This is a genomic window from Sphingomonas sp. PP-F2F-A104-K0414 (assembly GCF_004340945.1).
GTDB lineage: Bacteria > Pseudomonadota > Alphaproteobacteria > Sphingomonadales > Sphingomonadaceae > Sphingomonas.
On sequence record NZ_SLYD01000010.1, the window covers coordinates 1 to 57671 of the forward strand.

At 64.2% G+C, this 57671-nt stretch carries 47 protein-coding genes, 3 pseudogenes and 1 riboswitch; of the genes and pseudogenes, 35 read left to right on the forward strand and 15 right to left on the reverse strand.

Annotation, left to right across the window (positions count from 1 at the left end; genetic code table 11):
• The coding region (locus C8J46_RS18630) for a transposase (protein WP_207894229.1) at nt 1–592 on the forward strand (592 nt) is incomplete at its 5' end.
• A 487-nt stretch (nt 593–1079) separates the two neighbouring features.
• Complete coding sequence (locus C8J46_RS18635; RefSeq protein ID WP_165886655.1) at nt 1080–1961, forward strand: MBL fold metallo-hydrolase; 882 nt, start codon at nt 1080–1082, stop codon at nt 1959–1961.
• 19 nt (nt 1962–1980) lie between these two features.
• Here C8J46_RS18635 and C8J46_RS18640 read toward each other — a convergent pair whose 3' ends face one another.
• The gene (locus C8J46_RS18640) at nt 1981–2976 is read right to left on the reverse strand and encodes an alpha/beta hydrolase (protein WP_132742204.1); all 996 of its coding nucleotides are present in this window, start codon (nt 2974–2976) and stop codon (nt 1981–1983) included.
• A 191-nt stretch (nt 2977–3167) separates the two neighbouring features.
• On the opposite strand from C8J46_RS18640, the gene C8J46_RS18645 reads away from it, so the two are divergent.
• From C8J46_RS18645 to C8J46_RS18655, 3 genes are all read left to right on the forward strand, one after another.
• Nucleotides 3168–3893, forward strand: a complete 726-nt coding sequence (locus C8J46_RS18645) for a hypothetical protein (RefSeq protein ID WP_132742205.1) — start codon at nt 3168–3170, stop codon at nt 3891–3893.
• 182 nt (nt 3894–4075) lie between these two features.
• Complete coding sequence (locus C8J46_RS18650) at nt 4076–4468, forward strand: hypothetical protein (RefSeq protein ID WP_132742206.1); 393 nt, start codon at nt 4076–4078, stop codon at nt 4466–4468.
• A complete protein-coding gene (locus tag C8J46_RS18655) occupies nt 4465–5070 on the forward strand; it encodes a DedA family protein (RefSeq protein ID WP_132742207.1) in 606 nt (201 codons plus the stop codon). Before C8J46_RS18650 ends, C8J46_RS18655 begins: the two co-directional genes overlap by 4 nt.
• Before the next feature lie 116 nt (nt 5071–5186).
• On the opposite strand, the gene C8J46_RS18660 is transcribed toward C8J46_RS18655, so the two are convergent.
• Entirely contained in the window at nt 5187–6617 is a 1431-nt protein-coding gene (locus C8J46_RS18660; RefSeq protein WP_132742208.1) for a glycosyltransferase family 2 protein, read from the reverse strand.
• Between the two features lie 94 nt (nt 6618–6711).
• Here C8J46_RS18660 and C8J46_RS18665 point away from each other — a divergent pair, with 94 nt between their 5' ends.
• Entirely contained in the window at nt 6712–7281 is a 570-nt protein-coding gene (locus C8J46_RS18665; protein ID WP_132742209.1) for a cytochrome b, read from the forward strand.
• Nucleotides 7282–7521: 240 nt separating this feature from the next.
• On the opposite strand, the gene C8J46_RS18670 is transcribed toward C8J46_RS18665, so the two are convergent.
• A complete protein-coding gene (locus C8J46_RS18670; RefSeq protein WP_132742210.1) occupies nt 7522–8424 on the reverse strand; it encodes an SDR family oxidoreductase in 903 nt (300 codons plus the stop codon).
• A 96-nt stretch (nt 8425–8520) separates the two neighbouring features.
• On the opposite strand from C8J46_RS18670, the pseudogene C8J46_RS18675 reads away from it, so the two are divergent.
• Nucleotides 8521–9351, forward strand: a pseudogene (locus C8J46_RS18675) (helix-turn-helix transcriptional regulator); the annotation flags it as partial.
• On the opposite strand, the pseudogene C8J46_RS18680 reads toward C8J46_RS18675, so the two are convergent.
• A pseudogene (locus tag C8J46_RS18680) lies at nt 9345–9740 on the reverse strand (VIT1/CCC1 transporter family protein); the annotation flags it as partial. The pseudogenes C8J46_RS18675 and C8J46_RS18680 sit on opposite strands and share 7 nt — an antisense overlap.
• The gene (locus C8J46_RS18685) at nt 9737–10243 is read right to left on the reverse strand and encodes a DUF3833 family protein (RefSeq protein ID WP_165886656.1); all 507 of its coding nucleotides are present in this window, start codon (nt 10241–10243) and stop codon (nt 9737–9739) included. The pseudogene C8J46_RS18680 and the gene C8J46_RS18685, both read right to left, overlap by 4 nt.
• A gap of 218 nt (nt 10244–10461) precedes the next feature.
• Between C8J46_RS18685 and C8J46_RS18690 the strand changes: the two genes are divergently transcribed.
• Both C8J46_RS18690 and C8J46_RS18695 read left to right on the forward strand, forming a co-directional pair.
• Nucleotides 10462–10992 (forward strand): thermostable hemolysin, encoded by a 531-nt coding sequence (locus tag C8J46_RS18690; RefSeq protein ID WP_132742212.1) that lies wholly within the window; start codon nt 10462–10464, stop codon nt 10990–10992.
• A gap of 120 nt (nt 10993–11112) precedes the next feature.
• On the forward strand, nt 11113–11670 hold the full coding sequence (locus C8J46_RS18695) for an AMP-binding protein (RefSeq protein ID WP_132742213.1): 558 nt from the start codon (nt 11113–11115) through the stop codon (nt 11668–11670).
• A 65-nt stretch (nt 11671–11735) separates the two neighbouring features.
• On the opposite strand, the gene C8J46_RS18700 is transcribed toward C8J46_RS18695, so the two are convergent.
• Entirely contained in the window at nt 11736–13043 is a 1308-nt protein-coding gene (locus C8J46_RS18700; protein WP_207894230.1) for an NtaA/DmoA family FMN-dependent monooxygenase, read from the reverse strand.
• A 138-nt stretch (nt 13044–13181) separates the two neighbouring features.
• Between C8J46_RS18700 and C8J46_RS18705 the strand changes: the two genes are divergently transcribed.
• On the forward strand, nt 13182–13775 hold the full coding sequence (locus C8J46_RS18705; RefSeq protein ID WP_132742215.1) for a TetR/AcrR family transcriptional regulator: 594 nt from the start codon (nt 13182–13184) through the stop codon (nt 13773–13775).
• A gap of 463 nt (nt 13776–14238) precedes the next feature.
• Nucleotides 14239–15942 (forward strand): ABC transporter ATP-binding protein, encoded by a 1704-nt coding sequence (locus C8J46_RS18710; RefSeq protein WP_243643509.1) that lies wholly within the window; start codon nt 14239–14241, stop codon nt 15940–15942.
• Between the two features lie 148 nt (nt 15943–16090).
• Here the strand turns inward: C8J46_RS18710 and C8J46_RS18715 are convergent, their stop codons facing one another.
• Nucleotides 16091–17233, reverse strand: coding sequence for an FAD-dependent monooxygenase (locus C8J46_RS18715; RefSeq protein WP_132742217.1), 1143 nt, complete (start codon nt 17231–17233; stop codon nt 16091–16093).
• Nucleotides 17234–17356: 123 nt separating this feature from the next.
• Here C8J46_RS18715 and C8J46_RS18720 point away from each other — a divergent pair, with 123 nt between their 5' ends.
• From C8J46_RS18720 to C8J46_RS18755, 9 genes and pseudogenes are all read left to right on the forward strand, one after another.
• Nucleotides 17357–17965 (forward strand): TetR/AcrR family transcriptional regulator, encoded by a 609-nt coding sequence (locus tag C8J46_RS18720; protein ID WP_207894231.1) that lies wholly within the window; start codon nt 17357–17359, stop codon nt 17963–17965.
• A gap of 117 nt (nt 17966–18082) precedes the next feature.
• Nucleotides 18083–19109, forward strand: a pseudogene (locus C8J46_RS18725) (IS110 family transposase).
• Nucleotides 19110–19688: 579 nt separating this feature from the next.
• A riboswitch (cobalamin riboswitch) is annotated at nt 19689–19926 on the forward strand.
• Between the two features lie 207 nt (nt 19927–20133).
• On the forward strand, nt 20134–22134 hold the full coding sequence (locus C8J46_RS18730) for a TonB-dependent receptor (RefSeq protein WP_132742219.1): 2001 nt from the start codon (nt 20134–20136) through the stop codon (nt 22132–22134).
• Between the two features lie 422 nt (nt 22135–22556).
• Nucleotides 22557–22862, forward strand: coding sequence for a hypothetical protein (locus tag C8J46_RS18735; protein ID WP_132742220.1), 306 nt, complete (start codon nt 22557–22559; stop codon nt 22860–22862).
• A gap of 55 nt (nt 22863–22917) precedes the next feature.
• Nucleotides 22918–24180 carry a TolC family protein gene (locus tag C8J46_RS18740; protein WP_132742221.1) on the forward strand — a complete coding sequence of 421 codons (1263 nt, stop codon included), beginning with the start codon at nt 22918–22920 and terminating at the stop codon, nt 24178–24180.
• Nucleotides 24177–25340, forward strand: a complete 1164-nt coding sequence (locus C8J46_RS18745; protein ID WP_132742222.1) for an efflux RND transporter periplasmic adaptor subunit — start codon at nt 24177–24179, stop codon at nt 25338–25340. The genes C8J46_RS18740 and C8J46_RS18745 overlap by 4 nt, the downstream gene beginning before the upstream one ends.
• Before the next feature lie 3 nt (nt 25341–25343).
• Nucleotides 25344–28565: a CusA/CzcA family heavy metal efflux RND transporter gene (locus C8J46_RS18750; RefSeq protein ID WP_132742223.1), complete on the forward strand. Its 3222-nt coding sequence runs from the start codon at nt 25344–25346 to the stop codon at nt 28563–28565.
• A gap of 161 nt (nt 28566–28726) precedes the next feature.
• On the forward strand, nt 28727–28864 hold the full coding sequence (locus C8J46_RS21005) for a hypothetical protein (protein WP_165886657.1): 138 nt from the start codon (nt 28727–28729) through the stop codon (nt 28862–28864).
• 109 nt (nt 28865–28973) lie between these two features.
• The gene (locus C8J46_RS18755) at nt 28974–29849 is read left to right on the forward strand and encodes an SDR family oxidoreductase (RefSeq protein WP_132742224.1); all 876 of its coding nucleotides are present in this window, start codon (nt 28974–28976) and stop codon (nt 29847–29849) included.
• Nucleotides 29850–29888: 39 nt separating this feature from the next.
• Here the strand turns inward: C8J46_RS18755 and C8J46_RS18760 are convergent, their stop codons facing one another.
• Both C8J46_RS18760 and C8J46_RS18765 read right to left on the reverse strand, forming a co-directional pair.
• On the reverse strand, nt 29889–30650 hold the full coding sequence (locus tag C8J46_RS18760; protein WP_132742225.1) for a sterol desaturase family protein: 762 nt from the start codon (nt 30648–30650) through the stop codon (nt 29889–29891).
• The gene (locus tag C8J46_RS18765) at nt 30647–31273 is read right to left on the reverse strand and encodes a fatty acid desaturase (protein WP_243643511.1); all 627 of its coding nucleotides are present in this window, start codon (nt 31271–31273) and stop codon (nt 30647–30649) included. The genes C8J46_RS18760 and C8J46_RS18765 overlap by 4 nt, the downstream gene beginning before the upstream one ends.
• Nucleotides 31274–31277: 4 nt before the next feature.
• On the opposite strand from C8J46_RS18765, the gene C8J46_RS21445 reads away from it, so the two are divergent.
• Nucleotides 31278–31412, forward strand: coding sequence for a hypothetical protein (locus C8J46_RS21445; protein ID WP_279388913.1), 135 nt, complete (start codon nt 31278–31280; stop codon nt 31410–31412).
• 13 nt (nt 31413–31425) lie between these two features.
• On the opposite strand, the gene C8J46_RS18770 is transcribed toward C8J46_RS21445, so the two are convergent.
• The gene (locus C8J46_RS18770) at nt 31426–31953 is read right to left on the reverse strand and encodes a sterol desaturase family protein (RefSeq protein WP_132742226.1); all 528 of its coding nucleotides are present in this window, start codon (nt 31951–31953) and stop codon (nt 31426–31428) included.
• A gap of 309 nt (nt 31954–32262) precedes the next feature.
• Between C8J46_RS18770 and C8J46_RS18775 the strand changes: the two genes are divergently transcribed.
• Complete coding sequence (locus C8J46_RS18775) at nt 32263–33120, forward strand: phosphatase PAP2 family protein (RefSeq protein WP_165886658.1); 858 nt, start codon at nt 32263–32265, stop codon at nt 33118–33120.
• Here C8J46_RS18775 and C8J46_RS18780 read toward each other — a convergent pair.
• Complete coding sequence (locus C8J46_RS18780; protein ID WP_347812388.1) at nt 33068–34255, reverse strand: glycosyltransferase; 1188 nt, start codon at nt 34253–34255, stop codon at nt 33068–33070. The two genes, C8J46_RS18775 and C8J46_RS18780, sit on opposite strands and share 53 nt — an antisense overlap.
• A 446-nt stretch (nt 34256–34701) precedes the next feature.
• Between C8J46_RS18780 and C8J46_RS18785 the strand changes: the two genes are divergently transcribed.
• From C8J46_RS18785 to C8J46_RS18845, 13 genes are all read left to right on the forward strand, one after another.
• Complete coding sequence (locus tag C8J46_RS18785; protein WP_132742228.1) at nt 34702–35559, forward strand: oxygenase MpaB family protein; 858 nt, start codon at nt 34702–34704, stop codon at nt 35557–35559.
• A 333-nt stretch (nt 35560–35892) separates the two neighbouring features.
• Nucleotides 35893–36375, forward strand: coding sequence for a DUF4142 domain-containing protein (locus C8J46_RS18790; RefSeq protein ID WP_243643513.1), 483 nt, complete (start codon nt 35893–35895; stop codon nt 36373–36375).
• A gap of 88 nt (nt 36376–36463) precedes the next feature.
• Nucleotides 36464–37042 (forward strand): SRPBCC family protein, encoded by a 579-nt coding sequence (locus C8J46_RS18795; protein ID WP_132742229.1) that lies wholly within the window; start codon nt 36464–36466, stop codon nt 37040–37042.
• A complete protein-coding gene (locus C8J46_RS18800) occupies nt 37042–38220 on the forward strand; it encodes a zinc-dependent alcohol dehydrogenase (RefSeq protein ID WP_132742230.1) in 1179 nt (392 codons plus the stop codon). Before C8J46_RS18795 ends, C8J46_RS18800 begins: the two co-directional genes overlap by 1 nt.
• 14 nt (nt 38221–38234) lie before the next feature.
• Nucleotides 38235–39020, forward strand: a complete 786-nt coding sequence (locus C8J46_RS18805; RefSeq protein ID WP_132742231.1) for an SDR family NAD(P)-dependent oxidoreductase — start codon at nt 38235–38237, stop codon at nt 39018–39020.
• 131 nt (nt 39021–39151) lie between these two features.
• On the forward strand, nt 39152–40300 hold the full coding sequence (locus tag C8J46_RS18810) for a glycosyltransferase family 4 protein (RefSeq protein ID WP_243643514.1): 1149 nt from the start codon (nt 39152–39154) through the stop codon (nt 40298–40300).
• 81 nt (nt 40301–40381) lie between these two features.
• Entirely contained in the window at nt 40382–42697 is a 2316-nt protein-coding gene (gene glf, locus C8J46_RS18815; RefSeq protein ID WP_243643515.1) for a UDP-galactopyranose mutase, read from the forward strand.
• Entirely contained in the window at nt 42694–44757 is a 2064-nt protein-coding gene (locus C8J46_RS18820; protein ID WP_207894232.1) for a glycosyltransferase, read from the forward strand. The genes glf and C8J46_RS18820 overlap by 4 nt, the downstream gene beginning before the upstream one ends.
• The gene (locus C8J46_RS21130) at nt 44750–45850 is read left to right on the forward strand and encodes a zinc-binding alcohol dehydrogenase (protein ID WP_207894233.1); all 1101 of its coding nucleotides are present in this window, start codon (nt 44750–44752) and stop codon (nt 45848–45850) included. The genes C8J46_RS18820 and C8J46_RS21130 overlap by 8 nt, the downstream gene beginning before the upstream one ends.
• Complete coding sequence (locus C8J46_RS18825) at nt 45847–48111, forward strand: glycosyltransferase family 4 protein (protein ID WP_132742232.1); 2265 nt, start codon at nt 45847–45849, stop codon at nt 48109–48111. The genes C8J46_RS21130 and C8J46_RS18825 overlap by 4 nt, the downstream gene beginning before the upstream one ends.
• Nucleotides 48112–49247: 1136 nt before the next feature.
• Nucleotides 49248–49451 carry a DUF5818 domain-containing protein gene (locus tag C8J46_RS21330; RefSeq protein ID WP_132742233.1) on the forward strand — a complete coding sequence of 68 codons (204 nt, stop codon included), beginning with the start codon at nt 49248–49250 and terminating at the stop codon, nt 49449–49451.
• Nucleotides 49452–49557: 106 nt separating this feature from the next.
• Entirely contained in the window at nt 49558–50001 is a 444-nt protein-coding gene (locus C8J46_RS18840) for a hypothetical protein (protein WP_132742234.1), read from the forward strand.
• Nucleotides 50002–50854: 853 nt separating this feature from the next.
• Complete coding sequence (locus C8J46_RS18845; RefSeq protein WP_132742235.1) at nt 50855–51043, forward strand: hypothetical protein; 189 nt, start codon at nt 50855–50857, stop codon at nt 51041–51043.
• A gap of 243 nt (nt 51044–51286) precedes the next feature.
• On the opposite strand, the gene C8J46_RS18850 is transcribed toward C8J46_RS18845, so the two are convergent.
• From C8J46_RS18850 to C8J46_RS18865, 4 genes are read right to left on the reverse strand one after another with little or no spacing between them, the layout of a single operon-like run.
• On the reverse strand, nt 51287–51973 hold the full coding sequence (locus C8J46_RS18850; protein WP_132742236.1) for a transporter: 687 nt from the start codon (nt 51971–51973) through the stop codon (nt 51287–51289).
• 3 nt (nt 51974–51976) lie between these two features.
• Nucleotides 51977–55210, reverse strand: a complete 3234-nt coding sequence (locus C8J46_RS18855) for a CusA/CzcA family heavy metal efflux RND transporter (protein ID WP_132742237.1) — start codon at nt 55208–55210, stop codon at nt 51977–51979.
• A gap of 3 nt (nt 55211–55213) precedes the next feature.
• Nucleotides 55214–56383 carry an efflux RND transporter periplasmic adaptor subunit gene (locus tag C8J46_RS18860; protein WP_132742238.1) on the reverse strand — a complete coding sequence of 390 codons (1170 nt, stop codon included), beginning with the start codon at nt 56381–56383 and terminating at the stop codon, nt 55214–55216.
• Nucleotides 56383–57645, reverse strand: a complete 1263-nt coding sequence (locus C8J46_RS18865; RefSeq protein WP_132742239.1) for a TolC family protein — start codon at nt 57643–57645, stop codon at nt 56383–56385. Before C8J46_RS18865 ends, C8J46_RS18860 begins: the two co-directional genes overlap by 1 nt.
• Nucleotides 57646–57671: the final 26 nt, after the last annotated feature.

A 57671-nucleotide genomic window follows, 5' to 3' on the forward strand; every position in this document is an offset into this window, starting at 1 on the left:
CCGGCTGATGTCGCTGCACGAAACTGGGCGCCTCGCGTTCTACGGCAGGCTCGCGCACCTCGCCGACCGGCGTGCATTCCTGCGGCACCTGTCCCCGGTCAGGAAGAAGCGCTGGGTTGTCTACGCCAAGCCGCCGTTTGCCGGCCCCGAGACGGTGCTCTCCTATCTGTCGCGCTACACGCATCGCGTTGCGATCTCGAACAGCCGAATCCTGCACTTCGACCAGACCGGCGTTACCTTCCGCTATAAAGATTATCGCCGGGGTGGCGCCGACCGCCAGCAGATTATGACGCTGACCGCCGACGAGTTCATCCGCCGCTTCCTGCTCCACGTCCTGCCGAAGGGCTTCCACCGCATCCGCCACTATGGCCTGCTCGCAGGCGCCACCCGCAAGGCACATCTCGAACGAGCCCGCGAACTGCTCGGGGTCGCACCGCCCGCGGCGTCCGACGCACGAGCCGAACCGGACGACATCCGGCCGTCATGCCCGTGTTGCGGCGGGCGTATGGTAGTCATCGAGACCTTCCTTCGCCAGCGCCAGGCCCGCGCTCCACCGACGCCTGCGCTGTTATCCGGGATACAGGCGTCGTGACCCGGCACGGCCAAGGAGTTATCTATCTCGCAGGGCTCGTGCTCGCGGAGACGATGTTACCTGCGCCGATAGCCATCAGAGGGGCGGCAACATCGAGCAATGCCGCGCTGTCAGCGCTCGCGAACCCATCATGCCCACCGGAATCCAGACAGTCTGCTCCTAGGCTCGCGGCCACATGCGCCATGGCGCGGGCCACCAAAACCAGCCGGAAACCGAAAACCCCATAGCGCATCGCCTGCGGCCCGTGGGTTCGGGCTTCCAAGACTTTCGTACGCCTGCCGGCATCCGAAACTCTTCAGGATAACAGACCTTCCGATATTGGCAGGCGGGCGGCGGTAGCCGACATTGGAGGACGCAGTCCGTTTCCAGAAAAGGACGGTGATCCGAGAACTTGGTGCAACTATGCGGAGCAATCGCGAAGTCGGTGGACACCGTTTTGGGGAGCGTCCAAATCCGGCAGTATTCAACAATCATCATGGGACTGTAGATGACCCTTCGTTCGATAGCCGCGCTCGGATTTGCCATATTCTTAGGGTCGACGGTGCTGGCGAAGCCGGTGCCGATCGGGCCTGCGGCGGTGCCGTTCAGCATCGGCTCGGTGCGCGCCGTGGCGCTGCGCGACATGATCAACCGCGTTCCGAACGACGGCAGCGTGTTCGGCAAGAAGGAAGGTCCGGCAGCTGTCGCGGATCTACTGCGCAAAGCAGGCGCGCCAACCGACGCGTTATCGCTCGGCGTCGACGCGCTGCTGGTCCGCATGCCGGGCCGTATGGTCCTTATCGACACTGGCCTGGGCCCCAAGGTTGGTGGCGTCCTGATGCAGAGCCTGGCGCTTGCCAAAGTATCGCCGGCGGACATTACTGACGTCCTCATCACGCATTCGCACGGCGATCATGTCGGCGGGCTGTCGAGCGCGGACGGCAAACTGGCGTTTCCCAACGCGACGATCCGTATGACGCGCGCCGAATGGGCGTTCATGCAGAGCCAGCCCGACAATGCAGCGCTAATCGCGACGATCACGCCGAAGGTCACGCCATTTGATCCTGGCGCGGTGGTGATGCCGGGTATCCGCGCGGTACCACTGTCGGGGCACACGCCCGGCCATAGCGGCTACGAAATTACGTCAGACAGCCAGAGGCTACTCGACATGGGCGACACTGCTCATAGCGCTATCGTGTCTCTCGCCAGGCCCGAATGGATCATCGGCTACGACACCGACGGCGAGCAGGGGCGCCAGCGGCGGACGGCCGAGTTGGCCAAGTTGGCAGCGAGCGGCGAACATGTGTTTAGCCCACACTTTCCGTTCCCAGGGCTCGGCCAGATCGTCAAGGCCGGCACGGCGTATCGCTGGCAACCGGTGAGACGCTGAGGAGGACGAGACGCCGTCTTCAAAGAACGCCGATGTTATGCAGCCACTGCTTAACCTGTCCCGGCCATTCCCTCGAAATCGGATCGACCGTGGGCCGCATTCCGAAAGCATGGCCGCCCTTGGCGTACAGGCGCATATCGACAGGCACGCCCGCATCACTGAGCGCCAAGGCATAGGCCATCGGCTGCCGAATGGGGTCCGTCGGGTCGTTCATGGCATGAAGGATCAGCGTCGGCGGTGCCTTGGGACTGATGGTCACCCATGGCTTGAGCTCAAGACTGTTCCGGCCCTTGCTGTTGTCCAGCATACGTGCCGTGTAGGCGACGATTGCAAAGTCCGGCCGGGGCGATTGGCGGTCAGCCGCGTCCGTGAGTGGATAGCTGCGCGCCACGGTGTTGCTCATGTTCGCTGCCAGAAATGCGCCCGCAGAAAAGCCGATGACGCCGATCTTGTGCGAGTCGATCCCGTAGGACGCAGCCTGCTGGCGCATCATCCCGATCGCTCGCTGCGCGTCTTCCAAGCCCAATAGCACCTTCGGCCGCTGGCCCTGCGGCCAGTCTTGCGGCACCCGATATTTCAGCACCGCACAGGTCATACCCTGCTGCACCACCCAATCGCAGATCTCCGTACCCTCAAGATCGGTCGCTATGACTTCAAACCCGCCGCCCGGCAGCACCAGCATGGCGGCTCCGCCATTGCGCCCCTTCGCACGATACAAGGTCATGGTCGGTCGGGTGACGTAGCTCGCCCAATGCCATTTTCGCCCGCCGACGAGCCCGGTCCCGTTCCCGGTGGCCTCCGGCCGATCACCCGAGTCGGGCTTTGCGAGAGGCGTGCTTGCTGGCCAGAGCGGGATCTGAACCCCATTTTTGGCAGGCAGCCAGGTGCCTGCCCGTTCATTCTTGGGGAGGACAACCCTCGGAGGCGAGTTGTCGTTCTTGCTGATCTGCCCATAGGCTGCGCTAGCGATGCCAATTGCAATGAGAGAGGGGACGACGAACCGGAACTGCGACAAACCGTATCTCCTGCTTTGAGGGCCCAACCTTCCTGCGGGATCAGGCGGATTGCAGAAACAGTGGTTAGCGGCCCAAGATCATCAGGCAACTGGTCGCTTCTCGCATAGGAACGGCCAAGGATATCTCGGCGTCGCGCTGCTTGGCGGCACCCGCAGGGCCGACGGACGTTCCGTAGACTATAACTAGGGGGATGCACGTGCGCGGTCTGGATTTCAGCTCTTGGCAGAGCCTGCTCGCCACCATCCTCGGACTGACGCTGGTTACGCTTTTGGGGGTTGGCATCCGTCTGCTCACCCAAATGACGTTCCAGCAGCGCCGTGAACGGATGAACCGGCAGATCAATGAGCGCCTGAAGACGCTTATCGCTGCCTACAAGGTCCTTGGCGGCTCGTTCACCGGGGACCTAACCGTCGATCCGGCCCACCGGCGCGACCTGCGGCGGCGGGAGGAGCAGGGCGGTGTCGCAGAGGAACCGATGGCTGCGCTGGACCTCAGTGCGGCAGGCGCGGCGCGGTCGGACCGCACGCGCCGGATACGCGACGCGGTCGAGGCCGCGCTGTCTGACATCATCTTGCTCGGTACGGAGGAACATGTCCGGCTCGCGGACAGGGCGGTTCGCGAACTGGTTGCGGGCCACCCGGTCCACACGCACGAACTGGTTGTGTCGCTGCGTGCGTTCGTGCGCGATGCGCTCGATCTCGACCCGATCCCGGCCGATCTGATCATCGCTATGCAAGGACCCACGCGTCCGGCGTCGTCCGGCGGCGGCAGAGGTGGTGGCAACAAAGACGATGCTGGCCGGAGCGGCGGCGGTGGTGGTGGTATGGGCGGCGGCGGGGTTGGAGGCGGCGGCATGGGCAACAATGCCTTTGGCGACGATCCACACCATGTCGCGGCGCAGACCGCGGAGCGATAGGCTAAGCCTCCCCGGCTAAGTCTTGGCTGACCCATTTGTGGCCACTTCGGTGTCTTCGGTACAGCGAACCGCTGTCGTTATTGTCAGGCCGGCCCACGCATTCGACCGCGTCATCGGCGAGTTGGATAGGAAGCAATATCGCCGCCGTTGCTCGTCGCACTTGGCGCGCGTATCGCACTGGAATGACACGTAATCGACCCTGGCGAAAAGCCCTGATCGTGCTGCTCGTCGCAGTCCTAGCCTTCACTGGCTATCACGCGGTCCGGACGGTCAGCGACGCGATTTATTGGAACGCGCACCGCGATGAGCCGATCGAGCGGTGGATGACGATAGGCTATGTCGCACATTCGTATCACGTCCCGCCCCATGTCCTGCATCAGGCGTTGAACCTGCCGCCGACGCCGGACCGTCGGCCGCTCGGACGGATTGCGCGGGATAGCGGACGTTCGATGACGCAGATCGAGGCGAAACTGATGTATGCGATCGTCCACGCGCGGCCACCCTATCCGCCGCCCGGCCCACCGCCACGACCGTTCATGCGATCACCTACGTCGACGGCGTTGCCTGCCAAATGACCGATCAGCTGCTTGAACTGCTGACGACCTACGGGCTGCCTGCCCTGTTTGGTGCAATGATCCTCGCTGCGGCTGGCATGCCGTTCCCGAGCTCGCTGACGTTAGTCGCGATGGGTTCGTTCGTCGCGCAGGGGGAGCTCGCATTCTGGCCCGTGATCTTTGCAGGCGCCTCCGGCGCGATCGTCGGCGACCAGATCGGCTATGCCTTTGGACGATACGGCGGTCGGCCGCTGCTTTCAGCGGTTACGAAGCGGATCGGCGGGGCAGACAAGGTCGAGCAGGCCGAAGCCTATTCTCGCAAATGGGCGGGTTGGGGCATCTTCTTCAGCCGGTGGCTGATTGGGCCACTGGGACCATGGATCAACATCACCAGCGGGCTGACCGAATACCCATGGGTGCGGTTCATCGTCCTCGATGTTGCTGGCGAAGTGCTTTGGCTTTTGATCTACGTCTCGCTGGGCCGCGCCTTCAGCGACCAGGTTCAGACGATCGCAAGCCTGCTTGGCAACCTGACCTGGGTGATCGTTGGCTTGCTCGTCGCCGGGCTGCTGGGTTGGAAACTGTTCGGCCGTTCGAGCAAACTCTCAGATGATGCGGCATGATGAGCTGTCGCCGAGCAGTGCTTTCCGCTTAAGCTCGTCAGCCTCCAGGATCGACAGCCCAAGGCGCCGTCCACCTCGCCGTCTGCGCGATTCGTCGGACATCACTGGAGTCTTCGTCAGGCGCGCTGTTGAAGCGCGGTCCGGGTCTGTGCGCTCCAGGTCTGGCCGCCGCGCAAAAAGGCGTACCAGCCATAGATCGCACCCGCATGGCGCAACAGCTGGAAGCTGAACGGCTCGGCGATTGCGGCGATGATCGCGGGGCCAAGGTTCAAACCCTCGCGCTGCCCCGTCCAGCGCTTGTAGATGCGAAGCGACCAAAGGTGAAAGCTAAGGTCGATCGCGATCTTGGCGATCATCACGAGCAGGATCGGGAAGGCGAGCGTGTAGCGACCGGTGACGACGAGCCCGATCAGCACCGCAAAGGCAGCCAGCCCGTAGATCGGCTGCACCGTATCGAGCGCCTTCACCGGGAGCATCCGCGTACCCAGCCGCCCGTAGCGCGCGTTACCGACCATGTCCCGGTTCCAGTACTGCGTCTGCAAGAAGCCGCCGAACCAGCGCTGTCGCTGCTTCAGGAAGGCGGGGATGCTGGCGGGCGCGTCGGTTCGGGCCAGCGCGCCACCGACGACGCGAACCGTCCAGTGCAGCCCGGCGTCGTGCGCATGGCGATGCAACCGATGAATCAGTTCGTAATCCTCCACCATGCAATCGGGATCGAACCCCCCGACCGTCAGCACCGCGTCGCGCCGGAACGCCGCGAAGGCGCCCGAGATCAGCAACAGACCGTCGATCCGCATCCACGCGTCGCGCGATAGGAAGTTGCGGACATATTCGTAGGACTGGAACCACTCGAATATCCGACCGCTCAGGCTTGGACCGCAGATCGGCGCCAGTACCCCGGTGGCCGCCACCAGCTCTGGCTCCGCTGCAAAGGCGGCACGCATAGCGGCGATCGAGCCGGACTCGATCAACGTGTCGGCATCCACGGTCAGAACCACGTCCGTCTCGATCCGCTCGAGCGCGGCATTGAGCGCGCGGGCCTTGCCGCCATGCGGCAGTCGTAGCCACTGAAGCCGTGTGTGCCCGACCTCGAGCTCGGCAAGTTCTCCGAGTGGTGGTGTCGCCAACGCATAGCCGTCCGCCATGGCAAACGGCGTATCGTCACTCGATCCGTCGTCAGCGATCAGGATCGCCTCGGGTGGCTGGTCCTGGGCAAGGAGCCGGTCGATCGCCAGCCGGATCACGCCTGCCTCGTTATGCGCGGCGACGATTACACCGAAGGTCGGCTGCACGCCGCTCGGGGCCGGCGTCGCGGTCTGCGCGAGGTTCCGGATCTGCCAAGCCGTAAACACGAGCAGCGCCGTGTCGTACAGGATGTACGCAATCCCGACCGACCATATGGCGAGTCCCTGGCGCAGAAACGCCTGCGCGATCAGCACGAGGAACACTAGCGGGGCGGCCAAGTTGATCACCCTGCTTGCCAGCGGGATCGACCGTGGCGAGAGACGCGGCGACTGCGCGGTAAAAATTGCCGAGAGGGATTGCATCGGCCAGCGCCTAACGCTGGCTTGCTGAACGCGCTATTGCGGAATGTGCCGAGAACCGGGAATCGGTAAAAGGTCGTGGAGCGGATTGCAGCGGATGATTACCAGATACACCGGCGTCGCCATCGCCTTCCATTGGCTGGTCGCGGTGGGGATCGTCATCAACATGACCCTGCCCTGGCTCTGGCCACATCTTGCCGACGACCGCGTGCGCCCCGCGATAGACCTGCACAAGTCGATCGGGATCACGATCCTCGGCCTGGCAACCATGCGCCTGCTCTGGCGGCTGACGCATCGGCCTCCCCCGATGCCGACCACCTATCAGAAATGGGAAATCGGCGCGGCCCATGTGACCCACTGGCTGTTGTACGCGCTGATCTTTGCCATGCCGCTGACCGGCTGGATCATGGACTCGGCGTACAAGGATGCGGCGACCCACCCGATGTTCCTGTTCGGACTGTTCGAATGGCCGCGGATCGGCACGATATTAAGCCTGCCGCCCGCCACGCGCGACGCCGTCCACGATGGTTTCGGCGCCTTGCACGTTTACCTGTCCTACCTGCTCTATACACTGGTCGCGCTTCACATCGGCGGCGCGCTCAAGCATGAATGGATCGATCGACACCGCGAATTAAGCCGCATGATGCCGGTTTGGCGCCGCCGTTGAGGGAAGTGAGCGACGCGGCTGCCGCTTAGAGAATGGACGGCTGTTCGGTACAGAAGCACGCCCGCCTGCAAGACCCAGAAGGCGACATTCGCGGCCATTCGCACACTACCCAAGAACGGACATCCGTTCATTTCGGTAGTTCATAAGCGTCACCACTCGGATCGACATCTGCAATCCTATCAAGCCGGAAAAGGCATCCAGCGTCGCTCGGCGCTCCGGGCAGCGAGCGACGGCGGTTGATCAGGCGTCGGCGAGCCCTGACAAGTCCATCGCGGCGAGGTCCGTGAGCAGATCAGGCCCCGACGGCTCCCATCCAAGACGCGCGCGCGTCCAGGCACTCGATGCGATCATGTCGAGCGCCGCAAACGGTGCCATCCAGCCGAAATAGTGCTCGACTTCGTCGCCTGTCACCGAACGGACAGGCAACCCAGTTCCCCTTCCGATCGCCTCCGCGATGGCGCGTGCCGTCACGCCCTCCTCGACGGACGCATTGTAACGGGCACCGGGCTCGCCTTTCTCCAATGCCAGAACGTAGAGCTTGGCGACGTCGCTGACGTGTGCAGCAGCCCAGCGCGTGGTGCCCTCGCCCACATACGCCATCGCTCCGGCACGGCGCGCCTCCGCGATCAGCGGCGTGATCAACCCGGCCTTGGTGGTGTCGTGCACCTGTGGCAGCCGAATGGTGCGTACGTCGATGCGCTGGGCGATCAACGCCGCGCCCGCCAGTTCGGTCGCGATGCGCGGATTGGCGTGACCCGGGTTGAGCACGTCCTCCATCGCCGGACCGCCGTTGAGCGGCGTGCCGATGCCGACGCCCGAGGTGATCAGGATCGGCTTGTGCGTCCCCGCCAGCGCCTCCCCCATTGCCGCGATGTTGCGTTCGTCCTTACGGGTGTTCTCGAAGAAGGTCGTGAAATTGTGGTCGAACGCGCAGTGGATCACCGCGTCGGCCGCCGCAGCGCCACTCGCGAGCGTCTCGGGCTGTTCAAGGTCGCCGCGATGGACTTCGACGCCGGCCGCTTCGAGGCGATGGGCACCCGCGTCGGAGCGAGTGAGGCCAAGCACCCGATGCCCTCGAGCGAGAAGTTCGGGAATAACGTGCGAGCCGATAAAGCCGGTCGCGCCGGTTAGAAACACGCGCATGGGAGATCTCCTTGTTGCCAAGGCGACGTATCGCGACCCGTCCGACCGTGTTAAAGTAGTGACCTTATCGTGGTATAGCGTGTAACAGGATCGATCATGGCCGGTGAGGCGCCAAACCCGCTCGGAACCTATCTCCGCGATCGTCGAACCCGGCTCGACCCGGTGGCCTTCGGGTTCGGCGGCGGCCGTCGGCGTACCCCTGGGCTACGCCGCGAAGAAGTGGCAAGCCGCGCCAACATCAGCCCGACATGGTACACGTGGCTGGAACAGGGGCGTGGCGGCGCGCCATCGGCCGACGTGCTCGACCGCATCGCCAAGGGCCTGATGCTCACCGAGCCGGAACGCGAGCACATCTACATGCTCGGCCTCGGTCGTCTGCCCGAGGCGCGCTACCAACCGGTCGATGGCATCAGCCCCCGGCTTCAACGCGTGCTCGACGGAATGGTGCTGAGCCCGGCGATCATCAAGACCGCGATGTGGGACGTCGTCGGCTGGAACCGGGCGGCGGCGCTGTTGCTCACCGACTATGCCAAGCTCCCGCGCGAAGGTCGAAACATCCTTCGCCTGATGTTCGGCAGCGACCGTGTCCGCGCCCGGAACGAGGATTGGGACGGCATCGCTCGCTACGTCGTCGCTGCCTTTCGCGCGGACGTCGCGCGGGCAGGCGCGAACAACAGCACGGCCACGGCCGACTTGGTCGCCGAACTGTCTCGGATCAGCCCCGAGTTCGAAGCCCTATGGCGCGACAACGATGTGGTCGCGCACACCGAGGGGGTGAAACGAATCCATAACCCAGATGTAGGATTGCTCGCCATGGAGTTTTCCTCGTTCGCCGTCGAAGGGCGGCCCGAACTCGGAATGATCATCTACAACCCCGCATCGTTGGCGGATGCGGAACGACTGCGCGTAGTGTTGGACGCGTCGCGGGCGTGCGCGCCGAGCGCGTCGTGTGCCTTCAACTGCTCGGCAACCTCATGCGCCAACGCCGCGTCCAAACCGCGCGCGACGCAGATCTGCGCAAGTTCGTCATGCTCGTGCGCCCAGTCGCTGGCGAGTTCGGCATGCTCGCGCGCGAGGTCGGCGGCCTCGCTGTCCGCCTGCGAACTGACCGAGACATATTCGCCCGCTGCCATCGACATCGCGCCCGCGACCATCGCCGCCGACCCCGCGACCAGTACCGATCCGGTGGTCGCGCCCGACGCCGCTACGCCCGCGATCAGGCTGGCGGTCGAGACGATGCCGTCGTTCGCACCGAGCACCGCCGCGCGCAACCAGCCGGTCCGTGAGACCAGATGGCGTTCGTGATGCGCGCTCATGAGATCTTCCTGATGGTTTCCTCGAGGGTCGCGACGGTAACGCCCAGTTTGCGGACGATCAGGTGGTTCTGCGCCACCTGCCCATCGGCCGACAAGGTTAGCCATTGATCCACCCGCATCCCGCCTTTCATTGGAAAGTGGAGATGCAGCCGATTGCCTTGTGTCTCCCCCGTCACCGGACCAGACGCGTCGGTCAGGGTCCCGGTGTAGCGCCCGTTGCCAAGCGGCCGGATCCGCCACTGGCGATCGCGCGCGGGCTTGCCCTGCTGTTCGATATGCTGATCGAGCGCCAGTACACCGTCGGCACCGGCATGGCCGACGCTGGTCACGTGCGTCGAGGCGGGCGTGTGCAGCACGATCTTGAGCGTGCCGACACCGTCGAGGCGTCCGGCGAAGAAGTGCTCGGCTATGAAGGGGGGCGCGGCGCTGGCGGTAGCCGCCCGTGGCGCGCCTGCGCAACTTGCGAGAAACAGGGCAAGCGCGGCTGATGCGGCGGCCCTCATGGATCGGTGCGACATGATGGAACGAGGCTTTCGACAGACGCGAGGTTTGACGGGGTCGGCGTGGAATTTGGTTGCGCGGCAACGCTGGTTTCGCGGACGCGATCCAGAGTTGACCAATCGATAACCCCAATGAAATCTGTATCGCGCGATTTATTTGTCACGACAGACTGAGGTACCGAGATCCGGGCGGCGTCCCTCCTGCATCTGGGAAGAAGCCTATGCGTGACGCCGCGCTGATTTCGTTGATCCACGACCGTTACGCCGCCGTCCACGGGGCGATACCGGCCAGCGACTACGCGACCTATCTGACGATCGGCGCCCCCGATCTGCCGCAGGCAACGCTCGGGTACCGTCTCGCAGCTGGTGACGCGCTATTCCTCGAAGCGTATCTCGATCGGCCGATAGAGGCGGTGCTGACCCAAGCATTCGGACGGCCCGTACCTCGCGCGCGGATCGTCGAACTCGGCGACCATGCCTCGCGGCGGGCCGGCGCGACCGTCACCTTGTGGCGCGAGGCGGCAGCAGCGCTTGCCGGGCAGGCGGATGTCGCGGTCGCGGTCTTGACCCGACCGTTGCGATCGATGTTCGCGCGCCTGGGCCTCGACCTGGTCGAACTCGCCCCGGCGCGGATCGACGCGCTTGGCGAGGCGGGTTCGGCCTGGGGACGCTATTACCAGACCGACCCGGTGGTCTGCGCAGGAGACATCGCCGCCTGTCGTGCCATGCTCGATCGGAGCGCCCGCGCATGACTCGGTTGCGGGATGCGATCCGAGGCCATGCCGAGCGCCGGCCCGATGCGATCGCGATCGATGGCGCGGCGCCGGTCACCTGGGCGACGCTGGCGCGTATCCTTTCACAGTTAGCCGAGGATCTGGCCCCGGTTTGCAGATGGCCGCCCGGTTGCGCTGCAGGTCGATCAGGGCGTCGGCGAATGCCTCCTCGATCTCGCGCTGTTGGAAGCCGGCATACCCACGACCCCCCTGCCTGCCTTTTTTACGACCGCGCAGACCGATCACGCACTCGACGCGGCCGGGGCGGAGGTCCTGCTGTCGGGACCGGTGGCTCTTTCGCTGGATACGCATCCGAGCGTTCGGGTTCGCGAAGACCGACGCAGCAGACCCGCCAAGCCCCTGCCCGTCGGTACGGCACGCATCACCTTTACCTCGGGATCGACCGGTGATCCGAAGGGCATCTGCCTCTCGCGCGATCACCTCCTGGGCGTCGCGCAGGCGGTGGTGGATACGCTGGGTGTCCATCATGCCGGGCGGCATCTGCCGTTGCTGCCGCCGGGGATCCTGCTTGAAAACGTCGCCGGCTTCCAGGCGACGATGCTAGCAGGAGGGACCTATGTTGCGCCGACGCGTGCGTGCCGTCTCTTGGAAAGACAGCGTGCCGCCCGGCAATGTGCCGTTGTCGGAAACGCTTAACGTATTGGTCACGGGGTACCTCGTTGATTTTGATGGAACGGAGCCGGAGTTTTTGAGGCCGACAGCTACTGGAGACGGGGATCCCGGCCATATTGCGCGGGCACGCCGAGATGATCGCGCAGTGTGGCGCCCTGATAGGCCCGGTGGAACAGGCCGCGCTCCCGCAGGATCGGCACCAGTTCCTCGACGAGCGGGGGCAGACCGTCCTCATAGACGTCGGGGCATAGCCAGAAACCGTCTGCCGCCCCCGCTTCGAACCAGGTCTGCATATGGTCGGCTGCTTCCACCGCTGGCCCGACGATCATCGGGTGATAGTCGATGACGCCGTGCGCCAGCACGTCGCGCAACGACCAGCCTTCGCTTGCTACCTTGAGCGCGTACGTCGAGCGCGGGTCTTGTCGCGACGGACGCGCGGCGGCGAGCTGCGCTTTCGTCAGCGGCTCGCCGAGCTGCGCCGGATCGAGCGCCAATCCGAGCATCTGCCCGAGATAGCCGACCCGTGGCTCGAAGCTGAAACCCGACATGGCGATCCGGCGGTCGAGCGCCGCACGCCGGTCCGGCGCGATCGTCGTCATCAGGCCGGCGAAGAACTTGATCTCGTCCGGATCGCGGCCGGCGCGTTCGGCCGCAGCGCGTAGCGCCAGGCGCTGCGCGCGGGCGTCCTCCATCGTGTAGACGGCCCCGATCACGCCACTCGCATACCGTCCTGCAACCTCCAGCCCCTGATCGCCTCCACCGGCCTGGAAGATCACCGGCTGCCCCTGTTCGGACGGGGGCAACGGCAGCGGTCCGCTGGTTGCAAGGTGGCGGCCACGCAGATTGACCGGCGTGATCTTAGCCGGATCGGCGAAACGCCCCGACGCCTGATCGTGCAACCAGGCGCCTTGCTCCCAACTCCCCCACAGGCCTTGCACGATCTGGACGAACTCGTGCAGCCGTTCGTATTTCTCAGCGCGCGGCGGCAAGGCGCGACCGAAATTGGCGGCGACCACAGGATCGCTCGTCGGCACCGCGTTCCAGCCTGCGCGGCCGTGACTCATCAGGTCCAGTGCCTTGAACTGTCGCGCCAAATTGAACGGCTCGCTGAACGTGGACGACCCCGTCGCCACCAAGCCAATCCGCTCCGTCCCGCGCGCGACGGCTGCGAGCGTTATCATCGGTTCGATGTTCAATTGCTGTGCGTCGGTGGCGATGTCGGCTCTCAGCGCCGGAAAGTCGGGCATGAACAGGAACTGGAATTTGCCGCGCTCGGCAAGCTGCGCGTAGCGCACCAGAGTATCGAAGTTGGTAAAGCCAGTGGGATCGACGCCCGGCATGCGCCACGCCCCCGCCTGAGAGCCGTAGCCGTTCCCGAAGACCATGCCGATCAGCATCTGTTTGGACGTAGTGATGTCGCGTTGCTCCCCACGACGAATGATGTCTGTTCCCAGACACCGCATTCTATTAATGGGGATACTCCCCGCTTACCGGTCAGATATGGGGAGCATCCCCGTTTATCAAGAAAGAATTTTGTGGCGCCATCATCGACTGCTCGCACACCTCGCAAGGACGCTCAGGAAAATCGCGCGCATATTCTGGTCGTTGCGGGTCAGGCGTTCGATACCGAAGGCATCGATGTATCGATGGATGCGATCGCGAGACAGGCAGGCGTTGGCTCTGCGACGCTATACCGCAACTTCCCCAACAAGGATGCCCTTCTCGTTGCCCTGCTGGCCCCGCATCATGACAAATTGATGCGGGAAAGGGCTGCGATTGACCAGGAGGACGGTCATAGCGGTCGTAAGCTTCAGCGATGGATCGACGCCCTTGGCGACTGGATGCTTGCCTATGACGGTCTTTCTGAGCCGTTGCGGGACGCTTGGTCCACCACGACCTCCCCTCTTAGACCGACCTGCGCAAACCTGATCGAAATCACCGATCGATTTTTACGGGGTGCGCAGACCGATGGCTTTGCTCAACCGGACTTCTCAGGTCAGGATATTTTCCTGGGAGCTTTAGCGATAGCGTGGGCAAGCGGACGATCAACCACGCATCCAGAAACGCGAAATGTCCTGCGGAACCTGTTACGAAATGGATGGGCCGTTTCGGTACGAGGGCAACGCTAAACGACGCCTGAAGGGCTACGTCCTAGCTCACGGCAGAGAAGTGCCCGCCTTTCCACGACGCCCCATAGTCCGCCATTCGTGCGCCCTTCCCCGTTTCCCAACTCCAGACACTCATTCATCCGCCAAGTGCGACCACAACTCAACCCGACATCCCGGCTGGCAACTTTGCGACGAAACCGCGAGTACCCCTGATACCACCGACTGTGTATCGGGGGTCATGCAGCTGACCTCAAAACCTCCAGCACTCAGGTCCGAAACGGGCGACAGCCTGTCACCTCGGAGCAGCTGAATGGCAGACGGCGTAAGACAAGGGCGCGGCAGTGTACCCGGCCGTCCTACCACCTGGCGTGAACGGCTGGGCGCACTGCGCAATCTACCACCCTTCCTTGCCATGGTATGGGGTAGCAGCCGGGGTCTTACCGCCACGACGGTCGCCGTGCGGCTGGTGCGAGCGCTTCTGCCCGTGGCAACGCTGTTCGTGGGCAAGCTCATCATCGACGAAGTCGTCCACCTCACTCATTTAACGGCCCGTCCGGCTGGACTCACGGAATGGCTGGGCTCCGGCCTGCTCGATCGGCTGGAGGCACTGCTACTGGCCGAGTTCGCTCTGGCGGTCGCTTCCGACCTCCTTGGCCGGATCGTGTCGCTTGTCGACGGGCTTCTCTCCGACCGTGTCAGCAACGACGCGAGCGTCAGGCTGATGGAGCACGCTGCCACCCTGGATCTCGCCGACTTCGAGGACGCCGCCTTCCAGGACCGGATGGATCGCGCGCGCATGCAGGCCAGCGGCCGCATGTCGCTGATGGGGCAGCTATTCGGCCAGGCCCAGGACATCATCACGGTTGTGACCTTCGCCGCGGGCCTGGTCGTTTACGCCCCGTGGCTGATCGTGCTGCTTGCCGTAGCCCTGGTGCCCTCGTTCCTCGGCGAAGCGCACTTCAACGCGCTGAGCTACGCCCTCAGCTACATGCGCACGCCGCAGCGGCGCGAGCTCGATTACGTACGCCAGGTCGCCGCCAGCGCGGACACGGCAAAAGAGGTCAAGATCTTCGGCCTCAGCCCTTTCCTGATCGATCGCTATCGCACCATATCACGCGAAACCTACAGCGCGAGCCGACGGTTGGCGCTGCGCCGGGCGGTCTGGGGCTCGGGCTTCGCTGCTCTTGGCACGATCGCCTATTACGCGGCCTACGCCTACATCGCCTGGCGCGCGGTAACCGGGTCGATCTCCATCGGCGACCTCACCTTCCTCGCGGCCTCGTTCCTGCGGCTACGCGGACTGCTGGAAGGACTTCTTACCGGCTTTTCCTCGACCGCCGGCCAGGCCTTGTACATCGACGATCTGTTCTCCTTCTTCCGGACCGAACCCGGCATCCGCTCACCCGACGAAGCACTGCCGTTCCCAAATCCCGTCCGGCAAGGCTTCGTCTTCGAGGATGTAGGCTTCCGCTATCCGGGCGCCGAGCGTTGGGCCGTGCGGCACCTGTCCTTCACGCTCGCGCCAGGCGAGGTGGTCGCACTGGTCGGCGAGAACGGCGCAGGCAAGACTACGCTCGTAAAGCTGCTGGCCCGACTGTACGATCCGGTGGAGGGCCGGGTCCTGCTCGATGGACGCGACCTGCGCGACTACGATCTCGACGGTCTTCGCGCCGCGATCGGCGTGATTTTCCAGGACTTCGTTCGCTACAACCTTCCCGCCGCGGACAACATCGCGGTCGGCCGCATCGAGGCGCGCGGTGATCGCGCACGGATCGAGGCGGCAGCGTCGGCCGCGCTGGCCGACGGCGTTGTCGCCAAACTTCCGGATGGCTACGACCAGATGATCGGCAAGCGGTTCCGGAACGGTGTCGACCTGTCCGGTGGCGAATGGCAGAAGATGGCGATCGCTCGCGCCTATATGCGCGATGCCCAGGTCTTGATCCTCGACGAACCTACCGCAGCGCTGGATGCGCGCGCCGAGTACGAGGTGTTCCAGCGCTTCCGTGAACTGAGCGCGGGACGCTCCGCGGTGCTAATCTCACACCGATTCTCCAGCGTGCGCATGGCGGACCGCATACTCGTGCTCAGCGACGGCAGGGTGGAGGCATCGGGTACTCATGACGAACTGCTTGTCGCGGGAGGCCGCTACACCGAACTGTTCGAGCTTCAGGCCGCGGGCTATCGATGATCCGCGGGCACCCAGCGTAGACCTCCCGAGAGAGCGAGGCATGGGATTATGGGGCCTGAAGTGTGCAGCATCCTGAACCAAGCGGTAAGCGAGCGCGTCCCATGCGAGCGTCTGGCGCCGTTGCCGTCCGATTAACGTGCGGCAACGCCTACATGTCCATCTCACCCGCCAAGAGCTTGCGATCGCGCTCCGCAAGCTCGGTCTCGTCGGCAGGAAACATCATGGCCAAGCCGTTAGTGGCGGCGCGCTCCTGAACCTCTTCGACGAATGGCCGCAGTTCGTTTTCGTAGTGGCGAAATGCTGCACCGTGATCGTCGGGATACCGCTCGAGTGCGTCCGCGAGCCGGCCCGCGCCGATGATCGCCATCGAGCCGCCAAATCCTGCAAGCGGCGAGACGCAGTAGCCCGCGTCGCCGACCAGGGTCACTCGACCGCGCGACCAGCAGGGTATCCTGATCTGATTGATCCTGTCGAAATAGAAGTCGTCGTCCCCGTCCACGCTGTCGAGCATCGCCGGCACCTTCCATCCCAAACCGTCGAACTGGTCGTGGATAAGGCGGCGTTGCTGGCCCCGATCGCGATAATCATAGTCGATCTCGCCGACCGTCCGAAAGCCGAAGCCGATATCGGTTCGATCGTCATAGCCGTTCAGCATCGCCATGCGACCGGGCACGCTGAAGACCTGTGACATATTCCCGGGAAGCAACCCGATGAGAGGCACCACCTTGAGGAAGAAATAGCCGCCCATGAAGTAGGTAAACTGCTCGCCATCCCCAAAAACGAGCTTGCGCGTGTTGGACCGGTTGCCATCGCAGCCGAAGACCAGGGCATAGTCGCGCTGGTCGCCGTTGCTGAAGGTCACCGACACGCCGTCCGTGCCCTCATCGAGCCCGATGATCGATTGGCCGAACAGGATATCGACCTTGCCCTCCACCGCGCCAGACAGGATATCCAGCAGATCATCACGGTGAATCTCGTATCGTTCGTGCGCCTCTGGTTCGTTGCCGATACCGATCGATCCCAAGGTGGTGTCATCCGCGTCCTTGAACTCAAAGCTACGCGGGGGCAGCGCCTTAGCGCGCACCGCGTCTGCTAGTCCCATGCGACCCAGGATTTTGATCGTCTCTCCTTCGATATCCACGGGCGTGCCGCCCCGCCGCAGTTCAGATGCCGTTTCGACGATCGTGACGCTGTGCCCGAGCCGGTTCAGCCAGTAGGCAGTAGCGAGGCCGGCAAAGCTCGCGCCACTGACGAGCACCGATTTGCGGCCTGCTTTGATCGCTGCTGGCATGACGGTTGACGAAGGCATAGGAACATCCTCAGAATTGGATACGCTACATATCTATACCGAGTATATATTGATGTTCAAGCTATGACTGGACCGACCCCAGACCGTCGAACGCGCAAGAGGCTCGTGACCCGACAGGCGATATCCGATGCTGCCACGCGCCTGTTCATGGAGCGTGGCTTTGACCGGGTGACGATCGACGAGATCGCGGAGGCGGCCGATGTCGGACGCATGACGGTCTTCAATCACTTCCCGCGAAAGGAAGACATGTTCTTCGATCGCGAGCAGGAGGCCCATGATGTCGCTTTCGAGGCCATCAGATCGCGCTCACCGGGCACGTCACCAATCGGGGCCCTTGGCGAGCTTGCCCATCGCATGGCCGACCAGCGTGAACCGGCCTTCCCACTGTTTGCGGATACCCAGGCCTTTGTTGAGACGGCACAGGCAAGCGAGGCGCTGAAAGCTCGCGCACGGCAGATGCGGGACGACTTTATCCGCGCTCTGGCCGTTGTTTTGGCGGAAGCTGTAGATCGCCCCAGCAATGATGCCGATGCCTACCTCGCTGCCGCGCTCATTACATCGGCGTGGAGCACTGCATTCGTACAGTCGCATGCCGAAATGAGCGAAACGGGCGACCTTGATGCAGCGAAGGGCACTTTCCTGGCCTTGGTCGACCGAGGCGTGCGCGGTACGCATGCTGCCTTGTATGATACACCTTACGCCACAGGTTCTTGACCCACAATCGGACGCTCACGCCCCTTCCTTCGCTTCCCGACTTCGTTGGGGTGGACGCCCCTGACGGCATTGATGTGCCATAGTGGAGGTGTTGAAAACACCACGGAGGAGGCGTCCATGGGTGAGGTTAGCACAGTCGGCATCGATCTGGCCAAGTCGGTTTTCCAGGTTTGCGGCTCGGATCCGAGCGGTGCTGTCATCTTCTGCAAAAAGCTTCGGCGTGATCAGGTTCTGTCATTCTTCTCGACTTTGCCACGATGCGTAGTGGCAATGGAGGCCTGTGCGAGCGCCCATTACTGGGCTCGCGAGATCGCCGCAGTAGGTCACGACACGCGGCTCATTCCACCGGCCTACGTAAAACCGTTCGTGAAGCGGCAGAAGAACGACATGGCCGATGCCGAAGCGATTTGCGAGGCGGCGCAGCGCCCGACGATGCGGTTCGTGCAGGGTAAGAGCGCCGAAGCACAGGCCTCCGGAGTAATCTTCCGTACGCGCGATCTGCTCGTGCGCCAGCGCACGCAGCTGATCAACGCCCTACGAGGCCACCTCACCGAATTCGGCTACATCGTTCGGCAGGGTGTCGGGCATGTCGGAAAGCTCGTCGAGCTTGTTGCCGATCCTGCATCCGATATACCACCTGTGGCGCGGCCGGTGCTGACAGTTATCACTCAAAGCCTTCAAGCGCTTCAGTCGCAGATCGCTCTTTCTGGATCGCGAAATCGCGCACCGGGCCAAGACTGACCCCGTGGCGAAGCGGCTGATGACCATTCCGGGGGTGGGGCCGGTGATCGCGACTGCGCTTGTGGCGCTAGCGCCTGCTGCCAGCACGTTCCGACGCGGGCGTGATTTTGCAGCCTGGCTTGGCCTCGTACCCCGACAGCACTCTAGCGGCGGCAAGGAGCGGCTGGGGCGCACAACAAAGATGGGCGAGCGTAGCTTGCGGAGGCTTCTTATTATCGGCGCAAGTTCGGTTACGAAGGTTGCGGCGCGTGACCCCGATAAAGCCGGCGCATGGCTGGCCGGCATGCTGGCTCGCAAGCCGCGCATGCTGATCACGGCGGCGTTGGCCAACAAGATGGCAAGGACCGTCTGGGCGCTGATGGCGCATGGCGGGTCCTACAGAACTCCGGCCGCGGCGGTGTAACCGTCAAGGCTTGAGGCGTCAGGAACGCAAGAAGGTCAGTAGAGAGGTATGGCGCAACGGTCAGAGACGGGATTGGGAAAACCAGGGATGTGTCCGAGCGCCTCGAGCGCGCAACTTCGGTCTGGACCCGATCCGCGATCTCCATATAGGCCAGCAGCCGTGATGATGGCTGCATCAACAGGCCGGGCACACGGAAGCACCTGAACCTGCGCGAACAAATCTCTCAAAAACCCCCTTGTATCCAGCGGGGCGTCCACACAAGGACGCTGGTTCATCTTTGCGAATGACCGATTTTGAAGCCCGGCTATCCACTCGCGAACGTCGTGATTGGGAAGGAAAGCGGACTGGCCGCTTCGGGAAGCGATCGAGGATAGGCGACGTTACGCAGCCCGACCACTTGGCCGGTGATAATGCTGTTTTAGAATTCGCCGTGCCCGACTGCACGGCGCAGACCACCCTCCACAGTTCTTAATTTACGACAGAGGCATGCGTATAAAGGAATCTTTATATGACCGCTCACAAACCTTGCGGATTGGTGGCGTCACAGGTACGCCGCAAAGGCCCGGCTAATATTGTTGGTCGGGCAATGATCGCGCTGGTGTCCTGAGAGGGACTTAATCGGGAACACGGTGTGGGAGACGCTCTCCCGAAGCCGAGGCTGTCCCTGCAACTGTAAGCGGCGAGTGAGACGTACATCGCGTCCTCTTTCGGAAGGTGCAGCCACTGGACCAACGCCGTAACGGCCGAGATCCGGGAAGGCCGTATATCGAGCGACGACCCGTGAGCCAGGAGACCTGCCAGCGTCTGGTCGCTCTTGCTTTGGTCCAGGGGATGGTCGGGGCACGGTTCTTCCGTCTGAGCGACGAACGAGCGGCGGGGGTCGCATCGGTTCGTGTCGCGGGCGCTTGCGTCCGCCTGCCGGCGCGCGCCGACCGTTCGCAGCGGACGCCCCCGTCCGAAGTCGCTTGGCGCACGGGGGACGGACATGAAGAAGCTGAGATTACGAGCAAGATGGCTCGAATGCATGGCTATCGCTGCGGCCTGTAGCACCACACCCGCATGGGCTCAGGTGCAGGACACCGACGCTGTGCCGACACCGACCCCGAACGACATCGTCGTGTTCGGCCGCGGCGAAGCAAAGATCGGGGTTGCGCATGCAGCGAGTGAGGGCACCGTGGCCGGTGCCGACCTTCTGGTTCGCCCGCTGCTGCGCGTCGCTGAATTGCTGGAGGCGATCCCCGGCATGGTTGCCGCGCAGCATTCGGGAAGCGGCAAGGCCAATCAGTATTTCCTGCGTGGCTTCAATCTCGATCACGGGTCGGACTTTACGACCTATATCGACGGCGTGCAGATGAACCTGCGCACGCATGGTCACGGCCAAGGCTATCTCGATCTCAACGGCCTGATCCCGGAGATCGTCGCGCGCGAGGATTTCCGCAAAGGGCCATACCGTGCCGATGGCGGTGACTTCGCGCTGGCAGGGGCGGCGTACATGACGACGATCGATGGCCTCGCCCGGCCGTTCCTGTCGGTCGAGGGCGGCTCTTATGGCTATGGCCGGATCGCCGCGGGTGGCACGATCGACGGGATCGGCGCCGGCGAACTGACGCTCGTCGCGCAGACCAAGGTCTATGACGGCCCTTGGGAGGAGCCCGAGCATCTGCGCCATGCCTCTGGCTTCGCGAAATATACTGCTCCAGACGGTGCAGGCCAGATCGAAGCGTCGCTCAACGCCTACCGCGCGACCTGGCGTCCGACCGAACAAATTCCGGAGCGCATAATCGGTACCGCGCTCTGCAAGGACGTGTTCTGTTCACCCGATCCGACGGCACGCGGCGAAACGACACGGCTCGTCGGCAACGTCGCGGTGCGCCAGCCCGACTGGCACGCCAATGTCTATGGTCAGTTCTACGACTGGTCGATGTATTCGAACCCGACCTACTCCGACCCGGACGGGACCAGCGCACAGATCCGCCAATTCGACAAACGCTGGATCGTCGGCGCGACGGGCGAAAAGCGCTGGACGCTAGCACCGACCCTCGCCGTCTCGCTCGGTACCGAAGAGCGCTACGACCATATCGGTAGCGTCGGTGTGTATCGCACCAGCGCGCGATCGTTCCTATCGTCGCTCGGCCGCTACCATGTCGAGGAAGCGTCGGCAGCAGTGTACGGCGAAGCGACGTGGACGCCGGTTACGGGTCTCCGCATGATCGGTGGGGTTCGTGGGGACTATTATCACTACGTCGTTCGCGCGCGGGATCAGGCGGCGGTGTTGGCCGGCGAAGGCAGCGGCGACGACACGATCCTGTCACCAAAGGCATCGATCGCGTACTCGCCGACCGATCGGCTGGAGTTCTACGGCAACTGGGGACGTGGGTTCCACTCCAACGACGTCCGCGGCGCGGTAAACGTCGAAACGCCGGTGCCTGTGCTGGTCCGCGGCAACGGCCGTGAAGTCGGCGCCCGGTGGCAGTTACCCGGCATTACGCTGACTGCGACCTATTGGTGGCTCGACGTCGACAGCGAACTGCGCTTCGTCGGAGATTCCAACGCGGTCGAACCGACCGGTGCCAGCGAGCGTCGTGGCTATGAACTGGTGGCGTTCTGGCGGCCCAGGCCGTGGCTTGCGATCGACGGCAATTACACGGCGAGCCGGTCGCGGTACGACAATGGCGATCGCATTCCCAACGCCTTCGAGAACGCCGCATCCGCCGGGATCGCGCTGGTGCTCAATCCTTGGGAGGCAAGCGTTCGCGTCCGTCACCTCGGGCCTTATCCGCTGATCGAAGACAACAACGTCCGAGATTCAGGAAGCACCGTCGTCAACGTCCGCGCGGCTCGCAAGATCGGACGGTTCGAGGTTTACGGCGAGGTGCTCAACATCCTCGACAGCCGCGATAAGGACATCGCATATTTGTACGAGTCCTATATCCCCTCGTTCGATACCGCGGGACCGGCCGACGGTCGGTTGAGCCGCGTAGTTGAGCCACGCACCGTGCGCCTGGGTGCCCGGGTGAATTTCTAAGCAGCGTCAGATGATCGCCAGTCTCGAATGAAGCTGGCGATCATCTCGATCGCAATGCCGTCTCAACGTTCCCGTGGCAACGCATGTGGTAAACCGAGCGAAATCGCTGCTCGTCACAGCGATGAACGGATGTCCGCTTTGGAGACTGCGAGAGGCCCATCGGAACGTCCGAGTTTGTGCGAAGGCGCCCTGCCCTACGGCTTCCGGCAAACCCAGAAGCTGACAATCACGGATACTTTCTCGGCTCCCAGTTCCGGTCTGATCGGACGCTGGGAGACTCCTCTCTGCTCCCCAACTCCAGTCACTCGTTCATTCTCAAACCCGACGTGACTGGATCGAGTCCCCTTGCCCAGTTACAGCAATATCTTTCTCTGCTACCGCACGGTTCTATGCGTAGGCTCTTACCTTTCCTTGCCTGTCTGATGCTCGTCCTGACCGCCTGGGTCGGGGTGGCGCATGCGGCAGAGATCGGCGGGTGCATCGAGACTAGTCAGTACGAAGCCGCGTCGCACGTCGATGGCGACGGCGACGGCGATCAGGTCGCTGCCGATACCGACAAAGGGTACCCGCACCATCATGGCAGCTGCCATGCCCACCATATGAGCGCGCCTGACGCCGACACGCTTTCCTGCATGAGCGGCCCGGCCAGCGGCAAGCTCGCGTCCTTCAACGACGCCACGCTCGTCGGGCGCGATGCCGACACCGCTTTGAGACCGCCGCAGGCCTGACGCGTCGATCGGGTGCGCCGTGCGCCCCCGTGTCCCCGTCGTCAGGAGCATCCCAATGCATCGCATCATCGCGGCCATCATGGTCGCAGGGGTCTGCGCATCGTCGCTGCAGGCCCAGACCCGTCCGCCGGTCTCGGCGGAACCGGTCCTCACGCTCGCCGAGGCGCTGGCCCGCGCTGGCGCATCCTCGCCCTTCCAGGATGCAGCATCCGCCGGAGTCCGCGCTGCCGAAGCGCAGCGCCGCGTTGCCGCGCTGCGTCCGAACCCGTCGATCATCGCCGAGGCCGAGAACGTCGCCGGAACCGGTATCTATCGGGGGCTGCGTTCGTCCGAGACGACCGTCGGCGTCGCCATGCCGCTCGAACGCGGGGGCAAGCGCGGCGCCCGGATCGCGCTCGCCGAAGCGCAGATCGGTCGCGCCAGTCTCCAGGCCGACATTGCGCGCGCCGACCTGCGTCTGCGTGTCACGCAGACCTATCTCGTCGCGGTCGCTGCGCAGCGTCGCATTGGGGTCGCCCGCGATCAGCTTGGCATCGCCACCGAGGTCCTGCGTGCCGCCAGCGTACGGGTGCGGGCTGGTCGGGCGTCGCCGCTCGAGGAGCAGCGCGCCGACGTCGCGCGCGTGGCCGCCTATGGCGCGGTGGAGCGCGCGGAGCGTTCGGCCGCCGTCGCCTCGACGAACCTCGCCCGGCTTCTCGGCATACCCGTTGGCATGCTCGACGAGGCCTGGTTCCAGCGCGTGGATGCGATTCGCCAGTCGGATGCTTCCGGTACCGCGAGTACGTTGACCGCGGCCGCCGCGCGTGCCGATTTGGACACCACCACGGCCCAGGTCCGCCTCGCGCAGAGTCAGCGCGTGCCGGACCTGACGCTTAGCGCCAGTGCCCGCAGACTCGAGCAGACCAACGATGTCGCGGCGGTCTTCGGCGTCTCGATCCCACTCACCGTGTTCAACGGCGGCCGTTCCGCCGTCGCCGTGGCGGACGCCCAACGCGACCAGTCGGATGCATTGCGCCGCGTGGCGCTGCTCGACGCCGAACAGGGCATCGCCGACGCGCAGGCGGATGCAGCGAACGCCGCCACGACGGCGCGCAACGCGGCCGGCCCCGCGCTCGACGCCGCAAAGGAGGCCGCGCGGATCGCACGCATCGGCTACCGCGAAGGCAAGTTCGGCCAGCTCGACCTGCTCGACGCCGAGCGGACGCTTCTCGACACCCGGACGGCCGCGATCGACGCGCTGGCCGCCTATCACGACGCTCAGGCCCGTCTCGAGCGGCTCACCACCGCCGCGCCTTCGCCCAAGGATACAGATCGATGAATAGCCTCATCATACGGGCGATCGCGCCCGTCGTCATCGCCTTGGCCATCGCCGGCTGCGGACAAATGCCCGAACAGGCGACCAATGCCAGCGCCGAAGCGCGTGACGAAACGGGCAATAGCGCGGGCGATCCTGCGGTCGCCACTCTGTCGGTCCAGCAGATCGCGGACGCCGGCATCGAGGTAACCCGTCCGACGGTGGGCGGCGTAGCCGGCGCGATCGAGCTTCCGGCGACGATCGAGGGCGATCCGCAGGGCGTCCAGGTCATCTCCGCCCCGATCGGCGGCAGGCTGGTTTCGCTCACCAGAAATCTCGGTCAGTCGATCGGCCACGGCCAGACGCTGGCGATCATCGAAAGCCGCGAGGCGGCGTCGCTCAATGCCGAGGTGGAGGCGGCGGGTGCACGGTCCGCGCTTGCCCAGTCGAACCTCCGGCGGGAGCAGCGACTGTTCGCCGAGCGCGTGTCGCCCGAGCAGGATCTCGTCGCCGCCCGAACCGCCGCGACCGAAGCCAGCATCGCGTTGCGTCTCGCGCGGCAGCAGCTGTCGGCCACCGGCGGCGGCGGCGGCGGCGGTGGAGCGCTCAATCGCATCGCGGTGCACTCGCCCATAACCGGGCAGGTGATCGCCCGCTCCGCCACGCTCGGCCAGCAGGTCGCCGCCGACGTCGAGCTTTTCCGCGTCGCCAACCTCGCCAAGGTATCGGTCACGATGTCGCTCGTCCCCGCTGACGCCGGACGCGTGAAGCCCGGCGCGCGCGTCGAGGTGACATCCGCCGGCCGCCGTCAGGACGGCCGCGTCACCTTCGTATCGCCGATCCTCGACGAGACCACGCGCCTGGTCCCCGTGATCGCCACGATCGACAACGCGACCGGCACATGGCGTGTCGGCGAAAACGTCGGCGTCTCGGTCCTGCTGCCCGCCAGTGGCGACCGCAGCGTCGCCGTGCCCTCCGCCGCCGTGCAGATGATCGGCGACAGACCGCACGTGTTCGTCCGCACCGCGACCGGCTTCCGCGCCACGCCGGTGACGCTCGGCCGCACCAACGGCGGTGCGGTCAGCGTGACCGCGGGCCTCACGGGCGAGGAGCGCATCGCCTCCACCAACTCGTTCACGCTCAAGGCCGAACTCGGCAAAAGCGCCGCGAAGGACGAGGACTAGACCATGCTTTCCCGCATCGTAACCTTTGCCGTCGAGAAGCGCTGGCTCGTCCTGCTGCTGACGCTCGCGGCGGCACTCGCCGGGGTCTTCGCGATCCAGCGGCTCCCGATCGACGCCGTCCCCGACATCACCAACAACCAGGTGCAGATCAACGTCGTCGCGCCTGCGCTCTCACCCGACCAGATCGAGAAGCAGGTCGCCTTCACCGTCGAGACCGCGCTGGCCGGCATTCCCGGTCTCGAATACAGCCGCTCGCTCAGCCGCAACGGCTTCGCGCAGGTCACCGCCGTCTTCGACGAGAAGACCGACATCTACTTCGCGCGATCGCAGGTGGCCGAAAGGCTGCGGACCGCCGAGGCCGACCTGCCCGACGGCGTGACGCCCGAGATGGGGCCGATCGCCACCGGCCTTGGCGACATCTTCATGTGGACGGTCGAATATCGCGAGCTCGACCAAGTCAACCACCGCAACGGCGAGCCCGGCCTGCAGAAGGACGGCAGCTACATCACGCCCGAGGGCGACCATCTCGTCAGCGAACCCGACAAGGCGACCTATCTGCGCACCGTACAGGACTGGATCGTCACGCCGCAGCTGAAGAGCAGTGCGGGTCTAGCCGGCGTCGACAGCCTCGGCGGCTACACCAAGCAATATCTCGTCGTCCCCGACATCCAGCGGATGGCGGCGATGAAGATCACGCTGAACGACCTCGCCGCCGCGCTCGAGCGCAACAACACGAGCGCCGGCGCGGGCATCGTCGATCGCAACGGCGAAGGTCTCGCGGTTCGTGCCGATGGCCGCGTTCGCAACGCCGACGAACTCGCGCGCACCGTCGTCGCGACGCGCGAAAGCGTGCCGATCCTGCTCAGCCAGATCGCCACGGTCCGTACCGGCCAGGCGCTGCGCATGGGGTCGGCATCGGAAAACGGCCACGAGGTCGTCGTCGGCACCGCGGTCATGCGGATCGGGGAGAACAGCCGCACCGTGTCGACGGGCGTGGGCATGCGGCTGGAGGAGATCGGCCGCGCCCTGCCCGTCGACGTCGTGGTGAAGCCGGTGCTCAACCGCACCGAACTAGTCAATTCGACCATCGCGACCGTCGCCCGCAACCTCGCTGAAGGAGCCGTACTGGTCATTGTCGTGCTGTTCGTGCTGCTCGGCAACTTCCGCGCCGCACTTATCGCGGCACTGGTGATCCCTGTCACAATGCTGCTGACCAGCATCGGCATGCTGAAGGCAGGCGTGTCCGCGAACCTGATGAGTCTGGGTGCGCTCGACTTCGGGCTCATCGTCGACGGGGCCGTCATCATCGTCGAGAACGCGTTGCGTCGTCTGGGCGAGGCGCAGCATGGCAGGGACGGACCGCTGCCGCTTCGAGAGAGGCTGGATCTGGTCGCCGCATCGGCGCGCGAGATGATCCGACCGTCGGTCTATGGTCAGGCGATCATCATCCTCGTCTACGCCCCGCTGCTGACCTTCACCGGCGTCGAGGGCAAGATGTTCGAACCGATGGCGCTGACCGTCATCATCGCGCTGGTCTTCGCCTTCGTCCTGTCGATGACGTTCGTGCCGGCCGCGATCGCGATAGCGCTGAGCAGGCCGGTCGACGAGACGGAGAGCCGGATAATCGGCTGGCTGCGTCGCCGCTACGAGCCAGGGCTCGGCAAGGCGATGGGCCGACCGAGCATGACGCTCGGAATCGCGGTCGGCGCGCTCGCGATCGCAGGCGTCGCCTTCACCACGCTCGGCCAGGAGTTCCTGCCGCAGCTCGACGAGGGCAACATCCTCGTCCAGACGGTGCGCATCCCCGGCACCTCGGTCGACCAGAGTCAGGCGATGCAGTTCCAGGTCGAGAAGATGCTCGCGCGCCAGCCCGAGGTCCGCTTCGCCTTCTCGCGCACCGGCACGTCCGAGATCGCGAGCGATCCGATGCCGCCGAACGCCACCGACACCTTCGTGATCCTGAAACCCAGAGCCGAATGGCCCGACCCGAGCCTCGCCAAGGAAGCGCTGGTCGAACGGATCGAAAACCGGCTCTCGACGCTGCCCGGCAACGCGTACGAAATCACCCAGCCGATCCAGATGCGCTTCAACGAGCTGATCGCCGGCGTGCGCGGCGACATCGCGGTCAAAGTGTTCGGCGACGACTTCGGTGGCATGAACGCCGCCGCCGACCGTATCGCCGCCGTCCTGCGCAAGACTAAGGGCGCCGTCGACGTTCGCGTCGAACAGACCGAGGGGCTGCCGATGCTCGACATACGTCCGAACCGCATGGCGATGTCGCGGATCGGCGTCACGGCGGGCGACGTGCAGGACACGGTGGCAGCCGCGATCGGCGGGCGCGAAGCCGGCCTGATCTTCGAGGGCGACCGCCGCTTCCCCGTCGTGATCCGCCTGTCCGAAGCGTCGCGCTCCGACCTGACCCAAGTGGCGCAGGTGCCCGTGCCGACGTCCGCCGGCGGTTTCGTGCCGCTATCGACGGTCGCCGACATTGCGGTCGTCGACGGCCCCAACCAGATCAGCCGCGAGAACGGCAAGCGCCGCGTGGTCGTCCAGGCCAACGTGCGCGACCGCGACGTCGCCAGCGTCGTCGCCGATGCGCGCACCGCGATCGATGCGCAGGTGAAGATGCCGCCGGGAACCTATGTCGAATGGGGTGGCCAGTTCGAGAACCTCGCGTCCGCACGCGATCGGCTGCTCCTCGTCGTGCCGGTCTGCTTCGCGGTCATCATGCTGCTGCTGTACGGCGCGCTCGGCTCGGTCCGCGATGCGGTGATTGTCTTTACAGGCGTACCGCTCGCGCTGGTTGGCGGCGTGCTCGCGCTCGTGCTGCGCGGCATGCCGTTCTCGGTGTCGGCCGCGGTCGGCTTCATCGCGCTGTCGGGGATCGCCGTGCTCAACGGTCTGGTCATGGTGTCGTCGATCCACGACCTGATGGCCCGCGGCATGGACCGGGTCCGGGCCGCGCACGACGGCGCGCTCGCCCGATTGCGCCCCGTCGCGATGACCGCGTTCGTCGCCAGCCTAGGCTTCGTGCCGATGGCGCTCGGTCACGGCGCCGGCGCCGAGGTGCAGAAGCCGCTGGCGACCGTCGTCATCGGCGGCCTGATCTCGGCGACACTGCTGACGCTCTTCGTCCTGCCGACACTCTACGCTCGGTTCGGCGGATGGAGGGGCTCGGAGAATATGATCTTCGGCGACGTGCGCGATCGGGGACAACCTAGTTAAGCGAAGACCACGACGACGCATACTCGGACATTCACAACCCGTTTTCCGTTCCCCCAACTTCGGCCATCTGTTCATCTTTGCTGCAAAGCCGAAATCAGCTCTTCAAGCCCTAGTCACATCATATTTTTTTCAGAGCCAAGGGTGTTTAGGGATATGCCGATTTGAACCAGGACCTTGCGACGACGTTTGCGGATCTCGATGTCTTGAAAGCACGTCCGGATATCAGTCGCTTCCTGCGCTGGATTGCCGACAAGACTGCGGATTTTCACGCCCCCACTCGCCGTGCCGAGATCCGCTGATTGCATCGGCCTCGACGATGGATCGTCATCGTCACCGGACTTTTATGGCGGCGGCACTTAACGATCGGATGACCGTTCCTCCAGCGACCCGAATAGCAGGACGCTTTCCATGACCGATGATCCGCGCACCAGCCACCCGACCAGCTTTCCCGGCGAACCGCAGCAGCCGCGCCCCGGGCTTGTCGCCAACATGACGACCAAACCCGACCACGGCGAAGAAAGCTATGTCGGCAAGGGCTTGCTGCGAGGGAAGGTCGCGCTGATCACCGGTGGTGATTCCGGCATCGGCAAGGCCATCGCCATCGCTTACGCGCGTGAAGGCGCGGACATCGCAATCTCGTACCTCGCCGTCGAGCAAGAGGATGCCGAAGATACACGCGCCTGGGTCGAAAAGGCAGGACGGCGATGCGTATTGCTGCCGGGCGACATTCGCGACCGCGATCACTGCGTCACGCTGGTGGAGCGCACAGTCAGTGACCTTGGCGGGATCGATATACTGGTCAACAACGCCGCCGCCCAGACGATGAACGAGGATCTGGACAGCATCGACGATGACGAGATGCAGGGCGCGTTTTCCGCCAATGTGTTCGCGATGATCCGTCTCGCCAAGGCTGCGGCACCGCACATGAAGCCGGGGTCGGCGATCGTGAACACCACGAGCGAGCAGGCCAAGGTCGCGACCAAGAGCATGATCGTCTACGCCGCCACCAAGGGTGCGATATCCAGCCTGACCGTCGGGCTGTCCAACCTGCTCGTGGGCAAGGGCATCCGGGTCAACGCGGTGGCGCCCGGCCCGATCTGGACGCCGATTCAGCCGATCGCGAAATCGCCGGAGGAACTGGAGAAGCTTGGACAGGATACGCCTCTGGGACGCGCGGGTCAGCCTGCCGAGCTCGCGCCGGCCTATGTCTTGCTGGCGTCGTCGGAGGGAAGCTACATGACCGGCGCGGTGATTGCAGTCACCGGTGGCGTGCCGATCAACTGACGAACGGACGGGCGCCCCGGCGCCCGTCCGTCGATACGGCTAGGAGTTCGCCACTTCGACGCGACGCGCCGCGCGCGCATGCTCTTTCGTGAAATCGCCGACACCGCGGTCGGTGTGGCACAGCCTGTCCCAATGGCGGAAATACAGGCCGTAGTTGCAGCCGTAGAGTTCGTGGTGCCGCTGATGATGGCTGGCCGTGATCAGCCATCCTCCCAGCGGGCCCGACCACATGAAACGCGGGAAGATCTCCCATCCCATGTGGTTCGTGACCCCCATCACCGTCATGATCGTGAGCACGATACCGAGGCCGGCGATATGGATCGGAACGAAGAACACCAGCAACGGAATGACCACCGCGCCGGTCAGCGCCTCTATCGGGTGAAACGCCATCGCGGCCCAGGCCGTCGGCGGGCGGCTGGCATGATGCAGCGCGTGCGCCAGCTTGAACGGTTTGGGACGATGCATCCAGCGGTGCGTCCAGTAGAACCAGGCATCGTGCAGCAGCAGATACAGGAAGACCGAGACCGGCAGGTACCAGAGCGGATAGGCGTGGATGTCGGCGTACACCTGCGTCCAGCCATGATGCTGCCATCCCCACGCGACCACGCCAGCCGGGATCCCGTAAAGCGCTGCGGACGCCAGGCTCCAGATGATTTCGCGGCGGACCTGCGGGTCCAGCCCGAGGTACAGCCCCGGATGCTTGCGGACCGTTATCCACGCGAACGCGCCTGATACGAGGAGATAGCGAACGCCGACGATGACGGTCATCGCGATCGCGGAAAGGATGATGGCGAACGTCATGCGTGATCCTCGACGACTCTGCGATCGGCGGCTCGCCCGGCAAGCACACGGCGACGCGACGGAAGCCCCCACCACGGCGTTCCCGGCGAGAGATGATGCTCGTGATGATACCCGCCGAAGTGGAAGCAGGTCAGCAGCGACAAGACCGGGCCTACATCGAGGCTGTGCGCGCGGTGTGAATCGGCAAAGGGAGTCTCGCGTTCCCGGTGCGGCAACCACGTCCCAAAGACGAACAACTGTGCCACCGCACCAAGCGCCGGCAGAGCCCAGAAGATGACAATGTTGCCGAGCGGTGCCCCGAGCAGCAGCGTATAGATCAGCGCGACCACGGTGATCCGGATGATCTGCCCGTGCGAATAATAGGTCTTGAAGAACTGCAGGAACCAGCCGCCGAGACTTGGATCGCCACCGTGAAAATCGGGATCCCCCGCCCTTCCCGTTTCCTTGTGATGCAGATGATGCTGCGGCAACAGTGATGCATAGGACAGGCAGGCATAGAGCGACAGGCAGGTCGCGCCGATCGCGCGGTTCAGTCGTGGTCGATCGGGTGCCAGCGCACCGTGCATTGAATCATGCGCGACGATGAACAGTCCGGTACTCAGCCAAGTCTGTACGATGACCATCCCGATGGCCAAGGGAATTGTATCCGCGCTCCACCGCCAGAAGAAGATGCCGGTTACGTGGATCGCCAGCCAAGCCACGACGATCGCGGCGGACAGCGACACGCCGACACGCGTCTGGTGCCTCAGGGCCTCCGATTGACGAACCGTCCCGCTCACTTCTTCGCGTCTGCCGAGACGAGGTTTCCGGCTTTGTCGGGACGTACCGCACGCCGCTGCGGATCGGCGTTCGCGCGCAATTGCGCCTTCAGCACCGACGGCTTGCGCGCGAACAGGAAGCCGTGGCTGACGGTACCGTCCTTGCCCTCGACCGCGTGGTGCAGGCGGTGCGCTTGCAACAGGCGCTTGAAATACCCCTGCTTGGGCACCCAGCGAAAGCCGCCGCGCTGATGCACGAGCATGTCGTGCACGAAGGCATAGATGCCGCCGTACACCGTGATGCCAAGCGCTGCCCACCACAGCGGTTGCCACCAGAGCCCGACGACGAACAACACGATCGGCACGATCGCGAAGACGATTGCGTAGAGGTCGTTCTTTTCGAACCAGCCGTCATGATCTTCGTGATGCGACTTGTGCCAGCCCCAGCCCCAGCCGTGCATGACATAGCGATGCGCCGCCCACGCGAAGCACTCCATGAACAACACCATGAAGACGACGATCGCGAGTTTCTCGAACCAGGTCACTGTGCTCGATCGCACGAAATGACGATGGCCGGGTGCAACGAATTCAACATGATGCCTACATAACGGTTACCGGCGTTCGATGCGAGGGCGCCCCGCCACAAAATCTCGGGTTGGTGACGGCTGCGGCCGGCCTTTGGTCGTCGCCGTTTGCAGAACGATGTCATGGGCCTTCGCGACGAGACGTGCCGGTAAAATCCCATCACCCTGGCACTGGAGGGTGACGAGCCGCGTTCGACCGCGATGATCGCCCGAGTCTTACGCGCCGACCACCGGGACACTCCCTCCTGGCTGTTGATCGCAGCCATGCTGATGAGTTTTCTCGCGGCCCAATATCATCACCGCTTCACGGTGGATCCAATCCGCGCGGCCCCCGCGATAGCGTCGCTGGTGGCACTCGGCAGCGCGCTGGTGATCGGCAGGTACACCGCGCGACCCCGGCTTGCGGCCGGCGCGACCGCGTTTCTTCAGGTGACGCTGTTTACGCTGCTCGGCGTCGTGCTGGCGTATGCGTTAGCGGCGAATGCCGGACAATTGTGGGACGCGCGGCTCGCCGCCGCCGACCGTGCAATCGGCTTCGACTGGCCGGTTGTGCTTGCCTTGCTGGACACATGCACTCCCGTGATCTGGCTACTCGGATTGGCGTATCACAGCCTCACCTTGCAGATGATCGTCGTCATCGTCGCGTTGAGCGGCATGGGGAAATTCGACACGCTGAGGATAATGGTCTGTGCGGCGATCCTGTCCGGTTTCGTCACCATATTGATCTCAGGCCTTACCCCGGCAATGGGCAACCTGTTCGACCCATCCCGCTACGCGCATCTCTGGCCATCGATAGCCTGGCTGGAACAGGGGCTGATATCCGGGCTTCGCGACGGATCCCGACGCGTGCTCGACCTCACCATGCTCATGGGAATCGTCAGCTTTCCCAGTTTCCACGCGACGCTCGCCGCCATCTTCATCTGGGCATTCGGCGCGATGCCGCGGGTTGCCCTACCGGGCCGGGCATGGGCCATACTGACGATCGTCGCGACGCCGGTCTTCGGCGGTCACTATGGGGTGGACGTCATCATGGGGCTTGTCCTCGCACCGCCTGCCCTCCTTGCAGCCCGCCACCTCACGCGGCAAAGGCAGTTGTTCCATCGGGTGGAGTCAGCCCTGCCGGCCTGACGTCGGTCTCACGGCCGAGCGCCGCGTCGACCATCGCCGCCGCCTCGGCTGCGCCGCCTGCCGCCGCCATATCCGTCGCCATGCTGCGTGCCGCACGACGGTATTCCGGATCGCGCAACACCAGCCGCAACGCCGGTTCGAGACCTCCCTTGCCCGCCTCGGCAGCCGAGACGACGCGGGCAGCCCCGATCCGCTTCAGACGCGCCGCCGTCGCCGGTTGTTCGAATGCCAGCGGCACGGCAACGATCGGAACACCGGCCGCCAGCGCGTCCAGCACCGTATTGAACCCGCCATGCAGGATCGCGGCAGAACATAGGGGCAGGATGCGGGTCTGCGACCAGAATGCCCTCACCAACGGGTTTCCCGGTAGCGAATGGGCTTCGCGGTCGCTCAGCCCGCCGCCATGCGCCACCACGGCACGGGCACCCACCGCGGAACAGGCCGCCGTCATCGCCGCGAACAGCGATCGGCGCGCACCCTGCAACGACCCCAGCGAACAGAATATGAGCGGTCGACCGTCGTCGTCCGGCAGGTTTTCCTCGGGCTCGTCTCGTCGCCAAGGCCCGCCGTATCGAAAGTTCTCCGGCAAGGCCAAGCGCGGAAAGTCCAGGCCTTCGGGGCATTGCGCGATCTGCAATCGTTCGGACCATTGATATCGGGGGTCGGGATCGAGCCCCCAACGCCGTGCATACGTCGCCACCATCGTCGTGATCGGCCGCATCAACAGGTCGCTGACTGCATACCCGCCACTGTTGCGATTCCGCCCCACCGCATCGGGACGATACGCCCACCCGAGAAAGGGTGGCGGTACCGTCGGCTCCCTGAGCAAGGGCAATCCGGTAACGGCGGTTACGAACGGCAGTCGGAGATGTCGTGCCACCAATGCTCCGGCTGGCTCGACAGAGTCGGCGACGATCGCATCGACCCCCAGCCTCGACAGCGCCGTCGGGAGAGCCCTCAGAAGCAGTTCCGTCATCGATGCGGTGCCGCGGATCATCCGCGGTAGTCCGACAGGCCCCGATGGCTGCGCCAGCTTGCGGTAATACTCCGCCAGCAAGCCCTGGCCGTCGGCGGGGTGATCGAGCGCAGCAAAGCCAACGCCACAGTCGGGCACGAGCGACGCGACCTCGGCCAAGTGGATTATCGTGACTCTATGCCCCGCTTCAACAAGCGACGTTCCCAATGCTGCTAGCGGATTGATGTGGCCCGCCGTTGGCGGCGCGATGATGGCAATATGCCGCCTTTTGACCGTCAATGCCGTGGAGCTTTCCGTCGCCGTCGTATTCGATCGGTTACTATCAGCATGCGAGGGAAGAGCGATAGCGCAATAATTCGGAGATAGTACCGCCTCACCAATGACCGCGACCGGCGAATTCTAACATGGAGGTTTGATGCGAGCGAAGCCGACCGGCGCCTTGACTTCCAAGCGTGTAACGGGCCCCGAGCTGGTTAAGGATCGGTCCGAAGCACCAAAACGATCGATATAGCTTCGCTTCCGTTAGCGATACGCGGTGAATCACCCGAGCACACCGATGAACTATCGGCCGTTGCTAAAATACGGGCTCGGGCGTTCGTAACCGCATGAACGCCAACCCGCTATCGATCCGAGACCAGACCAAGAGTAGCATCGTAAGGCAGGTACGGACCCTGTTTAATGATCGGGCACGCGGCGAGGAGCCGGTGACGCGCAGCGACGATGCGCTGTTTCCGACCGACTCGATGATCTGGCGCGTGCATGGCGATGTTGTCAGCATGATGGTAGGCGGCGTCACCGCGCTGCTGCTTCAGATGCTGCATCCTGCAGTTCTGGCAGGCGTCTGGGACCATTCGAACTTCCGAACCGACATGCTCGGCCGGCTGCGGCGCACTGCCCGGTTCATCGCTGCGACCACCTATGGTGAGCGGACCGAGGCCGAGGCAGCGATAGCGCGAGTCCGCGCGGTGCACGCGCACATCGGCGGCACGCTTCCTGACGGTACGTCCTACCGGGCCGACGACCCAAACTTACTGGCGTGGGTCCACATATCCGAGGCGTGGTCCTTCCTGGCTGCCTGGCAACACTATGGGGATCGTCCCCTCACACCCGCGCAGGAGGATCTTTATTATGCCCAGTTTGCCACCATAGGCGCCGCACTGGGTGCCGACGCTCTCCCGCGGAACCGTGCAAGCACACATCAGGCGCTTCGCACCATGCAGCCGGTGCTGGTCGCAGACGGTCGCACGCGCGAGGTGGCGCAGTTGGTCCTTGCTCAGACACCGAGCAACCCTCTGGCGATACCGCTGCAACGGATCGTCGCGCAGGCGGCGGTGGACCTTCTCCCGAACTGGGCACGTCGGATGCATTGTCTGAAGGCTTCGCCGATATTTATGAAACCGGTCGTCCGGTCCGGTGCACGACAAATGGCGAAAACGTTGCGCTGGGCCTTCAACGGGACTTGAATCCGAATACCCGGATGTGGACGCTTCTAAAGCGCATGGCGGTCGTGCGGTTGGGGTCATTGGCCCGCGGGCGAAGGGCAAGGTCTGGGCGAGCCGGATTATCGCGAGCCGCGCATCGAAGTATTGCAATGGCCTGGCGGAATTACGGCGGCCGACCTGCCCCTCCCAATCCTGACCGAGCTACCAGATCACGATATTCGCGCAGTATGTCGGCCGAGATAGCAAACTCATTGATCCAGATTGAGATGGCCAGGATCGCTGGAACATTGCCCATCCGTGCCGGTTCGGTTTGTAGCGGTGGGTTGAACGCGCCGCAGCCCCCAGGAGAATGTCATGACAAAGCTTCTTACGCTCGCAGCCATGATCGCACTGCCCACCGTCGCGGCCGTCGCGCAGGCCCCCGCCGCCTCGACCTATGTAATGAAGGCGGGTGCCGGCGATCAGTATGAAATCCAGTCCAGCCGTTTGCTGCTCACGTCGACCAAGAACGCCAAGCTGCGGTCGTTCGCATCGATGATGGTCACCGATCACACCAAGTCGACCGCGGATGTGAAGGCCGCTGCAATGCGCGCTGGCCTGCACCCTGCGCCGCCCAAGCTTGATGCTACGGGTACCAAGAACGTCGCGGCCTTGCGCGCAGCCACCGGGACTGCGCGCGACCGGTTGTATGTCGAACAGCAGAAGTCTGCGCATCAGCGCGCGCTGACACTGCACCAGACCTATGCACAATCCGGAACGGCGGCGCCGCTCAAGACGGTCGCGGCCTCGATTGCGCCGGTCGTGCAGACCCACATCACCGAGCTGTCCACGATGTGACCGACGCGCGATGGCCGGCGATTGCACCTGCGCGCCGGCCATCGCTGCACCAGGACCTGGCGCCGCGCGCATCGACAGGAGATCAGATATGAACGATACCAACCCACATAGCGACGACGCGCCGCCAACCACGTGGAAACGCGGCGATTCTCTCGGGGCGGCTGCTATTTCAGAGCGCAAGGACGATGCGATCGTCGCGCGTGCGGTCACTATCAACCGGCCCGTTGCCGAGGTGTTCACCTATTTTCGCGACTTTGCCAATCTGCCGACGTTCATGGAGAACGTCGAACGGATCGACATTCTGAGCGACACGCGGTCGCACTGGGTCGTGAAGGCACCCGCCGGCAAGACAGTCGAATGGGACGCGGTCGTGACCGAAGAGGCACAGGACAGATTGATCGCCTGGACGTCCGAGCCTGGTGCCGATGTCGCGAACAGCGGCTGGGTGGAGTTTCGTGATGCCGGCGCGCGGGGTACGGTCGTCACCGCGACCATTGCTTATGATCCGCCCGGCGGAATCGTCGGCAAGCTGATCGCCAAGATGTTTCAGCGCGAACCCGCGATCCAGGCGCGGCGCGACCTGCGCCGCTTCAAGCAATTGATGGAAACCGGCGAGATCGCGACCGCCGCGATGAACCGCAAGCAGCATGAAGAGGAACTCGCCTGATGCGCGCTTTGGCATGGCACGGTAAGCACGACGTCCGCGTCGATACCGTCGACGATCCCGAAATCGTCAATCCGCGCGACTGCATCATCAAGGTCACCGCGACCGCGATCTGCGGCTCCGACCTGCATCTGTACGACGGCTATATCCCGACGATGCAGGCGGGCGACATCCTCGGCCACGAATTCATGGGCGAAGTCGTCGAGGTCGGCGCCAGGTCGACGCTCAAGAAGGGCCAGAAGGTCGTCGTCCCGTTCACGATCGCGTGCGGCAGCTGTTATTACTGCGGCAAGCATCAATATTCGGCGTGCGACAACGGCCTCCCCGCCGACAATCAGGATATCGCGCAGGAACTCTACGGTCAGCCGATGGCCGGCCTGTTCGGCTACAGCCACATGACCGGCGGCTATGCCGGCGGGCAAGCTGAGTACGTCCGCGTGCCATTCAGCGATGTCGGTCCGATCGTCATTCCCGACGGCGTCGGGGACGAGAAGGTGCTGTTCCTCTCGGACATCCTGCCGACCGGCTGGATGGCGGCGGAGAATGCGCAGATCGAGCCTGGCGATACGGTTGCGGTCTGGGGCTGCGGTCCGGTCGGGCTGTTCGCGGTGCAGTCGGCGTTCCTGATGGGCGCCGAGCGCGTCATTGCCATCGACCATTTCCCGCATCGTCTTGAATTGGCGAAGAAGTTCGGCGCCGAGACGATCAATTACGAGGAAAGCGCGGTCTACGAGGCGTTGATGGTGATGACCGGCGGGATCGGTCCCGATGCGGTGATCGACAGCGTCGGGCTGGAGGCACACGGCTTCTTCGTCGACAACGTGCTCGACCAGATCAAGGCGTCGACCTTCCTCGGTACCGACCGTGCGCATTCGATCCGCCAGGCTATCATCGCGTGTCGCAAGGGCGGACGCGTATCGATGCCGGCGGTCTATGGCGGGTTCATCGACAAGTTCCCGCTCGGTGCGCTGATGGAGAAGGGGCTGACGCTCAAGACCGGCCAGACGCACGTCCAGCACTATATGCCCGCACTGCTCAACGCGATCATGGAGGGCAAGATCGACACGACCTTCCTGATCTCGCACCGGATGGACCTGGAGGACGCGCCCAAGGGCTACGACATGTTCAAGAACAACCAGAACGAAGTGACCAAGGTCGTGCTCAAGCCCGGCTTCAACTGAGGGGATCTGACGACATGGCCGATAAATTCGCGATCATCACCGGGGCCTCGACGGGCATCGGTTTCGAACTCGCCACGCTCGCGGCGAAGGACGGCTACGACATCCTCGTCGTCGCCAACGAAGCGCTGATCCAGTCCGCTGCCGCCGACTTCAAGCAGTTCGGCACCGATGTCGCCGCGGTCGAGGCGGACCTGTCGACGATCGAGGGCGTCGATGCGCTGCTGGCCGCGACCAATGGGCGGAAGGTTGATGTGTTGTGCGCCAATGCCGGACACGGCCTCGGGCACGGCTTTCTCGACCAGAAGGTCGACGACTGGCGCAACGTGATCGACACCAACATCACGGGCACGCTGTACCTTCTTCAGAAGGTGATGCCGGCGATGGTCGCAGGTAATGACGGCAAGGTGCTCGTGACCGGGTCGGTCGCAGGCTACATCCCCGGTGCGTTCCAGGCGGTCTACAACGGCTCGAAGGCGTTTATCGACAGCTTCACCGAGGCGCTGCGCAACGAGATCAAGGAGGCGGACGGCGTCACGCTAACGACGCTGATGCCGGGGCCGGTCGACACCGAATTCTTTGACCGTGCCGACATGAACGACACGTCAGTGGGCACAGATCCGAACAAGCGGGATCCGGCCGATGTCGCCAAGGACGGCTGGGATGCGCTGATGAGCGGGAAGGCGTCGGTCTTCTCGGGCTTCATGACGAAGGTACAGGGCGTGCTCGCCAACGTCATCCCGGGCTCGGTGCTCGCCGAACAGCATCGGAAGATGGCTGAGCCGGGCAGCGCCAAGGACTGATCGGCGGTTCGTCAATCGAACTGCGTAACGATGCCTGGCCTCATGGGACCGGGCATCGTCTCATAATTGCGTCACGCGAGCGGGGGTTGGAAGAGTGTTGGTGAAGGGGGGGGGCATATATGGCGGCACCGTTGACAGCTCGGCGATCGGTCGTCGTCATCAGCGACTTCGTCGATGGCCGGCATCCCGGACATGACCGCCCTTCACCCGCCCTGCTGCCCGCGCACGCAGTCGATCCGGCCAACCAACCATGGATCGGCGATCTTGCTCCCGCGGATGTAACGGGCGGATATCTTGAGCGGCTACCCCTCGCGCTCATCGCCGCCGGCATCGTCGAGCAGGCCGAAATCTGGCATCATTGGCGCGGCGACGATGAGCCGCCGTTCCGCAGGGACAATGCGGTTCTGGCGCGTCGCGCATTCCGGATCGACGACAAGCATCCGCCGGTCGCCTCGTCGCAGATGAACGCGTTCGTCGAAACGTTCGGCGCGCCGCATATCCTTGTTGTGCTGGGCTTGGGCGTCGCGCCCGAATTGCTTACGCTGTGTGCGAACAGCATCATCCTCTACAACTCGATCGACGCGCCATCGCTGCGCGTACCGCCGGACGTCAGCGAGCATTTCGATCTCGTCCTGACCGGCGCGCAGTGGCAGTCGGACGAAGTCGAGGCGCGCCACCCCGGCATGCGCACCGCGATCCTGCCGGTCGGTCCCGAGTTCGCCGCGGTCGACCAGTTCCGCCCGCTCCGCACGCCCAAGGATGTCGACCTGATCTACGTTGCGGCCGCGCAACCCTATAAGCGCCATGACATCCTGTTCGACGCCCTCGCGCAACTTCCACGCGACGTCCGCGCGCTGTGCGTATTCGGCTATGGCGAGGATGCCGACGCACTCCGCCACCGCGCCCGCGACCAGAACCTCTCGATCGAGTTCGTCGGACCGCCGGGCGTACCCATAGACGAGGTCAACCGCCTGATGAACCGCGCGAAGTTCGGAGTCGTTTGCGGCATCGACGACGGCGCGCCGGCGATCCTCACCGAATACATGCTCGCCGGCCTGCCCGTACTCGCCAACGACGAATTACGCTGTGGATTGCAGTTCATACTGCCCGAGACTGGGATGACCGCTTCGACGACTGGGTTTGCCGATGCGATCCTTACAATGCGCGAAACCTACGACCAATTCCGGCCCCGCCACGCGGTATTGGAGCGTTGGACTTGGCAGCATAGCATTGTGCGTTTGGGTGCAATTATCCAGCAAATACATGATACAAAGCAATGACATTTACATAGTCAGGTTTGAGGTGTGGGCTTAGGTTCGATCGACAACGCGGATAACCGCGGATTTGCGGATTGGAAGAGCGTGCACGGTATCGGACCTATTCTCACGCCCTCGAACTCCGACGATGCCGCCCCGCCGCCGCTGATCTGCTTCTCGCACCTGCGCTGGGATTTCGTCACGCAGCGCCCTCAGCATCTGATGAAGCGGTTTGCGCAAGCACAGAGCGTGTTCGTCTGGGAAGAACACATCCCCTGCGACCATCCGCTGCCGTTCTTGGAACACCACCCGTTCCCCGCCGACAACGTGATCGCGTTGCGTCCCCGCCTCCCGCATTGGTGGAACGCGGAGCAGGTCGAGACAGGCTTGCGGCAACTGTTCAGCATGCTCGTCGCGACGAGCATTCGGACCAAGCCAATCCTCTGGTTCTACACCCCAATGATGCTCCCGTTCGCCGAGCATCTAGACGCCGCTGCGGTCGTCTACGATTGCATGGACGAACTGTCCGCCTTCCGCTTCGCCGACCCCGCCCTGCTCGCCCGCGAAGCGCGGTTGCTAGCACGCGCGGACCTCGTCTTCACCGGTGGCTACAGCCTGTACGAAGCCAAGCGCGGCCGCCACCCCGACGTCCATGCTTTCCCCTCGGCCGTCGACGTCGCGCATTTTGCACAAGCCCGCACCGGCAATGTCGAACCAGAGGACCAGCGCCACATCCCCGGCCCGAAGCTCGGCTTTTTCGGCGTCATCGACGAGCGCATCGACTTAGCGTTGCTCGACGCGGTCGCCGTTCAGCGACCCGACTGGTCGTTCGTGATGATCGGCCCGGTGGTGAAGATCGACCCCGCGCACCTGCCACGCCGCGCCAACCTCCACTGGCTCGGCGGACGCGGCTACGACGAACTCCCTGCCTATCTCTCGGGCTGGGACGTTGCGCTGATGCCGTTCGCGATCAACGCCGCGACGCGCTTCATCAGCCCGACCAAGACGCCCGAATATCTCGCCGGCGGCCTGCCTGTCGTCTCGACGGCGATCATCGACGTAATCCGCCATTACGGCGACGCCGCGGCCGTAGCGATCGCGTCCGACGCGCCCGCGTTCGTCGCCGCCTGCGAGGCCGCCCTTGCGCTTTCCCGCGAAGGCGCATGGCGCGACGAAGCCGACCGCCTGCTCGCCACGCAATCCTGGGACCGCACGCAAACCGCCATGGCCACCGAGATCGACCGCGTCTTAAGGGGGAAAAAATACGCTCCCGCCCCGAAACGCGAACGCTACGACACGCTGATCGTCGGCGCGGGGTTCGCCGGCGCGGTCCTAGCCGAACGACTGGCCAGCGACAGCGGCCAGCGCGTCCTAGTCGTTGACCGCCGCCCACACATCGGCGGCAACGCGTATGACGAGCATGACGCGGCGGGCGTGCTGATCCACCGCTACGGCCCGCACATCTTCCACACCAATTCCGCCGACGTGTTCGACTATCTCTCGCGCTTCACCGCATGGCGCCCGTACGAACACCGCGTGCTCGCCAGTGTCGACGATAAGCTCGTCCCGATGCCGATCAACCGCACGACGCTCAACGACCTCTACGGCCTGTCGCTCGAGGACGATGCCGAAGCCGCTGCTTTCCTCGCCAGCCGCGCGGAATCGGTCGAGGACATCCGCACCTCCGAGGACGTCGTCGTCGCCGCGGTCGGGCGGGATCTCTACGAGACGTTCTTCCGCGGCTACACGCGGAAACAATGGGGCCTGGACCCGTCCGAGCTCGACCGCGCCGTCACCGCGCGTGTCCCGACCCGCACCTCGACCGACGACCGCTATTTCACCGACACATTCCAGGCGATGCCGGCGAACGGCTACACCCGGATGTTCGAGGCGATGCTCGACCACCCCGGCATCACGCTTGATCTCGGCGTCGAATACCGCGACGTGATCGACCGCATCGACGTCGACCACATCGTCTTCACCGGCCCGATCGACGAGTATTTCGACTTCCGCTTCGGCAAGCTGCCCTATCGCAGCCTCCAGTTCCGCCACGAGACGCACGACGTCGCGCAGTTCCAGCCGGTCGCGGTCGTCAACTATCCCGACGAAGCCGTGCCGCAGACGCGCATCACCGAGTACAAGCACCTCACCGGTCAACTCCACGCGAAGACCAGCATCAGCTACGAATTTCCGAGCGCGGAGGGCGACCCCTATTACCCGATCCCCCGCCCCGAAAACCAGGCGCTGTTCAAACGCTACGAGGCGCTAGCCGATGCGGAGGAAGGCGTGACCTTCGTCGGCCGCCTCGCGACGTACCGCTACTACAATATGGACCAGGTCGTGGGGCAAGCACTCGCCACCTATCGCCGCATGGTCGCCAAGTCCGCCGTCCTCGAAACCCCCGTGATGGCCGCCGAATGACCCGCATCTGCCTGCTGACCGACAGCCTCGCCCCGTCCGGCGTCGGCGCACACATGATGACGCTCGCCGAAGGACTGGACGGAGACGAGATCGTCGTCGCCGCGCGGCCCGGCACGGGCCTGCTCGAACACGCCGCCGCCAAGGGTTATGCGGTGAAAGCGCTCAACGATGATGCAAACCTCGCACGCTGGCTCGACCGCGCGGCGCCCGATATCGTCCACGTCCATGCCGGTATCGGCTGGGAAGGCCACGCCGCCGTCCGCGCCGCGCATGCCGCCGGCGTCCCCGTGATCCGTACCGAGCACCTCCCCTATCTCCTCACCGACCCCGCCCAACGCGACGAGCATCGCGACACCGCAGCCGCGCTCGCACGCCTGATCTGCGTCTCGGACGCAGTCGGCGACACCCACCGCGCGGCAGGCGTCGATCCGGCACTCGTCGCGACAATCCACAACGGCGTCGGCGCGCACAAACCCTCGCGCTCCCGCGAAGCCCTCCGCAGCGAATGGGGCGTCGGCACTGCCCCCGTCCTGCTGATGGTCGCGCGGTTTGCGGAGCAAAAGGGCCACGCGCTCCTGCTCGACGCATTGCCGGCTATCCACGCCGCGCATCCGGACGCGATCGTGCTGCTCGCCGGCGAAGGCCCTCTCCTCACCCAGACCGCACGCGCCGTCGCCGCCCAAGGGCTGGCCGGTACCGTCCGCATGCTCGGCACTCGCGGCGATGTCGCCGACCTGATGACGCTCGCCGACCTGCTCGTCCTGCCCTCTGCATTCGAGGGCCTGCCGCTGGTCGCGCTCGAAGCGATGGCCGCAGGCCTGCCCGTCGTCGCCACCGTCGCGCCCGGCAATGCCGAAGCGATCGAGGACTGCGTCACCGGTCGCCTGACCGCCGCGGACCCGGCCAGTTTCGCCGATGCGATCGTCACGCTGCTAACCGACCGCGACCGCCTCAAGACAATGGCCAGCGCCGCGATCGAGCGCCAGCAAGACCTCTTCTCGGCCGATCGCATGATCGCTGACACGCGCGCGGTCTACGCCGCCGTGCAAGACCAAAACACAAAGGGAGACGGCGTGGAGCGGACACGGATCGGGTTCATCGGCGCGGGCGGCATCGCCAATCGCCATTTCGGCGTGCTGGAGCAGTTCGACGACGTCGCGATCGTCGCGGTCGCCGACGTCGACATGGCCCGCGCGACCGAGGCCGCCGCCCGCTTCGGCGCCCGCGCGTTCGACGATGCCGCGGCGATGCTGGCCGCGGCCGACCTCGACGCGCTCTACATCTGCGTGCCGCCCTTCGCACATGGTGAACCCGAACGCCTGGCGATCGAGCACAAGCTTCCGTTCTTCGTCGAGAAGCCCGTCGCGCTCGACCTCGGCACCGCGGAGGACGTCGCAGCCGCAGTCGACCGGCTCGGCCTGGTCACCGCGGTCGGTTATCACTGGCGCTATCTCGACACCGTGGACGAGGTGAAGGCGCTGCTTTCGGCGACCCCCGCCCGCCTCCTGTCGGGCTACTGGCTCGACTCCACGCCGCCGCCGCGCTGGTGGTGGAAGAAGGACGCATCGGGCGGCCAGATGCTCGAACAGACCACGCATCTCGTCGATCTCGCACGCTATCTCGTCGGCGACGTCGTCCGCGTCTACGGCCAGTCGAGCCATGTCGACCGCGCCGCCTTCCCCGGCCTCGACGTCGCCACCACCAGCACCGCGATGCTCACCTTCGCCAGCGGCGCGATCGCCAATTTCGCGTCGACCTGCCTGCTCAACTGGAACCACCGCGTCGGCCTGCACCTGTTCGGCGAAGGCCTTGCGATCGAACTCACCGACCGCGACGTGATGATCGACATCGGCCGCGGCCGCCCGGTCCGCGGCACCGGCAGCGACCCGGTCGTGCTGGAGGATCGCGACTTTATCGACGCGGTGCGCGGGGGCGAGAACCGGATCCGCTGCCCCTACCCCGCCGCGCTCGAAACGCTCCGCCTGGCGCTGGCGATCGAACGCTCCGCCGTCGAAGGGCGCGCGATCGACGTCCGCGAGCGCGAGGTGATCCATGTCTGAGTGGCGCCACGTCCGCTCGCTCGGCGTCGAACGTCCCAGCCAGGCCTATTTCTTCGGCTATGACGAAGCGCCCCCCGGCGACGGCCAGGTCCGCCTCGACCTGCTCTACACCGGGTTCTCAGCCGGCACCGAGCTCACCTTCGTCAAGAACAGCAACCCGTATCTCCACTCGCGCTGGGACGCAGGCCGCGGCGTGTTCGTCCCCGGCGAGCCGAGCGCGCACTATCCGGTGCCGTTCCTCGGCTACATGGAATGCGCGCGCGTCAGCGACAGCCGGGTCGACGATTTCGCCAACGGCGACGTCGTGGCCACGGTGTTCGGGCACAAGACCGGGCACACCGCGGATCCGTTCAACGACCTGCTGACCAAGCTCCCGCCCGAGCTCGATCCGATCCTCGGCATCTATATCGGCCAGATGGGTCCGATCGCCGCCAACGGCATTCTCCACGCGGATGCCGAACTACTCGGGCCCAACGTCGTCAACCTAGGCGACGGCATCCGCGGCCGTCCCGCTCTGGTGATCGGCGCAGGCATCGTCGGCATGCTGACAGCCCTGTTCGCGCAGGCTGCGGGCGCGGGCGAAGTCGTGATCGCCGACCCCTCCCCCTTCCGCCGCCTCCGCGCCGAATGCCTCGGCATCACCGCGATGACCGAGGACCAAGCCTGGGCGTATGCCAAGGCACGCTGGCTCCACGGTGGCGACGATCGCGGTGCGGACGTCGTGTTCCAGACCCGCGCCGACGCCGCCAGCCTCCACGCCGCGATGCGCGCGCTGAGACCGCAGGGCACCGTGATCGACCTCGCCTTCTACCAGGGCGGCGCCGACCGGCTCCGCCTCGGCGAGGAGTTTCACCACAACGGCCTCTCCTTACGCTGCGCGCAGATCAACCGCGTCCCCCGCGGGCTCGGTTTCCAATGGGACCGCCGCCGCCTCGCCAACGAGACGGTGAAGCTCCTCCTCGCCCGCGGCCCCGAGATCCGGGCGCAGCTCATCACGCACGTCGTGCCCTATGACGACGCCCCCAAGTTCATCGCAAAGCTGGTCGGCGAGCGACCCGAATTCCTCCAGATTGTCTTTAAGGTCGGCGATTGAGCACTCCACTCACTGCCGACGCCCGACCGATCCGCATCCTGTTCGTCTTCGCCTGGCTCGTCGTCGGCGGCGAGGAGACGGAGGTGCGTCTGCTCGCCCAGGCGCTCGACCCGACCCGCTACCGGATCGAGGTCGTCGCCTGCTTCCGAAAAGACGGCATGCCCGAGCAGACGCACGCGCAATTGGAAGCGATCGGCGTCCCCGTCGATCGCACGCCCTACGCGCTCGGCTTCGACGAGACCGTCGCCTATCTCGCGAGCAAGCTGCCCGCGTACGACGTCGTCGTATCGTGCCAGAATGTCGCGGACATCTATCCCGCGCTCGAACGGATGCACCTCCGCCCGCCGTTGATCGAGCATGGCGGCCTCGTCTCCGAAGCACTCGCCGGCCCCAAGCATTTCACCGCGCGCTATGTCGGCGTCTGCACCTCGATCCGCGATGCCGCCGCCAGCCGCATGCCCGGCCGCGAACACCACGCGATCGAAATCCCGTCGATGGTCGACACGCGCGCTTTCGATCCCGCGCGCCGCACCCTCTTGCGCGCGACACTTGGCATAGCCGAAGACGTACCGCTGATCGGCTGGCTAGGCCGTCTCGACCCGAAGAAGCGCGTTGAGGATTTCATCGAAGCCGCCGCCCTGGTCCATGCCCGCCACCCCCGCGCGCGCTTCGTGGTAATCGGCGGCCCCGACGCCTTCATCCCCGAATACGCCGTCGCCCTCCGCAACCGCGCGCACGCGTTCGGCCTCGACACCGCGCTCACCTTCCTCGGCGACCGCGACGACGTGCCCGACCTGCTCGCCGCACTCGACATCTTCGTCTGGCTCTCGCGCGGCGAAGGCATGCCGCATGTCATCGCCGAAGCCGGCGCCGCACGCCTCCCCGTCATAGCAACGCGCGACAATGGCTCCGAACAACAGATCGTCGACGGGATCAGCGGCCTGTTCGTCCCCCATGAAGATCCACCCGCAGTCGCCGCCGCGATCACCAATCTGCTCGAAAACCCGACAGTCCGGACCCGCCTCGGCACCGCCCTCCGCGCCAAGGTCGACGGCGAGTACGCCGTCGCCGCCGTCGTCCCCCGCTGGGAAGCCCTGTTCGCCGAAGTCCTGTTCGACCGGCCGCCCCTGCCCCGCCCGACCAGACTCTTCCGAAGCTTCCTGCAAGGCGGCTTCGAATCCTCTACGCACCGCCGCGCGCACGACCGCAAGCGTGTCGACGTCATCGCCGCCAGCCATCACGACACCCTCGCCGCGCATGATTACAGCGAACTCGCCAAGCTCGGCATCCTGACCGTCCGCGACGGCGTGCGCTGGCATCTGATCGAACGCAAACCCGGCTGCTACGACTGGTCCAGCCTCGACCGCCAGCTAGACGCCGCAAAGGCGATCGGCACCGAAGTCATCTGGGACCTGCTCCATTACGGCTGGCCCGACGACATCGACATCTGGACGCCCGCCTTCGTCACGCGCTTTGCGGCCTTCGCCGCCGCCGCCGCGCGCCACATCGGCCCGGCCGCGCCAGGCGAGACGCGCTTCTACGCCCCGGTTAACGAGATCTCGTTCTTCGCCTGGGGCGGCGGCGACGCAGCCTATCTCAACCCGTTCGCGCACAGCCGCGGCTACGAACTCAAGGTCCAACTCGCCCGCGCCTCGATCGCCGCGATGGAAGCGATCCTCGCGATCGACCCCGCGGCAAGGTTCGTCCACGCCGACCCGGTCATCAACGTCATCACCGACCCCGCCCGCCCGAACGACGCCCCCGCCGCCGAAGGCCACCGCCTCGCGCAATACCAGGCCTGGGACATGATCGCGGGCAAGGCATGGCCCCAGATCGGCGGCCGCGCGCCATTGCTCGATATCGTCGGCGTCAATTTCTACCACAACAACCAGTGGATCCACGGCGGCCCGCCGCTAGCCTACGACCACCCCCTCAGCCGCCCGCTCCACGCGATCCTCGCCGACGCCTACGCGCGCTATGGCCGCCCGATCTTCATCGCCGAAACCGGGATCGAGGGCAGCGCCCGCCCCGCGTGGCTTCGCATGATCCTGCGCGAGGTGAGGATCGCCCAATCACTCGGCGTGCCGGTCGAGGGAACATGCCTCTACCCGATCCTCGACCACCCCGGCTGGGACGACGACCGCTACTGTCCCAACGGCCTCCTCGCCTGCTCGCCGATCGTAAGCAACCGTATCCCACATGCCGCACTCGCAGACGTCATTCGGACTCGGCCACTTTTAGTAAATCCAGAGAGTGCCTGAACTAAAGCACGCTCGTATCTTCAAGGCAAACCTTCAGCATGTCTAGGTTTTTCAGCAAAAATCGAGTCTTGTGTAGCGGACTGCCGCCAGCTCTCTCGAAAGTATCAGATATACAATATTATCTAAGTCGACGCTTGGGTAGCTCAGCACAACTGCTCATGCTCCAGATTAAGAGGTAATTCCTATATTTTGTGAAATTTCACTTAAGCTGAATTTTGAACTCGAACGTCGAGATGGGTCGCATCGACACCTGCGATGTTCTGAGGACGGCAGATCGTAATTCCAGTAGCGCGCCACCTTTCGAATCAGCTTTCAATTCCTTTCTCGTAATAAGTATTACTCGAGCGGCTTCGGCTGCTTTGCAAGCGGAAGCCTTCTCTCGCTTACCCCACTCCAAAGCGACCGCTTCGCAACCCAGTGGGACGAGCGTTCAAGGCGCCAAACGACGCGTAAACAAACGTCTATTTGTCTTTGAACGCTGGATTAAAGTCTAACAGCGGACGGGGGCTTTCTACTAACAGCAGCCTGTTGGGCCCATGCCCCAAAGCCTGAACGAACGTCTGCTTACGATCATCGCCTTCCGAAAGCGGCCGGGCTGCAATCCACCAGTTTCACCGTAAATGCGGACAGTCCGCATGCACCTTATTACGCCGTATACTGTGAAAGCAGTGCGTTCTTGCCGCTTCAGGATCCGCTGCCAGAACGTGGTGCGGTCCTCGATTGGAGAAGCTTTTTTCGCCTGTGGGTAGCGGGCGTCTTTGCCGAATAACCTCAACCAACCGGCCGCCAATGCCCCTGCCTCCGCCACGACGTTTATGATAGAAGGCCACATGCTCAAGACGAGAATGAAGCGGGTCGCCGGTCGCGGCGTTCACGCGGTGCCGTGCCTTGCCGAGATCGAACCTCGATCGCGAACCTTTCCAACGAGGATCTGCTCGATTTGGCTGACATCTTCAAAGCCGAGCCCCGCCCGCCAATCGGGGATATGGCGTTCGCGGAAATGGCGCGTCGGAATATCAGTCTCTGAGCGCCCGTCGGGAACGGAGTAGCAGAATCCTATGCCCCACCGAGGCACATTGGTTGCGCAGAGGATTTCCCGCAACTTTACACGATCATAATAAGGCGACGACGCAGCGATGGTAGCGATTGGCACCCGGATCAATGAGATAGGAAATCTGGTCCGCGATGGCGGGGCCTTCTATCTGCGCCGCGCTGTTGGTGGGCGCTACGAGCTGGAACTGCACCGCACCCCCGTAAATCTGGCAGAAAAACGCGTACGGCTCATCGGCACATTGGTTGGCCCAGATCTGGTAAACGCTGACGGCGTTGGGCCAGCTTAGTGAGCCAGACATTTGTCCTGTTCAGTCGTCAGCCACTTGCCGCAATTCCGATTCATCCTGACTCATTGCCGTTGCGCACAAACCACGAACAGCCATCATCCCAGCCATGGAACAGCGGATTATTCACGCCTGCGGTCATGAGCAGGGTCATTACCTCACGGGCTTCGACAGCCAGCAGGAACGCAAAGCCAAGTGGCTGAAGACGACGACCTGTCGAGACTGCTTCGTTGCGGAAAAGCGAGCAGCGGAAGCCGCTGCGGCAGCGTTGAGCAACGCTGCTGTCTCCCACCTCGATCTTCCCCTGTTAACCGGCAGCGATCGTCAAATCAGCTGGGCGTCGACAATTAGGACCAAGCGGCTCGCAGCACTAACCAACCCTAACAGCGACGCCGACTGTTCCGCTTGTCTTCAGGTAACTGACGCCAAATGGTGGATCGATCGCCGCGATCTGACGGACGTCGATCTGATGGCGGCAGCGGCGCAGGCACCAGACCTCCAAAGCGCCACCGTGGTCACGGCGTCGATTACGGATATGCCTCGGACAGCATGATCATTCCGCCGGCGCCATCGCGACGACCAACCTGGCGAAGACGTTGCCGTCGATAGCACGAACTCAAACGCGATATCGTTTACGTGCCCACTTCTCGAGCTTCTAGCCAGTGCGAACCGTACCTCTGACGGCTCAGTGCTTTTAGGGTATACCCCCAGTGGACCTCTTTAATCGGGTTCGTTTTACGTCAAAAGTTTACGCATAAAAATCTGGTCAAGCTGCTCGGTTGGTCCGGCTTAAGCCTTGACCAAGAAGGACCATACGGCACCCGTTCAAACGGCACCGCAGTAGGCATTGTACGTGGCATCAGGGGTTTCTGAACTTGATCGAACCAGAGCTAAATTCGTGCGTCTGGATTCTCAAAAAGGATGGTGGATCGAGAAACTGAGATAGAAGGGGAAAACCGGTCTAGCGCCATCCGCCGCCACCTACGACATTGTGCATCACTGATTGTGCTTCTAGATGCATCCAATGAAACGCCGGGCTCGCCCACTCTCCAAGATATTGCATTCTATGGCGTTTCTCGTCCTGGCGGTGATCTTGCTGGTCCGGCTTGGCCCGCTCTGCGAGACGATGGCGATGGCCGCGCCTCCGGCTGCATCCGCGATGGTGGACTGCGCCAGCAAATCAGCAGGCGCTCCCATCAAAAAGGCCCCTGCGTCGGCCTGCGCCATACCGTGCGTTGCTGTTGCCGGCGAAACCGTCGAGCATATCGAGCTGGTTCCGTCCTCCCGTCTATCGCCTTGGCCGGCTCCACAGACCGGCCTTTTGGGCATGGCATACGCTCCGGCCACGCCCCCTCCGCAAACCGTGTGACGTCAAACACCATCACACGTAAATTTCGGAGAATATCATGACCAAGTTCAAGCTCATCAGCGCTGCCTTCGCCCTCACCCTGTCGACTGGCGCATTCGCCGCTGTCGCCAATTGCTGCGCCGACATGGCGTGCTGCAAGGACGGTGCGGACTGCTGCAAGGATAGCGCAAAAGCCAAGGCTGCGGACTGCTGCGATAATGCCAAGGGCGGCATGAAGCACGGTTAAAAGCTGGATAGGGGCGGGCAACCGTCCCTATTTTCTAGTCTACGTCTACTCGGCGCGGCACGCCGTCCCGCCACGGTCGCTGCGACGAGCGAAGAGTTACCCTCAGGGTTGAGGCTCTTCCCCGAACCGCATCCATCGTTCGTCCCATCTCGCGCGCGATTACCGCCAGAGTCTGTTTGGCCCCGATACGCTGACGAAGCTCGGCGTCATCATCATCGGTCCAAGACGTTCCACGTCGAGCGGTCAGCCCAAAAACTCCTCGATCAGGAGCAATCCCAAAAACCCGATGAAAAACATCGCGCTGATAAGCGGGGTGTCTGGCTTCTCATGCGCTTCGACCAACAGCTCTTCCGTCACGAGGTAGAGCAGCGCCATCAGACCGAAACTGAGAAACCCGGCGATGACGACGGGCGGAAACGTTGCAACGGGAGTCGCTATCGCCGCACCGATCGGCAGCAACAACGCGATCCCCATCGTAATTCCGATGATCCGCGCCTTGGACTTGATCGTCTCGCCCAACTCGGTCGTCACGGTCAGTCCGAGAAACAGCACCTCCAACGTCAACGCGATCGTCAGCAACACGCCGGCCTTCCCGCCAGCGACGAACGCCAACCCGAGAACTAGCCCGTCGATCAGGATATCCACTGCGACCGCGCCCAACATAGCGATCGGTCCACTGGCGCGACCCTCAAGGGCTTTGAGTGACAGCATCACGACTATACCAAGCGCGCCGCCTGTGAATGTCGCGATCGGTGAACCTTCGTGCATCACTTGGGGCAGGATCTCGGCTGCCGCTGCGGCGAACACGACGCCTGCCGCCAAGTGCTGCATAGCGCTTACGAAGGCATCGCTTGGCCGTCTCGATACCGCGAATAGCGAGCCGATCAGTACGGCGACGACGGGAATGAGCGTGAAAGCAACGGCCTGCATAGCTTAAGCCCTCACGCTGTCATGAGCCGAAGGCGGCAGTTCGATGTGTTTCCCTGATGGAGCTGGCAACTCGCGCCGTCCGAAACGAGCGTAGAGCGTCGGCAGCACGAACAAGGTGAGCAACGTTGCGGATATCAGGCCACCAATGACGACGGTCGCCAACGGCTTTTGCACCTCGGCTCCAGCACCATGACCAAGTGCCATCGGAACGAAGCCAAGCGACGCAACGAGCGCCGTCATCGCAACCGGCCGGAGCCGCGCCAGAGCGCCTTGATGCGCCGCTACCGCACGATCAATGCCTTGCCGCATCAGATCATGGATGGACGACACCATGACCAGCCCGTTGAGAACCGCGACACCTGATAACGCGATGAAGCCGACTGCCGCTGAAATGGAAAACGGCATGCCTCTTAGCACCAGCGCAAGGATGCCTCCGACCAACGCCAGCGGAACGCCGGTAAACACGATCAACGCATCCCTGACGGAGCCTAGCGCGCCGTAGAGCAGGAACATGATGACCACGAAACAGATCGGCACCACAACGCTGAGCCGATCGCGGGCGGATGCAAGGTTCTCGAACTGACCGCCCCATTCGAGATACGTGCCGGGCGGCAATTTCACCTGAGCGTCGATGGCTGACCGGGCATCACCCACGACACCGGCCACGTCTCGATCGCGCACGTTGGCCTGCACCACGACACGCCGCTTGCCGTTCTCGCGACTGATCTGGTTGGGACCATCGACCACCGAGATATCCGCCACGGTCGATAGCGGTACGAAGCCGCCACTGCCGGTCGGCACCGGGACCTGAGCAACCGCCGTCAGATCGGATCTTGAGCTTTCCGCCATCCGGATCACGACGGGGAAGCGACGATCGCCTTCAAAGATCACACCAGCCTGTCGGCCGCCAATGGCTGTGGCAACCGTGTCCTGCACGTCACCCGCCGTTACCCCGACACGGGACATGGCGGTGCGGTTCGGCCGAATATCGAGCATCGGCAAACCTTCGGTTTGTTCAACCCGCACGTCTGCTGCACCCCGCGTCTTTCGAAGGATGCCGGCGATCCGATCTGCGGTCGCGTTCATCTCGCCAAAGTCATCGCCAAAGACCTTGATCGCGATGTCGCCGCGCACGCCCGCGATCAGCTCGTTGAACCGCATCTGGATCGGCTGCGTGATCTCATAGGCGTTGCCCGGCAGGGTGGAGAGACGCTTTTCCAGCCGCTCCACCAGCTCTCCCTTGGACAGGCCGGGGTCGGGCCACTCCTTCTTCGGCTTCAGGATGACGAAGGTGTCGGTCGCGTTAGGCGGCATTGGGTCCGATGCGATTTCGGACGTGCCGGTGCGGGAGAAGGCGAAACGGACCTCAGGGGCCTTGGCGAGTGCCTTTTCCACCTGGAATTGCATGGCCTGGCTCTGATCGACCGATGTGCCGGGGATGCGGACCGCCTGAACGAGAATGTTGCCCTCATCGAGCTGCGGCAAGAACTCCTGCCCCAATGTCGTGAAAGCAGCCCCGGCGAGTGCCAGCGCACCGATCGCGACGCCGATAGTGAGGGTGGGTCGGCGCATTGCCGCATCGAGTCCCGGCTCATAGCGCTGCCGTAGGAACGTGACGACGCGGCTTTCCTTTTCCTCAACCCGTTTGCTGAGCCAGATCGCAATCGCTGCCGGTATGAAGGTCAGCGACAGGATGAAGGCGAACACCAGAGCGATGATGACTGTCAGCGCCATCGGCTCGAACATCTTGCCTTCGACACCCGTGAAGGTGAGCAACGGCGCATAGACAAGGATGATGATAGCCTGCCCGTACAGCGATGGCCGGATCATCTCGCGCGCCGATGCGGCGACAATCCCGAGACGTTGCTCGATCGTCAGCACGTCATCGCGACCATGCTGCGCCTCGCCCAAACGCCGTAATGCGTTCTCCACGATAATGACCGCGCCATCCACGATCAGACCAAAGTCGAGCGCGCCAAGGCTCATCAGATTGGCCGAAACACCCGCCTTCAACATGCCGATGCTGGTCAACAGCATCGTGATCGGAATGACGCAGGCCGCGATCAACGCCGCACGGAAATTGCCAAGCAGGGCAAACAGAACGACGATCACCAGCACCGCACCCTCGGCAAGGTTGCGGGCAACCGTGGCGATCGTGGAGTTCACCAGCTCGGTCCGGTTCATAACCGGCTTCACGACAACATCGACCGGTAACGAGCGGCCGATCTGCGTCAGCCGTTCGGCAACGCCCGTCGACACCGTGCGGCTATTCTCCCCGATCCGCATGACTGCGGTCCCAACGACGACCTCATGACCGTTTTCCGACGCCGATCCCATGCGTAGCGCCTGCCCGGTGCGAACGGTCGCGATCTGGTTGAGCAGTATTGGAACGCTCTCGCGGGTGGCAACGACGGTACGGGCCAGCTCGTCGGCGTTGCGGACACGCCCATCCGATCGAACCGCCAACCCTTCGCCGTTGCGGTTGACCACGCCAGCGCCCGCGCTGGTATTGCTGCGCTGTAGGGCGGTGGTGAGATCCTGAAGCGTTAGCCGCATTGCCGCCATGCGCTGTATGTCCGGAATAACGAGATATTCCTTGGTGTAGCCACCAAGGGAGTCGACGCCAGCAAGCCCGGCCGTGCTTTTGAGCTGCGGCGTGACGATCCAATCCTGCACGGTGCGCAGATATGTCGCCTTGTCGGCGTCGCTGACGAGGTGATCCCCCTCGGGGGTGATATAGCTGGCATCGCGTTGCAGGCCAGGTTCCCCGTTGCGATGATGGACCTGATCCAGCTCGCGGTATTCGACGGTCCACATGAAGATATCGCCAAGGCCCGTGGCGATCGGCCCCATCTCGGGGTTCACACCTTCGGGAAGGTCTTCCTCTGCGGTTCGCAGGCGTTCCGCGACCTGCGCCCGCGCAAAGTAGATATCGGTCTTTTCACCGAAAACCGCTGTGATCTGGGCAAAGCCATTGCGGCTTAGCGAGCGGGTATATTCAAGACCGGGAATGCCCGCGAGCGCGGTTTCGACCGTGAACGCAACCTGCTTCTCGATCTGATCGGGGGAGAGGGCAGGAGCAACGACGTTGATCTGCACCTGGTTGTTGGTGATGTCGGGTACGGCGTCGATCGGAAGCTGACGCAGCGCGCCAATCCCGAGCAATGCAGCCGCGATAGTGAGAAGCAGGACGAGCCAGCGCTTCTCGACGGAGAGGGTGACGATGCGACCGATCATGGCTCAGTCCTCATCCCCGCCCGCACCCTTGCCGAGTTCGGCTTTGAGCGTGAAGCTGTTGGTGGAAGCGATGCGCTCCGAGCCGGTAAGGCCTGCCGTTACGGTGACTTGCCCGCCATTAGTGCGGCCAAGCGTCACCGGAATTGCCCGGAAACCTGTCGCGGTGCGGACGAACACAAACGACTTGTCCTCGATCATCTGCACTGCGGCCGATGGTACAGCAACGGTACGGTCCCCGGTCGCAGGAACGAGGATCGATACGTTGACCGTCTCACCAACGCGCCATGTGCTGCCGGCGTTGTCGAGGGTGGCGATCACCGGCACCAATCGCGTCGTCTCGTCCAGAATGGGGGACACGAACGTAACACGCCCCTCCTGACGCCGCCCCGGTGCCGTTACTTCGACACGCACGCCGGGTTTCACCCGACCGGCATCGGTGGGGACGAGTGATGTGGTGACAGTGACCTTCGACAGATTGGCGACGCGGAACAGCTCTGCATCGGCCGCGACGGCTTGCCCGAGGGTGGCCGATCGCGCGATCACTTGGCCGGCGATCGGCGAACGAACCGCGATGCGGTTGAGCGCACCGCCTCCGCTGCCCGTCGCTGACAACTGCTGCTGCGCGAGGCGAAGGGCAATACTGGCCTCCGTCGCTGCCGTCCGCGCTGCAACCAGATCCTGCTCCGGCGAAACGCGTTCGGCAAACAGGCGCTGTTCGCGGCGAAGGTTCGATTGGGCGAGTGCGGAACGCGCGCGCGCGGCCTCTACCTCCGCTTTCAGTGATGCCGCTTCCCGGCTTTCGATGATAGCCAGCGGGTCTCCCCGGCTGACTGACTGCCCGAGATTGCGGGTGAGGGAAACGAGCCGACCGCCTACGGAGGTGGACACGACCTGCACGCCTTGAGGATCACCCTCGATCGTTGCCGATAGCTCGATCGCTCCGGCCACGCCGCCTACTGTAGGTCGCGTAACCTCTATCCCGGCATCCGCGATCTGCTGCGCGGACAGGGTGACGATATCCTTTGGACCCTCCTTGGCTTCGCCGGCCTCGGCACCTTCGGTCTTCTCGGCTCCGGCCTTCTCACCGGCCTCGCTGTTGCTACCCCCGCCGCACCCGGCAAGGAGGATAGCCAGGGTCACAGGCGCGAGCGCCCGTATGATGATCTTCGTCATTAATTGGTTTCCTCGGGCGAGGGCGCTGCGGCAACGAGCCGTTCGAGGCGTGCCTTGGCGTCGTGATAGGTGGCGAGCGCATCGATCGCGGCGGTTCGTGTTTCGGACAGGGTACGTTCGGCATCGAGCAAATCGAGCTGCCCAAACTTGCCCTCCCGGTAGCCTATCCGGGCAATACGAGCGGCTTCGCTTGCCGATGCCAATGCCGGCCCGCTGGCGTTACGAGCGGTCGTCGCGGCATTCGCGACGTTTGCCTGTGCGCTTGCGATATCCTGCGCGGTATCCAGCTCGGCGACGCGACGTAGCGCCTGCGCCTGATCGGTCTGCGCCCGCGCCTGCGCCACTGCCGCCTTGCCGTTGTTGAACAGCGGAAACGGGATCGACACCCCGAACACCGCTGCCACGTCGTTCGTAGCCTCAAGCCGGCGTGCGCTGGCGCTGAGTGTCACGTCGGGAATGCGTTGCGACCTGGCAAGCCGCACCTGTGCCTCTGCCGTTGTCACGTCTGCGCGGGTCGCTGCCAATGCCAACGTCCCTGCGGTCTCGATCGGCCGTGCCGGACCAAAGCCCTCGACGCGATTGAACCACGCCAAGTCCAACGGTCCCGTGAGGGGTTGGCTGATCCGTCGGGCAAGATTACTTTGCGCGACCTCGGCAAGCCGCTCTGCGCGCTCCACAGCCGTCTCCGCGTTGATCCGCAATACATCGGCGCGCTGCTGTTCGAGCGGTGATGCTCGCCCCGCTTGAACGCGGACGCCGGCTGCGCGCGATGCTTCGCGGGCGATACCGGCCTGCTCGCGCGCGGTCACCAGTCGGCGTTCCGCTGCGGTCGCCTCGATGTAGAGCTGCGTGATGGCAAGCCGTAGATCGGCCGCGGCCAACGCCGTGCCTATCCTCGCTCGATTACCAATCGCATCTGCGACAGCGATCCGTGCCGATCGTTTTCCACCCAGTTCGATCGGTAGTGCCAGACCTGCCGTTGTCTCGGCGCTGCGAAGGCCCCGATATTGACCGCTGCCGGCAATGTTCTCGGTCTCGGCGACGATCGACGGGTTAGGGCGGTAGCCGGCAACCGTGCGGCCTGCCTCTGCTGCCCGGACGCCTGCTGTGGCAGCCTCAAGGCTGGGGGCGGTCGCTCCGGCAAGTAAAAGCGCCTGATCAAGGGTGAGCGGGGGACTGGTCGATGTGGGATCGGCTGACTGCGCTTGCGCGATCGACGCGCACGACGCCACGGCCAATAAGGCCGCAATAAAACGGTGCATGGGTAATGGACTCCTGACGAACCTTG

Excerpts from the sequence above, each read along its gene's own strand:
- C8J46_RS18635 (WP_165886655.1), top strand. The coding sequence starts at position 1,080 with ATGACCCTTCGTTCGATAGCCGCGCTCGGATTTGCCATATTCTTAGGG.
- C8J46_RS18645 (WP_132742205.1), top strand. The coding sequence starts at position 3,168 with ATGCACGTGCGCGGTCTGGATTTCAGCTCTTGGCAGAGCCTGCTCGCC.
- C8J46_RS18650 (WP_132742206.1), top strand. The coding sequence starts at position 4,076 with ATGACACGTAATCGACCCTGGCGAAAAGCCCTGATCGTGCTGCTCGTC.
- C8J46_RS18655 (WP_132742207.1), top strand. The coding sequence starts at position 4,465 with ATGACCGATCAGCTGCTTGAACTGCTGACGACCTACGGGCTGCCTGCC.
- C8J46_RS18660 (WP_132742208.1), bottom strand. The coding sequence starts at position 6,617 with ATGCAATCCCTCTCGGCAATTTTTACCGCGCAGTCGCCGCGTCTCTCG.
- C8J46_RS18665 (WP_132742209.1), top strand. The coding sequence starts at position 6,712 with ATGATTACCAGATACACCGGCGTCGCCATCGCCTTCCATTGGCTGGTC.
- C8J46_RS18670 (WP_132742210.1), bottom strand. The coding sequence starts at position 8,424 with ATGCGCGTGTTTCTAACCGGCGCGACCGGCTTTATCGGCTCGCACGTT.
- C8J46_RS18685 (WP_165886656.1), bottom strand. The coding sequence starts at position 10,243 with ATGAGGGCCGCCGCATCAGCCGCGCTTGCCCTGTTTCTCGCAAGTTGC.
- C8J46_RS18690 (WP_132742212.1), top strand. The coding sequence starts at position 10,462 with ATGCGTGACGCCGCGCTGATTTCGTTGATCCACGACCGTTACGCCGCC.
- C8J46_RS18700 (WP_207894230.1), bottom strand. The coding sequence starts at position 13,043 with ATGCTGATCGGCATGGTCTTCGGGAACGGCTACGGCTCTCAGGCGGGG.
- C8J46_RS18715 (WP_132742217.1), bottom strand. The coding sequence starts at position 17,233 with ATGCCAGCAGCGATCAAAGCAGGCCGCAAATCGGTGCTCGTCAGTGGC.
- C8J46_RS18730 (WP_132742219.1), top strand. The coding sequence starts at position 20,134 with ATGGCTATCGCTGCGGCCTGTAGCACCACACCCGCATGGGCTCAGGTG.
- C8J46_RS18735 (WP_132742220.1), top strand. The coding sequence starts at position 22,557 with ATGCTCGTCCTGACCGCCTGGGTCGGGGTGGCGCATGCGGCAGAGATC.
- C8J46_RS18740 (WP_132742221.1), top strand. The coding sequence starts at position 22,918 with ATGCATCGCATCATCGCGGCCATCATGGTCGCAGGGGTCTGCGCATCG.
- C8J46_RS18745 (WP_132742222.1), top strand. The coding sequence starts at position 24,177 with ATGAATAGCCTCATCATACGGGCGATCGCGCCCGTCGTCATCGCCTTG.
- C8J46_RS18750 (WP_132742223.1), top strand. The coding sequence starts at position 25,344 with ATGCTTTCCCGCATCGTAACCTTTGCCGTCGAGAAGCGCTGGCTCGTC.
- C8J46_RS18755 (WP_132742224.1), top strand. The coding sequence starts at position 28,974 with ATGACCGATGATCCGCGCACCAGCCACCCGACCAGCTTTCCCGGCGAA.
- C8J46_RS18760 (WP_132742225.1), bottom strand. The coding sequence starts at position 30,650 with ATGACGTTCGCCATCATCCTTTCCGCGATCGCGATGACCGTCATCGTC.
- C8J46_RS18765 (WP_243643511.1), bottom strand. The coding sequence starts at position 31,273 with ATGGTCATCGTACAGACTTGGCTGAGTACCGGACTGTTCATCGTCGCG.
- C8J46_RS21445 (WP_279388913.1), top strand. The coding sequence starts at position 31,278 with ATGGCCAAGGGAATTGTATCCGCGCTCCACCGCCAGAAGAAGATGCCG.
- C8J46_RS18775 (WP_165886658.1), top strand. The coding sequence starts at position 32,263 with ATGAGTTTTCTCGCGGCCCAATATCATCACCGCTTCACGGTGGATCCA.
- C8J46_RS18785 (WP_132742228.1), top strand. The coding sequence starts at position 34,702 with ATGAACGCCAACCCGCTATCGATCCGAGACCAGACCAAGAGTAGCATC.
- C8J46_RS18790 (WP_243643513.1), top strand. The coding sequence starts at position 35,893 with ATGACAAAGCTTCTTACGCTCGCAGCCATGATCGCACTGCCCACCGTC.
- C8J46_RS18795 (WP_132742229.1), top strand. The coding sequence starts at position 36,464 with ATGAACGATACCAACCCACATAGCGACGACGCGCCGCCAACCACGTGG.
- C8J46_RS18800 (WP_132742230.1), top strand. The coding sequence starts at position 37,042 with ATGCGCGCTTTGGCATGGCACGGTAAGCACGACGTCCGCGTCGATACC.
- C8J46_RS18805 (WP_132742231.1), top strand. The coding sequence starts at position 38,235 with ATGGCCGATAAATTCGCGATCATCACCGGGGCCTCGACGGGCATCGGT.
- C8J46_RS18820 (WP_207894232.1), top strand. The coding sequence starts at position 42,694 with ATGACCCGCATCTGCCTGCTGACCGACAGCCTCGCCCCGTCCGGCGTC.
- C8J46_RS21130 (WP_207894233.1), top strand. The coding sequence starts at position 44,750 with ATGTCTGAGTGGCGCCACGTCCGCTCGCTCGGCGTCGAACGTCCCAGC.
- C8J46_RS21330 (WP_132742233.1), top strand. The coding sequence starts at position 49,248 with ATGGTAGCGATTGGCACCCGGATCAATGAGATAGGAAATCTGGTCCGC.
- C8J46_RS18840 (WP_132742234.1), top strand. The coding sequence starts at position 49,558 with ATGGAACAGCGGATTATTCACGCCTGCGGTCATGAGCAGGGTCATTAC.
- C8J46_RS18845 (WP_132742235.1), top strand. The coding sequence starts at position 50,855 with ATGACCAAGTTCAAGCTCATCAGCGCTGCCTTCGCCCTCACCCTGTCG.
- C8J46_RS18850 (WP_132742236.1), bottom strand. The coding sequence starts at position 51,973 with ATGCAGGCCGTTGCTTTCACGCTCATTCCCGTCGTCGCCGTACTGATC.
- C8J46_RS18855 (WP_132742237.1), bottom strand. The coding sequence starts at position 55,210 with ATGATCGGTCGCATCGTCACCCTCTCCGTCGAGAAGCGCTGGCTCGTC.
- C8J46_RS18860 (WP_132742238.1), bottom strand. The coding sequence starts at position 56,383 with ATGACGAAGATCATCATACGGGCGCTCGCGCCTGTGACCCTGGCTATC.
- C8J46_RS18865 (WP_132742239.1), bottom strand. The coding sequence starts at position 57,645 with ATGCACCGTTTTATTGCGGCCTTATTGGCCGTGGCGTCGTGCGCGTCG.